At 39.1% G+C, this 57,671-nt stretch carries 58 protein-coding genes and 1 pseudogene (1 of these 59 running past the window's edge); 29 read left to right on the forward strand and 30 right to left on the reverse strand.

Going from position 1 to position 57,671, the window contains the following annotated elements; all coding sequences use genetic code 11:
* Positions 1–193: 193 nt before the first annotated feature.
* Positions 194–949 (reverse strand): IclR family transcriptional regulator, encoded by a 756-nt coding sequence (locus RFH42_RS14195; RefSeq protein ID WP_308976415.1) that lies wholly within the window; start codon positions 947–949, stop codon positions 194–196.
* A gap of 415 nt (positions 950–1,364) precedes the next feature.
* Between RFH42_RS14195 and RFH42_RS14200 the strand changes: the two genes are divergently transcribed.
* From RFH42_RS14200 to RFH42_RS14210, 3 genes are read left to right on the forward strand one after another with little or no spacing between them, the layout of a single operon-like run.
* Positions 1,365–3,461, forward strand: coding sequence for an FUSC family protein (locus RFH42_RS14200; RefSeq protein ID WP_308976417.1), 2,097 nt, complete (start codon positions 1,365–1,367; stop codon positions 3,459–3,461).
* On the forward strand, positions 3,454–3,660 hold the full coding sequence (locus RFH42_RS14205; RefSeq protein ID WP_308976418.1) for a DUF1656 domain-containing protein: 207 nt from the start codon (positions 3,454–3,456) through the stop codon (positions 3,658–3,660). The genes RFH42_RS14200 and RFH42_RS14205 overlap by 8 nt, the downstream gene beginning before the upstream one ends.
* A gap of 27 nt (positions 3,661–3,687) precedes the next feature.
* Positions 3,688–4,695, forward strand: coding sequence for an HlyD family secretion protein (locus RFH42_RS14210; protein ID WP_308976420.1), 1,008 nt, complete (start codon positions 3,688–3,690; stop codon positions 4,693–4,695).
* Positions 4,696–4,725: 30 nt separating this feature from the next.
* Here the strand turns inward: RFH42_RS14210 and RFH42_RS14215 are convergent, their stop codons facing one another.
* The 4 genes from RFH42_RS14215 to RFH42_RS14230 form a co-directional block, all read right to left on the reverse strand.
* Positions 4,726–4,914, reverse strand: a complete 189-nt coding sequence (locus RFH42_RS14215) for a YqaE/Pmp3 family membrane protein (RefSeq protein WP_308976421.1) — start codon at positions 4,912–4,914, stop codon at positions 4,726–4,728.
* Positions 4,915–5,025: 111 nt separating this feature from the next.
* A complete protein-coding gene (locus RFH42_RS14220) occupies positions 5,026–5,688 on the reverse strand; it encodes a hypothetical protein (RefSeq protein WP_308976422.1) in 663 nt (220 codons plus the stop codon).
* Positions 5,689–5,704: 16 nt separating this feature from the next.
* On the reverse strand, positions 5,705–6,139 hold the full coding sequence (locus tag RFH42_RS14225; RefSeq protein ID WP_308976423.1) for a ClpXP protease specificity-enhancing factor: 435 nt from the start codon (positions 6,137–6,139) through the stop codon (positions 5,705–5,707).
* Between the two features lie 9 nt (positions 6,140–6,148).
* Entirely contained in the window at positions 6,149–6,805 is a 657-nt protein-coding gene (locus RFH42_RS14230; RefSeq protein ID WP_308976424.1) for a glutathione S-transferase N-terminal domain-containing protein, read from the reverse strand.
* A gap of 1,100 nt (positions 6,806–7,905) precedes the next feature.
* Between RFH42_RS14230 and RFH42_RS14235 the strand changes: the two genes are divergently transcribed.
* Complete coding sequence (locus RFH42_RS14235; RefSeq protein WP_308976425.1) at positions 7,906–8,280, forward strand: hypothetical protein; 375 nt, start codon at positions 7,906–7,908, stop codon at positions 8,278–8,280.
* A 710-nt stretch (positions 8,281–8,990) separates the two neighbouring features.
* A pseudogene (locus RFH42_RS16915) lies at positions 8,991–9,242 on the forward strand (hypothetical protein); the annotation flags it as partial.
* Positions 9,243–9,312: 70 nt separating this feature from the next.
* Here the strand turns inward: RFH42_RS16915 and rpsI are convergent.
* Together rpsI and rplM are read right to left on the reverse strand one after the other, a co-directional pair.
* On the reverse strand, positions 9,313–9,699 hold the full coding sequence (rpsI, locus tag RFH42_RS14245; RefSeq protein WP_308976427.1) for a 30S ribosomal protein S9: 387 nt from the start codon (positions 9,697–9,699) through the stop codon (positions 9,313–9,315).
* A gap of 13 nt (positions 9,700–9,712) precedes the next feature.
* Positions 9,713–10,141, reverse strand: a complete 429-nt coding sequence (gene rplM / locus RFH42_RS14250; RefSeq protein ID WP_308976429.1) for a 50S ribosomal protein L13 — start codon at positions 10,139–10,141, stop codon at positions 9,713–9,715.
* Positions 10,142–10,439: 298 nt separating this feature from the next.
* Between rplM and pdxA the strand changes: the two genes are divergently transcribed.
* The 7 genes from pdxA to RFH42_RS14285 all read left to right on the forward strand — a co-directional run bounded on the left by pdxA (position 10,440) and on the right by RFH42_RS14285 (position 15,468).
* Positions 10,440–11,414, forward strand: a complete 975-nt coding sequence (gene pdxA, locus RFH42_RS14255) for a 4-hydroxythreonine-4-phosphate dehydrogenase PdxA (RefSeq protein ID WP_308976430.1) — start codon at positions 10,440–10,442, stop codon at positions 11,412–11,414.
* A 23-nt stretch (positions 11,415–11,437) separates the two neighbouring features.
* Positions 11,438–12,250: a 16S rRNA (adenine(1518)-N(6)/adenine(1519)-N(6))-dimethyltransferase RsmA gene (gene rsmA, locus RFH42_RS14260; protein ID WP_308976431.1), complete on the forward strand. Its 813-nt coding sequence runs from the start codon at positions 11,438–11,440 to the stop codon at positions 12,248–12,250.
* 1 nt (position 12,251) lies between these two features.
* Entirely contained in the window at positions 12,252–13,091 is an 840-nt protein-coding gene (locus RFH42_RS14265; RefSeq protein ID WP_308976433.1) for a symmetrical bis(5'-nucleosyl)-tetraphosphatase, read from the forward strand.
* Positions 13,092–13,329: 238 nt separating this feature from the next.
* On the forward strand, positions 13,330–13,659 hold the full coding sequence (locus RFH42_RS14270) for a DMT family transporter (protein ID WP_374990774.1): 330 nt from the start codon (positions 13,330–13,332) through the stop codon (positions 13,657–13,659).
* Positions 13,660–13,664: 5 nt separating this feature from the next.
* Positions 13,665–14,225 (forward strand): TetR/AcrR family transcriptional regulator, encoded by a 561-nt coding sequence (locus tag RFH42_RS14275; protein WP_308976436.1) that lies wholly within the window; start codon positions 13,665–13,667, stop codon positions 14,223–14,225.
* A gap of 161 nt (positions 14,226–14,386) precedes the next feature.
* Positions 14,387–14,785: a GFA family protein gene (locus tag RFH42_RS14280; RefSeq protein WP_308976438.1), complete on the forward strand. Its 399-nt coding sequence runs from the start codon at positions 14,387–14,389 to the stop codon at positions 14,783–14,785.
* A gap of 116 nt (positions 14,786–14,901) precedes the next feature.
* Entirely contained in the window at positions 14,902–15,468 is a 567-nt protein-coding gene (locus RFH42_RS14285; protein WP_308976439.1) for a hypothetical protein, read from the forward strand.
* A 72-nt stretch (positions 15,469–15,540) separates the two neighbouring features.
* Here RFH42_RS14285 and RFH42_RS14290 read toward each other — a convergent pair whose 3' ends face one another.
* The 3 genes from RFH42_RS14290 to hflX are packed head-to-tail and all read right to left on the reverse strand — an operon-like array spanning position 15,541 to position 17,973.
* Positions 15,541–16,215: an LrgB family protein gene (locus RFH42_RS14290; protein WP_308976440.1), complete on the reverse strand. Its 675-nt coding sequence runs from the start codon at positions 16,213–16,215 to the stop codon at positions 15,541–15,543.
* 12 nt (positions 16,216–16,227) lie between these two features.
* Complete coding sequence (locus RFH42_RS14295; RefSeq protein WP_308976441.1) at positions 16,228–16,599, reverse strand: hypothetical protein; 372 nt, start codon at positions 16,597–16,599, stop codon at positions 16,228–16,230.
* 33 nt (positions 16,600–16,632) lie between these two features.
* Positions 16,633–17,973, reverse strand: a complete 1,341-nt coding sequence (hflX, locus tag RFH42_RS14300) for a ribosome rescue GTPase HflX (protein WP_308976443.1) — start codon at positions 17,971–17,973, stop codon at positions 16,633–16,635.
* A gap of 265 nt (positions 17,974–18,238) precedes the next feature.
* On the opposite strand from hflX, the gene RFH42_RS14305 reads away from it, so the two are divergent.
* On the forward strand, positions 18,239–19,039 hold the full coding sequence (locus RFH42_RS14305) for a lysophospholipid acyltransferase family protein (protein WP_308976444.1): 801 nt from the start codon (positions 18,239–18,241) through the stop codon (positions 19,037–19,039).
* Between the two features lie 17 nt (positions 19,040–19,056).
* Here RFH42_RS14305 and RFH42_RS14310 read toward each other — a convergent pair whose 3' ends face one another.
* Positions 19,057–20,691 (reverse strand): phospholipase D family protein, encoded by a 1,635-nt coding sequence (locus RFH42_RS14310; RefSeq protein ID WP_308976493.1) that lies wholly within the window; start codon positions 20,689–20,691, stop codon positions 19,057–19,059.
* A gap of 99 nt (positions 20,692–20,790) precedes the next feature.
* Between RFH42_RS14310 and RFH42_RS14315 the strand changes: the two genes are divergently transcribed.
* Complete coding sequence (locus RFH42_RS14315) at positions 20,791–21,804, forward strand: metallophosphoesterase (RefSeq protein ID WP_308976445.1); 1,014 nt, start codon at positions 20,791–20,793, stop codon at positions 21,802–21,804.
* A 59-nt stretch (positions 21,805–21,863) separates the two neighbouring features.
* Here RFH42_RS14315 and RFH42_RS14320 read toward each other — a convergent pair whose 3' ends face one another.
* The 12 genes from RFH42_RS14320 to RFH42_RS14375 form a co-directional block, all read right to left on the reverse strand.
* Positions 21,864–23,177 carry an MFS transporter gene (locus RFH42_RS14320; protein ID WP_308976446.1) on the reverse strand — a complete coding sequence of 438 codons (1,314 nt, stop codon included), beginning with the start codon at positions 23,175–23,177 and terminating at the stop codon, positions 21,864–21,866.
* A 282-nt stretch (positions 23,178–23,459) separates the two neighbouring features.
* Positions 23,460–24,101, reverse strand: a complete 642-nt coding sequence (gene trhA, locus RFH42_RS14325) for a PAQR family membrane homeostasis protein TrhA (protein ID WP_308976494.1) — start codon at positions 24,099–24,101, stop codon at positions 23,460–23,462.
* 137 nt (positions 24,102–24,238) lie between these two features.
* A complete protein-coding gene (locus tag RFH42_RS14330; protein ID WP_308976447.1) occupies positions 24,239–24,493 on the reverse strand; it encodes a DUF2798 domain-containing protein in 255 nt (84 codons plus the stop codon).
* Between the two features lie 165 nt (positions 24,494–24,658).
* Positions 24,659–25,558 carry a LysR family transcriptional regulator gene (locus RFH42_RS14335; protein WP_308976448.1) on the reverse strand — a complete coding sequence of 300 codons (900 nt, stop codon included), beginning with the start codon at positions 25,556–25,558 and terminating at the stop codon, positions 24,659–24,661.
* A gap of 152 nt (positions 25,559–25,710) precedes the next feature.
* Entirely contained in the window at positions 25,711–27,117 is a 1,407-nt protein-coding gene (locus RFH42_RS14340) for an MFS transporter (protein ID WP_308976449.1), read from the reverse strand.
* A gap of 27 nt (positions 27,118–27,144) precedes the next feature.
* Positions 27,145–28,350 (reverse strand): OprD family outer membrane porin, encoded by a 1,206-nt coding sequence (locus RFH42_RS14345; RefSeq protein ID WP_308976451.1) that lies wholly within the window; start codon positions 28,348–28,350, stop codon positions 27,145–27,147.
* A gap of 126 nt (positions 28,351–28,476) precedes the next feature.
* The gene (locus RFH42_RS14350) at positions 28,477–29,433 is read right to left on the reverse strand and encodes a PDR/VanB family oxidoreductase (protein ID WP_308976453.1); all 957 of its coding nucleotides are present in this window, start codon (positions 29,431–29,433) and stop codon (positions 28,477–28,479) included.
* A 63-nt stretch (positions 29,434–29,496) separates the two neighbouring features.
* On the reverse strand, positions 29,497–29,982 hold the full coding sequence (locus RFH42_RS14355) for an aromatic-ring-hydroxylating dioxygenase subunit beta (RefSeq protein WP_308976455.1): 486 nt from the start codon (positions 29,980–29,982) through the stop codon (positions 29,497–29,499).
* A gap of 10 nt (positions 29,983–29,992) precedes the next feature.
* Entirely contained in the window at positions 29,993–31,270 is a 1,278-nt protein-coding gene (locus RFH42_RS14360) for an aromatic ring-hydroxylating oxygenase subunit alpha (RefSeq protein ID WP_308976456.1), read from the reverse strand.
* A 27-nt stretch (positions 31,271–31,297) separates the two neighbouring features.
* On the reverse strand, positions 31,298–31,831 hold the full coding sequence (locus RFH42_RS14365; protein ID WP_308976457.1) for a nuclear transport factor 2 family protein: 534 nt from the start codon (positions 31,829–31,831) through the stop codon (positions 31,298–31,300).
* 9 nt (positions 31,832–31,840) lie between these two features.
* Positions 31,841–32,968, reverse strand: a complete 1,128-nt coding sequence (locus RFH42_RS14370) for an amidase (protein ID WP_308976459.1) — start codon at positions 32,966–32,968, stop codon at positions 31,841–31,843.
* Positions 32,969–33,200: 232 nt separating this feature from the next.
* Positions 33,201–33,980 carry an AraC family transcriptional regulator gene (locus tag RFH42_RS14375; RefSeq protein WP_308976460.1) on the reverse strand — a complete coding sequence of 260 codons (780 nt, stop codon included), beginning with the start codon at positions 33,978–33,980 and terminating at the stop codon, positions 33,201–33,203.
* Between the two features lie 99 nt (positions 33,981–34,079).
* Between RFH42_RS14375 and RFH42_RS14380 the strand changes: the two genes are divergently transcribed.
* From RFH42_RS14380 to RFH42_RS14395, 4 genes are all read left to right on the forward strand, one after another.
* Entirely contained in the window at positions 34,080–34,895 is an 816-nt protein-coding gene (locus RFH42_RS14380) for a sulfite exporter TauE/SafE family protein (RefSeq protein ID WP_308976462.1), read from the forward strand.
* 143 nt (positions 34,896–35,038) lie between these two features.
* Positions 35,039–35,548, forward strand: a complete 510-nt coding sequence (locus RFH42_RS14385; protein ID WP_308976463.1) for a DinB family protein — start codon at positions 35,039–35,041, stop codon at positions 35,546–35,548.
* Positions 35,549–35,718: 170 nt separating this feature from the next.
* Positions 35,719–36,939, forward strand: coding sequence for a class I SAM-dependent methyltransferase (locus tag RFH42_RS14390; protein ID WP_308976464.1), 1,221 nt, complete (start codon positions 35,719–35,721; stop codon positions 36,937–36,939).
* Between the two features lie 19 nt (positions 36,940–36,958).
* The gene (locus RFH42_RS14395) at positions 36,959–37,387 is read left to right on the forward strand and encodes a GNAT family N-acetyltransferase (RefSeq protein WP_308976465.1); all 429 of its coding nucleotides are present in this window, start codon (positions 36,959–36,961) and stop codon (positions 37,385–37,387) included.
* 44 nt (positions 37,388–37,431) lie between these two features.
* On the opposite strand, the gene RFH42_RS14400 is transcribed toward RFH42_RS14395, so the two are convergent.
* The 4 genes from RFH42_RS14400 to RFH42_RS14415 all read right to left on the reverse strand — a co-directional run bounded on the left by RFH42_RS14400 (position 37,432) and on the right by RFH42_RS14415 (position 42,443).
* Entirely contained in the window at positions 37,432–37,716 is a 285-nt protein-coding gene (locus RFH42_RS14400; protein ID WP_308976466.1) for a hypothetical protein, read from the reverse strand.
* 125 nt (positions 37,717–37,841) lie between these two features.
* Positions 37,842–39,983: a 3-hydroxyacyl-CoA dehydrogenase NAD-binding domain-containing protein gene (locus RFH42_RS14405; RefSeq protein WP_308976467.1), complete on the reverse strand. Its 2,142-nt coding sequence runs from the start codon at positions 39,981–39,983 to the stop codon at positions 37,842–37,844.
* A gap of 11 nt (positions 39,984–39,994) precedes the next feature.
* Positions 39,995–41,200: an acetyl-CoA C-acetyltransferase gene (locus tag RFH42_RS14410; RefSeq protein WP_308976469.1), complete on the reverse strand. Its 1,206-nt coding sequence runs from the start codon at positions 41,198–41,200 to the stop codon at positions 39,995–39,997.
* A 229-nt stretch (positions 41,201–41,429) separates the two neighbouring features.
* Positions 41,430–42,443: an AraC family transcriptional regulator gene (locus RFH42_RS14415; protein WP_308976471.1), complete on the reverse strand. Its 1,014-nt coding sequence runs from the start codon at positions 42,441–42,443 to the stop codon at positions 41,430–41,432.
* Positions 42,444–42,653: 210 nt separating this feature from the next.
* Here RFH42_RS14415 and RFH42_RS14420 point away from each other — a divergent pair, with 210 nt between their 5' ends.
* On the forward strand, positions 42,654–43,775 hold the full coding sequence (locus RFH42_RS14420) for a CaiB/BaiF CoA transferase family protein (protein WP_308976472.1): 1,122 nt from the start codon (positions 42,654–42,656) through the stop codon (positions 43,773–43,775).
* Positions 43,776–43,937: 162 nt separating this feature from the next.
* Positions 43,938–44,936 carry a DUF2804 domain-containing protein gene (locus RFH42_RS14425; RefSeq protein ID WP_308976473.1) on the forward strand — a complete coding sequence of 333 codons (999 nt, stop codon included), beginning with the start codon at positions 43,938–43,940 and terminating at the stop codon, positions 44,934–44,936.
* Between the two features lie 45 nt (positions 44,937–44,981).
* Here the strand turns inward: RFH42_RS14425 and RFH42_RS14430 are convergent, their stop codons facing one another.
* Entirely contained in the window at positions 44,982–45,872 is an 891-nt protein-coding gene (locus RFH42_RS14430; RefSeq protein WP_308976474.1) for a metal-dependent hydrolase, read from the reverse strand.
* A gap of 233 nt (positions 45,873–46,105) precedes the next feature.
* The gene (locus RFH42_RS14435; RefSeq protein ID WP_308976475.1) at positions 46,106–47,437 is read right to left on the reverse strand and encodes a Na+/H+ antiporter NhaC family protein; all 1,332 of its coding nucleotides are present in this window, start codon (positions 47,435–47,437) and stop codon (positions 46,106–46,108) included.
* Positions 47,438–47,599: 162 nt separating this feature from the next.
* Here RFH42_RS14435 and RFH42_RS14440 point away from each other — a divergent pair, with 162 nt between their 5' ends.
* From RFH42_RS14440 to RFH42_RS14460, 5 genes are read left to right on the forward strand one after another with little or no spacing between them, the layout of a single operon-like run.
* Positions 47,600–47,854 carry a hypothetical protein gene (locus RFH42_RS14440; RefSeq protein ID WP_308976477.1) on the forward strand — a complete coding sequence of 85 codons (255 nt, stop codon included), beginning with the start codon at positions 47,600–47,602 and terminating at the stop codon, positions 47,852–47,854.
* A gap of 15 nt (positions 47,855–47,869) precedes the next feature.
* On the forward strand, positions 47,870–48,673 hold the full coding sequence (gene trpA / locus RFH42_RS14445; RefSeq protein ID WP_308976478.1) for a tryptophan synthase subunit alpha: 804 nt from the start codon (positions 47,870–47,872) through the stop codon (positions 48,671–48,673).
* Positions 48,670–49,566, forward strand: coding sequence for an acetyl-CoA carboxylase, carboxyltransferase subunit beta (gene accD / locus RFH42_RS14450; protein ID WP_308976479.1), 897 nt, complete (start codon positions 48,670–48,672; stop codon positions 49,564–49,566). Before trpA ends, accD begins: the two co-directional genes overlap by 4 nt.
* Positions 49,563–50,849, forward strand: coding sequence for a bifunctional tetrahydrofolate synthase/dihydrofolate synthase (gene folC / locus RFH42_RS14455; RefSeq protein WP_308976480.1), 1,287 nt, complete (start codon positions 49,563–49,565; stop codon positions 50,847–50,849). Before accD ends, folC begins: the two co-directional genes overlap by 4 nt.
* On the forward strand, positions 50,840–51,820 hold the full coding sequence (locus RFH42_RS14460) for an SPOR domain-containing protein (protein WP_308976481.1): 981 nt from the start codon (positions 50,840–50,842) through the stop codon (positions 51,818–51,820). Before folC ends, RFH42_RS14460 begins: the two co-directional genes overlap by 10 nt.
* 91 nt (positions 51,821–51,911) lie before the next feature.
* Here RFH42_RS14460 and RFH42_RS14465 read toward each other — a convergent pair whose 3' ends face one another.
* Positions 51,912–52,493, reverse strand: coding sequence for a dual specificity protein phosphatase family protein (locus tag RFH42_RS14465; protein ID WP_308976482.1), 582 nt, complete (start codon positions 52,491–52,493; stop codon positions 51,912–51,914).
* Between the two features lie 405 nt (positions 52,494–52,898).
* Here RFH42_RS14465 and secA point away from each other — a divergent pair, with 405 nt between their 5' ends.
* From secA to nadA, 4 genes are all read left to right on the forward strand, one after another.
* On the forward strand, positions 52,899–55,616 hold the full coding sequence (gene secA / locus RFH42_RS14470) for a preprotein translocase subunit SecA (RefSeq protein ID WP_308976483.1): 2,718 nt from the start codon (positions 52,899–52,901) through the stop codon (positions 55,614–55,616).
* A 126-nt stretch (positions 55,617–55,742) separates the two neighbouring features.
* A complete protein-coding gene (locus RFH42_RS14475; RefSeq protein ID WP_308976484.1) occupies positions 55,743–56,096 on the forward strand; it encodes a hypothetical protein in 354 nt (117 codons plus the stop codon).
* Positions 56,097–56,244: 148 nt separating this feature from the next.
* A complete protein-coding gene (gene argJ, locus RFH42_RS14480; protein WP_308976486.1) occupies positions 56,245–57,465 on the forward strand; it encodes a bifunctional glutamate N-acetyltransferase/amino-acid acetyltransferase ArgJ in 1,221 nt (406 codons plus the stop codon).
* 108 nt (positions 57,466–57,573) lie between these two features.
* Positions 57,574–57,671: the start of a quinolinate synthase NadA gene (gene nadA, locus RFH42_RS14485; RefSeq protein ID WP_308976487.1), read on the forward strand. 970 nt of this gene lie beyond the right edge of the window; 98 of the gene's 1,068 nt are visible here — the first part of the coding sequence; its start codon is at positions 57,574–57,576; its stop codon lies off the right edge, out of view.

A 57,671-nucleotide genomic window follows, 5' to 3' on the forward strand; every position in this document is an offset into this window, starting at 1 on the left:
GCGCTGATGGTAGTGTGGGGTTACCCATGTGAGAGTAAGTCATCGCCAGCTCATTATTCTAAAATCCCCCAGCTTAAACGCTGGGGGATTTTTTTTATTGGGGAAAAATACAATAAAAAAATATAATCAAAAAATAATTTTTCAAATAACGCTAAAAATATCCCCTCAACATGTGTATGTGGAGGGGGAATGATTAAAGCCCAGTAAAGCCTAGTTCAATTTGTTGTGCACTTTCTTTTAAGATGAGCATAACTTTTTCAAGATTAATAAACTCAAAGCGGTTAATTGAGCTGAGCACTGTGAGTGCTAGTGGTGCCTCCTTATTTGAGAAGCAGATAGGAACAGATAGCCCACAAATACTGGGTTCAAGTTCTCCTTTAGAAAGATAATAACCCTGCTTTTTTATGATTTTCATTTCTTGGATAAAGCTATTTTCATCATGAGCAAATCCCACATCTCTAAATTGAGTTGAGAAGCGGGCATAATAGTCAGCCAATTTTTGTTTGGGTAAATGCGCTAAAATAACCTTGGCTGATGAGCCTACATAGACTGGACGTGGACAACCGCGACCATAGGTACCTACATTAAATGGTTCATACAGTTCATGATGTAAATCAATACATGAATCATGATTAAGATAGGTGATCAAACAGCTAAGTTCAGTACGCTCTACAATCATTTTCATGTAGGGAATGCTGATTCGTACCAGTGGATCTGTGGTGCGGGATATGTAATCTAAAATCGCAATTTTCGATCCCAGGGTATAGTCGCCAGAAGTTCCACTAATACGCCGCAGTATATCAGTTGCAACCAATTCCTTAAGATAACGGTAGGCAGTTGGTTTAGACCAGCCTAATTCGTCACAGATGTTTTCAACATTAATTATTGGACGTGTAACTGAGAATAAATCTAGTACAGTCAGTATCTTAGCAAAACTTGAAGTCGCCATGATCTACTCTATTAACAAGCTCAAATCAGTATAAATGTTTTGTTTTATAACAGAAAATTAGAAATGAAGCGATGCTTTTTACATGTTTTACTCATAAGAAGAATAAAAGTTGGAGATTGGATTTTTTGAGAATAGTCATGGTAAATTTTGAAAATAATCGAATTAAAATAATTGAATTATCATATTGAGATAATTTTCTTGACTAATTGTGCTATTTTTAAGTAAATTGCAGATCTAATTTCTTCTTTAGATAATTTAATCCTTTTTCATGGTGGTAGTGGTTGCTGTTTAATTAAGCCCATTATGTCTAATCACGTAGGACTAAATAACGTGAGTAATGCCTGAAGTATTGTTTTCATGATTGCCAGATGAGTCATGAACTCTTAAGGCAAAGTGATACTCTTGAGAACTCCTTATGTTTTTTAAACCTCTGTTGTCTTTTAGACCAAGCAGACTCGACCTGATTTTTGCTAGTAAAACTTTTGTTGCTGCTATGTTGGCATTATTTGTTTCGTTTGAGCTTAATTTGGTTAACCCAATGTGGTCTATTGGAACAGTATTGATTATTGCGAGTCCATATTCGGGGATGGTCTCATCAAAGTGTATCTATCGTTTAATTGGCACAATTGCTGGGGCGATTGTCGCAGTATTGCTCATGCCACATTTATTGAATACACCTTGGATTTTTACAGCAGTCTTAGCCTTGTGGGTAGGCTTTTCTCTCTACGTTTCTTTACTTGATCGTACTCCGCGAAGCTATGTCTTTATGCTGGCAGGTTATTCAACGGTTTTAATTGTGTTCAATGCAATTGCCTCGATTGATACATATAGCATTTTTGATATGGCTCTAGCTCGAGTGCTTGAAATTTCTGTAGGTGTAATTTCAAGTGCTATTGTATCTGCGAGCTTTTTTCCTGTGCATCTTGGTGCGGTAATTCGTCAGCGTGTGAATAAGGCATTAAAAGATCTTGAGGATGTTTTTGAGCGCCTTTTAGATGAACAGAATAGTACTCAAGATGATACGCAGATTTTATCAATCATGACACGAGATATGGCTGATATTCATGCTTTGGCTGTGCATTTGGCCTATGAAAAGGGTGAATTAAATGGCATGACCAAGCCTTTGCAGGAAATGTTGCATCAAATGTCTTTGGTTGTTGCGAATCTAGTTGCCTTGTCACAACGCATTAAACAGTTAGACCAATTATCTCAATCTCAATCTAGTTTAAATGTGCAACTACAGCAAATTAAGCACCTTGTATTAGCATTGATCAATAAAAATGAATGTACTCAAGAGTCTGACTTAAAGATCTTACTTTCTGAATTTGAAAGAGATTTTGATAAAAATACACTTTTAATTTCTGTGGAGCAGCAAACATTAATGGCTGCGTTGAAAATGGATATTCGGCATTTTATGACCAATATCTTGACTGTGAAATTATTGTGGCAGTCTATTCAACAAGGTAAAAAAAGCATTCCATCAAGTGTTACAGCAATTACAACAAATTATCCAAGTTTACATCGTGATTATGGTGTAGCAGTCAGAGGGGGAGTAAGTGCCACTTTGATTACGTTAATTGTGACATCTATATGGATATTGTCTGGCTGGAAATATGGCTTCATGATGGCACAGATGGGTGTTATTACCGCATGTATTTTAACTGCTATTGATAATCCCGTACCTGTCCTTCGTATTTTTATTGTTTGGAGTGTGATCTCTGCAGGATTAGCTTTTATTTATGCTTTTGGTATTTTCCCTCATGTAACTGATTTTTGGCAACTTGCTGTGGTGCTTTTACCTTTGGTCTTAATTGCAGTAAGTATGATGGCGAACCCACTATTAATGCCTGTGGGGATGGTTTTAGGAATTAATACCATGATGGGATTAAATCTGAATAATCGTTATAGCATGGACCCAGTTGCTTATTTAGATAACTCAGTTGCAATGATTTTAGGTGTAATGACGTCTCTGATTGTAATTGATCTTGTCCGCGCTATGTCTCCTGATACGAGTGCATCTCGTATTTTATCACTACATTATCAAGCATTACGTCAATCAATTTATCTTAGTTATGATACTGAATTTAAAGTACATTTACGCAGTATGTTAGATCGGGTTGGCGTTTTAAATAGCAAAGCTGTACAGGCACCAAAAATTAAAACCGCAATTCATAATGCGTTAATTGAAAGTAGTGCAATTGTTGATTTAGTGCGTTTACAAGAACTTATATTGAAATTATCAGATGTTGAGCTTAGACAGCAATTGAGCTTACTTCAACAAAATTTAGATGAATATTTCCGCTTTCAACAAAAGCATTTGGCGTACACAGATCATTTTAGTGAAGAACTACAACATCAAATTGATTCAATACTCATGCAAGTAGAGTCTCTTGAGGATGCTCAGCTAAAACAACGTTTGTTGATATCTCTCAATAATATTTATTCAAGTATTGGGCATGTCATCGTCGCTCATCCATTCAATGCGACCAAGGAGGTTTTAGTACATGGGTGAAGTGAATGTTTATGGAATCTACGTTCCCATTTTATTAGTACAAGCAATTTTTGCTTATGTGATATTTCGCCTATGTGCAAGGTGGATACAGCATTGGATTGCACGTGGTTGGATTATCGTTCCCAGTATTTTTAACCTGTGTTTTTACATTTTACTTTTATTGTTAACGCATGGGGTGTTTCTATGGTATTGGGCTTAATTTTTAACAGAGTAGAGGAAAGTTAAAATGAATAATTTCAAAGCAATTGAACTACGGAAGGTCATTCGTCCAGTAGTGTTGATTTTATCAATTTTAATTGCACTCTATGCGATTGTGCATTTATGGCAATATTATAATAGTTCTCCTTGGACAAGGGATGGTCGAGTACGTGGGGATGTTGTTCAAGTATCCTCTGATATTTCGGGCTTAGTCACACAGGTCTTGGTACAAGACAATCAAACTGTTAAAAAAGGACAGCCGCTATTTAAAATTGATGTTGCCCGACAAGCACTCGATGTTGAACAAGCTCAAGCAGATTTGTCAAAGGCAAAAGCGGGATTAGCACAGGCTGAAGCAAATTTATTGGAAGCCAAAACAGGTCTAGTAAAACTATCTGCTAATTTGAATTTGGCAGAGAAAACTGCTGCTCGTTATCGTGATTTAATGCAGGGGGCGATTTCAAAACAAGAGCAAGATCAAGTCTTTGCCACACATGAGCAAAGCAAGGCGGAATATGAACAAAGCAAGGCAAGTATTGAACAGGCAAAAGCGAATGTTCAACAAAATCGGGCTCAAGTTGATGTTGCTCAAAGCCATTTAAATCTAGCACGATTAAATTTAAATCGTTCTGAGGTTGTTGCCCCTGCTGATGGGACATTATCTAATTTTGATTTACAAGCTGGACAATATATCAAGACCGGTCAAGCCGTTGCTGCCTTATTGAATCGGAAACAACTTTATATTGTTGGGTATTTTGAAGAAACCAAACTCAATAAAATATACATCGGTGCTCCAGCTATTGTGGAGTTGATGGGGGATTCGCAAAAAATTAAAGGACATGTACAGGGAGTTGCATCTGGTATTGAGGATCGGGAGCGTTCAAACAGTTCTAACTTATTGGCTAATGTAAATCCAACATTTAGTTGGGTTCGTCTCGCCCAACGAGTACCAGTGAAAATCGTACTGGATGAAATGCCAGAGAATCAACTGGCATTTGTTTCTGGACGTACAGCGACAGTGCATATTTTAGAGTAATAAAATGATGGTGCGATAACAGATGGGCTTTTAGTGCCCTAGAGCTCTCTTAATTTTTTGATCAGTCTTATATTGTGAGAGTGCATATACAGCCCAAATTGTCGCTGGTAACCAGCCAATAAGCGTAATTTGCAGTATAAGACAAATCATCCCTGCAAAGGGCCGCCCAATAGTAAAGAAGACTAACCATGGGACTAAAAAGGCAATTAATAATCTCATATTTATTTCTCCATAAAGGTTATATAAAGTGTAGTCTCAAATATAGTTTGTCAGTAAATTAAAAATAAAAAGACCGATGCAAGATCGGTCTAATGATGGCTGGTTATGTAATCAAATAAATACATATTTGATTAAAGCATCATAGAGAATCCAAAGCACAACTAAAGCGACGAGAGGTTCTGCAATTTTAGCCCAAGTTGGTTTGAGTTCTGGCTCAACCACTTGTTCTACGGTTTCAATATCACTATGCGTTTGTTGTGCATGTACCATTTGGTTAAACTCCTTCATACTCTCTTCGAGGGACAAGTCTTCTTCTTCAGTGGGTTGAGAACCGATCAGCTCTGTAAGCTCACTAAGAGACCATACCCAGTCTTTGGCGTGTCCAGACAAATGCTCGATTTGTCCAACAAGTAACTCATGCATACCATTTTCGCCATATTGTCCAATATCATCAAGCTGTTTTAGCTCAATGAACTGTAAATTAAATATATCTGTTGAGCATTGCTCAAAATCATGGCGACTAAGTTCGGACTCATTATGCGAAGAGGTGGTTAAATGTCGTGCAAGTTCTTGGATGTAAAGGGAGTTGAGGGCATGTATTTCTTGATACATTTTACTTGGCTGTTCACGCCACAAACAAATAATTCTAGCAAGAGACAGGTTACTCATTTCATTTAAGAAATTTTCGCGTTGTTCTTCATTGAAGTGGTTTAACAGCTGAGGTTGTTGCGTTTTTATTTGCTCAGCAAAGTATTGTACAAGATCAAAAGCCATTATTGACTCCCTTGGTTTAATCTAAAATGCGTAGGCTGGTTTTCTTTTTCGTTGAGTTTAGTTTTGCTTCATCATTATCATTTGATTTTAAATCAACTGGTTCAATGTTGAAATCTGCATATTCTTCAGGATCAAAAAATAATCCTTGTCCATTTTCACGTGCATAAATTCCCATGAGGGCGTTAAATGGAACATAAATATCTTTAGAAACGCCACCGAAACGTGCAGAGAAAGTAATAGCATCGTTGCTCATATTTAAACGATGAACTGCATGAGGTGCAAGATTTAAAACAATTTGACCATCTTGTACAAATTGCAAAGGGACATCTGTAAATGGTTGTGTCGCATCAACTAAAATATGTGGGGTTAAATTGTGGTCACAAATCCATTCATAAATTGCACGGCTTAAATATGGACGGGTCGGGCTAAGATTTAATTCAGATTCAGACATGGTATTACTCTACAGGTGTATAAAACAATTTTGATAACGATTTTTTTCTTCATGAGTCATCGACTTTAAAAAAGCCGGACGATTAAATATTCGTTTGCAGTACAACAAAATTGGTCGGCTTTGTTGTAAAGGAACGACATTGCCCATATGTACTAACCGTATGAAAATTGGTGCTAAGATGCAATCTAAAATTGTAAAGTGTTCAGACATAAAGTAAGGATAATGCTGAAATAAGGGACTAAGTGAAAGCAATGTATTGCGCATTTCAATTTTAGCCTGTTGCTGTGCTTGTGGGTCAAGCGTGTCAGGATGGTTGAGCATTTGATCTGCTAATTTGAACCAATCTTGTTCAAAACGCCAAATATATTGGCGCTGTTCTGCACGCGCTGCTGGGGTGTCTGCATACAGTTTATTTTGTCGATAGCGATCATCGATATACTCCGACATAATCGCACTATTAAAGAGCTTAAGTCGATTTTCAACGAGCATTGGTACTTGATTGTAAGGATTTAAACTTGCCACATCTTCACTGTGATCTTCTACTACAATGTGGTGATATTTAATTTGTTTTTCAGCCAAAACATAACGTATCCAGTGTGAACGATAGTCATCGGCATGGCTATATAAGGTAATTCCTTGGGGTGGTGCTGCATTTTCGAGGTGCATATTTCCACAGTTAAACAAAATTAATCATATAGCATACTAAAAATAGTAGTGAAAAGCATGAATTGCATTGATAACTTCATTTAGTTTGTTTAATGACTACTAGATCGTCTTTGAATTGGCAGTTTGACTTCATAACTAAGTTAACTAGATGGTTATTAAGCTATTTTTCTTGTTATTAGATCTTTAGTGAAAAAATAATTTAAATATAAGATAGCTAGTGTTGGAGTGTGTTTTTATTGGAGTATTATTAGATTAGTGTGCATTTTATTTAGGTTAAAGAGTTTTTTTCCCTTATTTTTAAATGATTTGCCAATTTAACAAGATGGTGCCAAGGTAAAAGAGTGCTTAGAAAACTCAAGCAAAAGGAAAATTAGTGAAATAATTACCTTAAACTTATATTGATTTGACCTTACAGAGCAGAATTGTAATGAGTGAGAAGATGGCATATTCATAACTTGAAGTAGCTAATAAAATAATAATGAAGATGGTAGCTCACTATAAAAAATAGGTTGAGTGAGACAATACGAAAATAGAGATAGTTCACAAAAAATAATGATTTAAATCATTTTTTAGTATTAGGTGTTTTTGATTTTGAACTTTATAATTTATCGATTTTAATTTATTAACTCCTATATTTTTATAAAGTTGGGTATTTATTATATTAAGTAGATATTTTGTGTTTGTTGTTTTTTTAAATTATTTTGTGTTAAAAATGAAATTAATTTAATTGCGAAAAATATTTAATAGCTCTTTATAAAATTTTGTGTGCTTAAATATTTGGTAGGGTGGTTTTATTAATAATAAAAGTATTGTAATGATTGTTTTTAAGGTTTTAGTAATATAAAGATAATGAATTATTATAAAAATATATTTATTTTATCTTATGAAATTTATGTAGAGTGATATGGAGAGTGTTCGTGATTTTTAGATAAAATAATTTGAAAAGAGTGGGTGGAATATTTAGAGTAAATTTATTCAATTAGTCTAGATTTTATTGGTTCAATCAATAGCAATAGTCTATTTAACCTCAAGTATGAAAATAATTGAGCTAATAAAAAAATTAATAAAAGCAATAAAAATTAACCGTGTGAGAAAAGAAAATGTATTTAGAAAAAATGGTATTAAATGGACTTCCAAAAAGTATACCTGATTTTATAGTATTAAATTATAGTGATGGTGATTTGATTGCTTGCTGTACGTGGGGTGATAAGACCATGAAACTTAGATTTGTTCATGTTGAATCATTTAGATTATCTTTGGAGGGGTTGTTATTAAAAATGCAAGCTTCTTTGGATTTTAAAGGTGATTGTTTTGTATATAGTGGTGAAAAACTCGATTTATACACCTGGATAAATGATCAGGTGTATGGGTATTTAGATACAATTAATTTTCATAAGACAATGTTAGTTTCTTCTAATGAAATTGTTGAAGTTGTTTATGGTGGTGAAATGGAAATTATTAGCGAGTTTGTTTAAATATAGTGCTTTAATTATTATTGATATATTGTCTTTAGAATAAATTAGATATTTCAATTCATATTTGCTTGGTAATATTACCCCTGTACTGATTTAGCTTTAAGCGAAAACAGTACGGGGGGTGAGGGTGTGCAGTTCGGTGTAAAATTAAATTTAACTTGATGCTTTAGTTGAGATCATATGATGCTATTAGCATCTTTCTTGTAGGTCTTGTCATGCTTCTAGGCAGGCAGTAAACGAGATAATTGAGCAAAAAGATAGTTTTGTTTGCCCGAAATAATATATTGTTTATGACATTTCAAAGCTTTCTTAGTTGAATTTTTCATAATGGCGAATGGCTTTTACCGTTGTACCTGTGATTGCAGCTAATTTTCCGATGTACATAACTCAGTTCATCTCTGTTGAGTATATGAGTGTAAATATGTTCATGAGTCTAAAATAAAATTATTTAAATTAAAAATTATTTTCTTATAATCGGACGTGTACAACTTAAGGATAAGAAAATGAAATTTGTACTTTCTGCATTCACGATACTAACCATATTTTCAGCGCAGACTCTCTATGCTGCAAAGCCACGTATCTCTAAAGTAAAACAAGTGGAATATGCAGAAGCTATTGATGCGGCAGATATGGCAGTCAATGAGGCTCCAGCAATTGCTGCAGTATCTTGTGATGATGATCCAAATGCTGAAGTATGCAATGTTCAGCCTAGCTATGGTGGGATTAAACAGCGTTATGTGGTCAAAGGATGCCGAGTGACGATTTATAATGATGGACCTGTAGAAATGGTGAATGAGAAAACAGGTCAATGGTGTGATGCTCCTTTACCTAAGGATCATGTGTTTAATCATCCTACAAGAACGTATCAGGATCATAATGGTTGTCAGATTTCAGAATATAGCATCGCTGATGGTCTGGGAGCAGGTGTTGCTGACTGTTCTGCTGTACCAGCCAAAAAGTAATATCAAGCAAAATTTAAATATAAAAAAACCTCGGAAAATCCGAGGTTTTTTGTCCGATTCGGTAAACGAATTAACGTTTAGAGAATTGAGGACGTTTACGTGCTTTACGTAAACCAAGTTTTTTACGTTCAACTTCACGAGCGTCACGAGTAACGAAGCCAGCTTGACGAAGAGCAGGTTTAAGTGTTTCGTCAGAAGCGATAAGTGCACGAGTAATACCGTGACGGATCGCACCAGCTTGACCACCGATACCACCACCTTTAACAGTGATATATAGGTCATATTTTTCAGTTGCTTCTAAAAGCTCAAGTGGTTGACGAACAACCATTTGTGCAGTTTCACGACCGAAATATTGTTCTAGTGAACGGTTGTTGATAACAAGTTTTCCAGTACCAGCAGATAGGAAAACACGTGCAGTTGCGGTCTTACGGCGACCTGTACCATAATTAGTAGCCATGTGCAGTTATCCCTTAGATGTCCAAAACTTGTGGCTGTTGAGCAGTATGTGGATGCTCGCTACCAGCGTACACTTTCATTTTCTTGATCATTGCATAACCAAGAGGACCTTTTGGCAACATGCCTTTAACAGCGCGTTGGAAGATTTCTTCTGGTTTGTGTGCTACTAACTTTTCGAAGTTAGTTTCACGGATACCACCTGGGAAACCAGTATGGCGATAGTATTTCTTATCAAGAGACTTCTTACCAGTCACTTGAACTTCTTCAGCATTGATAACAACGATGTAGTCACCAGTGTCAACGTGAGGAGTATAAGAAGTTTTATGCTTACCGCGTAAACGACGAGCGATTTCAGTCGCAAGGCGACCTAAAGTTTTGCCAGAAGCATCAACAACATACCAGTCGTGTTGAACTTCAGCTGGCTTAGCGCTGAGAGTTTTCATTAACCACTACCTATTATAGTTGGTTTGGACTTTAGACAGCATCCAAACAAAAAGGAGAGCGTATTCTAGTCGAAAGTAGTAATAAACACAATGAAAATGTTGCGTTACACCGCAGTATTTCTTGCTGAAAATTTCTAAGACATTGTTGTTATGATGTCAAAGTCCTTTCTTCCGATTATGTTGATTTTAACGAAAGTCTAAAATTAAAAATGCCTTGGGTTAGAGGTCACTGTAAATCCCATAGTTAAGTATAAAAATATATAATAAAGTTCTAATGCGATGAGTATAGGCCTAAAGCATGCTTCCTTTATATGTTACGAGTGGTGAACCTGCGGGTATTGGTCCAGATATTTGTTTAAGTTTGGCTGATCGAGTTGACGAACGTCCAGTTGTTGTTTTGGCAGATCTAGAGTTACTGAAACAGCGAGCAGAAAAATTAAATCTTGCTATCGAATTGATTGAGTATCAGGGACAAACAGAGCCTTCTGCCATAGGAGCGTTATACGTTGAGCATGTTGCTTTACAGGCCAAAGTTAAATCAGGTGAACTTAATCCAAATAACGCAGCGTATGTTCTAGAACAACTACGTCGTTCAGCAGATTATGCACTACATGGTCGGAGTGTGGGGGTGGCAACCGCGCCTGTGCAGAAATCGGTAATTAATGAAGCTGGCATCGCTTTTAGTGGGCATACTGAATATTATCAGGAGTTTGCTGGTGTTGATCGAGTGGTAATGATGTTGGCGACTAAAAGCCTGCGTGTGGCTTTGGTCACGACCCATTTACCGTTACGAGAGGTTGCTGATGCAATTACACCCTTACGTTTACAACAAGTGATCGATATATTACTACATGACTTAAAAACTAAATTTAAAATCTCACAGCCGAAGGTGTTGGTTTGTGGGCTTAACCCTCATGCTGGTGAGGGTGGGTATTTAGGGCATGAGGAAATAGACATCATCAATCCAGTATTGGAGCAATACCGCAATTTGGGTGTAGATTTAAGTTTGAGTCTACCTGCTGATACGCTATTTCGCCCAGAATATCTACAGGATGCCGATGCTGTTTTAGCGATGTACCATGATCAGGGTCTACCTGTGTTAAAATCGCAAGGCTTTGGAGGGGCAATAAATATTACCTTGGGCTTGCCTTTTATACGGACCTCGGTAGACCACGGTACAGCACTGACATTGGCAGGAACTGGACAAGCTAAAAGTTCAAGTTTGCAGGTGGCTGTTGATTTGGCCCTAGAACTCGCTCATCAATCCATTTAAATATTTTATGTTGGACATATTTTATGTATCAGATTAATGCCCTAAACCCTAAAGATGAAGGGCATCAAGCTCGTAAACGCTTTGGTCAAAACTTTTTACATGACCAAGGTATCATTGCAAAAATTGTCCGTTCGGTAAGTCCACGTACTGGCGATAATCTTATTGAAATTGGTCCAGGTTTGGCTGCACTGACCTCACCATTGATTGGTGAGTGTGAGGCTTTAACTGTACTTGAGCTTGACCGCGACTTGGCTGCAGGTTTACCTGGTCGAGTACCGCATCCTGAACGTTTAACGATTATTGAAACAGATGCTTTAAAGTTTGACTTTAATACTTTGGTTGAGGCTGATCGTCCACTACGTATTGTTGGGAACCTCCCGTATAATATTTCAACTCCTTTATTGTTCCACCTCTTGGAGTTTGGTGGAAAAGTCAAAGACATGCATTTTATGTTGCAAAAAGAGGTTGTTGATCGGATTACTGCTGCTCCAAATAGTAAAGAATATGGTCGATTATCTGTAATGATTCAATATTATTGTAAAGCGACCTTTTTATTTGCAGTCCCACCAGGTGCATTTAATCCACCACCGAAAGTGACCAGTGCTGTATTTCGTTTGGAACCTTATGCGGATAAACCTATTGTGGCCAAAGATGAAAAGGCTTTAGCACGTTTGGTTTCTCATGTTTTTACTCAACGCCGTAAGACGTTAAGAAATAGTTTAAAGGGTATGCTCAACGAAAATGCTTTTGAACTGACTGGTGTTGACCCAATGGCACGACCTGAAACTTTAACTTTAGCTCAGTTCGTTGCTTTGGCTGATCAAATGGTGGCTTAACATGGCACGTTATAATTATGTCATCGGGGATGTGCAAGGTTGTTTTGAGGCGCTAAAAGACTTACTGAAACTCATTAAATTTGATCCAGATCAGGATTTTATTTGGTTTTCTGGTGACTTGGTAGCACGTGGTGAAAATTCGATTGGTGCTTTACGTTTTGTTAAAAAACTGGCTGATCGTGGTGTTGCTGCAACAGTGCTTGGTAATCATGATATTAACTTACTTGCTTGTGCGCGTGGATTGAAACAGGCGAAAGCCAAAGATGGTACACAAGATGTAATTGATGCCATTGATAGTGATGAACTTATAGATTGGTTACGCCGTCAACCTTTGTGTCTAATGCCGAATGAAAAGACGATTTTAACACATGCTGGAATTCCTGCACTTTGGACTGCTGAGCAATGTCTCGCGTTGTCCAAGGAAGTACAAGCTGTGTTGTCTCATGATGATTTTACAGTCATGGATGCTTTTTTAGCTGAAATGTATGGCAATGATCCAAGCCTTTGGTCTGAGGATTTGAGTGGTAATGAACGTTTAAAAGTCATTACCAATTATTTAACTCGGATGCGACTTAGTAATGTTGTTGGTCAGATTGAATTTAGCTTTAAAGATGCTTTAGAAGGGGAGATGCCAGAAGGTTATAGACCTTGGTTTGAATACCCGTCACAGGCAGCACAAAGTCATCAGGTTATTTTTGGTCATTGGGCAGCACTTGCTGGCAAGCGTATCAATGAGCAGATTCAAAACGTTGATGGTGGATGTGTTTGGGGCAATCAATTACTTGCTTTTAGACTTGAAGATCAACAGATGTTTGCTGTCAATAACCCTATGATGCCCTAGTTGTTGAATAGTTTATAGATTTTATCTTGAGTAGAAAATATTAAGCTTGTATTGTCAAATGGACAATACAAGCACTACTTATTGTGTTGTACTGAATTTTTCCCGCCATTTATATAACTTTTTAGTGTTATAAAAGGTTAAAAAACCTTGAGTTCGTTGTGTAAATATTTAACATACCATTCGGTTGGTATGTTAAATATTTGAGTTTTAAAATGGAGGTACAATGAGTTCATTATGGATGGCTTATGGCTTATTAGCATTGGCGATTATCTCTGAGGTAACTGGCTCAACATTTTTGGTCAAGTCTGAAGGTTTTACTAAACTTGGGCCTTCACTTGCGGTAGTTGTGTTATTTAGTATAGCTTTTTACTTGTTATCTCAAGTGATTAAAGTAATTCCATTAGGCATTGCTTATGCGATATGGGCAGGTGTTGGAATTGTACTCACTGGTTTGATTGGTTATTTTGTATTTCGACAAAGTCTAGACCTCGCTGCAATGATTGGTATTGCTCTAATTGTATTGGGTGTAATTGTGATTAATCTATTTTCTCATTCAACTGGACACTAAACATAATGAAACTCATCACTTCATCTAAAAAAAATCCAGAAATGACAAGGCAAAAGATATTGGATTATACGATTCAATTAACAGCTGAAAAGGGTGTTTCTGGTGTCTCAATACAAGCTGTTGCCGATATGGTTGGTGTTTCTAAAGGGGGAGTATTTCATCATTTTCCGACGAAACAAAATTTATTAGAACAAATGATTGTTGAACTATTACAACGTTTAGATGTCTTTGTAGATCATGTTATTGCACAAGATCCAATGGCTCACGGGTGTTTTACTCGTGCTTATATTCAAGCCACTTTACCAACTGAAATGAATCATGTGCCTTTTGGCTCAGCGATTTCTATGGCAATTCTGACAGAGCCTGAGCTAAACAATATGTGGATGCGTTGGTATCAGTCTCGTTTAAGACAACATCAACAAACTGATGGTGATTTAGAGTTAAAAATACTGCGTTATGCAGCAGATGGTGTGTGGTTGACTGCTTTTGCGGACATTGAAGATGCGAATGAAATTGCAGCTATGAAACAACAGTTAATGCAACGTAGCTATTTAGAGTCGCGGTAACGCTTGCTCTCTATTTTTATAATGAGTTGTCTTTAAATACAATATATTAAAAAATGAGGTTTTTCTTATCCTTTTATCTGTATATTCAATTGCTTGTCATGAGGGTATGATTAGATGTCTGAGCGTGGATAATTGTTCAATGAAAATAGCAGGTAGAAAAAATGGAAAATATTAAGGGAAGTTGTTGTTGTGGAGCCATTCAATTTGAATTGCAGGCATTGCCCTCGATGATGGGTACTTGTCATTGCTCGCGTTGTCGTAAATTGGGATCGAGTACACTCGTATTTGTTGAACACTCTAAATTTAACTTAGTGAAAGGTCGAGAATTTATTTCAACATATACACCAGAGCCACCGTATGAATATATTCGAACATTTTGTCAAAAGTGCGGTACGTCATTAGGTGGGATTGGTTCGGGTAGTGAAAACTTCCCAGTGCCTATGAATATCTTGGATGATCATCTCGCATTTACTAATCAGTTTCATGTTTTTGTTGCTTCTAAGCCAAATTGGTATGAGATTCATGATGAGGCACCGCAGTATCAAGAAAACCCATTTTAAAAACATTTAAATAGATAGACATATAATAAAAGCGATGATAGATATACTGTATTATGGAGTGTATTTAATTACATGAGTAATTGAGAAGACTTTAACTAGAAAAATAGGACTGAATTTTGTTTAAATTAAATATAATGAGTGTGTTATGTGTATGTGTAGCACTGAGTGCTTGTCAGACAACAACGGTTAGCAAAGATGTTCAGTATACTGGGCAAGATGCGCGTATTCGTCTTTATGGGCAAAATCAAAAACCAACAATCATGACCTATGAGCAGGCTGGTAAGAAAATCAAAATTAATGTAGGTGGTGGCTTGGGAGATGCATTTTCTTCAATGGTTGGCTCCGTTAAAAATAGTCATATTGGCATTGCTCAGACCCAAACCAGTCTACATTTTCAGGATCAGAATGGTCTTTTATCTAAGGCTTTTTATCAGGAATTTGTTATCCCTGCTGCAACAGCAGTAAGCGTGCGTAATGGTTTTATTGGCTTAACAAATATTTCAGCAAGTCCTCAACAAACAACGGTGCAATATCAGGGCTCATGTCGTGGTGCAGAAATGACATTTTTCCCTAAAGCTGGCAAGGATTATGAGGTAGTTGCCAACCGTAAAGGTGCTGCATGTGGGGTGAGTATTTTTGAAGTCGATCGGTCGGGTAATACTCAGGAAATTTCTTTAAAATAAGATATTACTTTGTCTTATATTTCAGGTAATTTATAAAAAAGGAGCACTTGCTCCTTTTTTATTAGTTATAGTTTAGGCAAAGCCAACAAAATGAATAAATAGCGGTAGCCAGATAGCAGTAAAGATTGCATTGACTGCCATACCAAAAGCAGCATAACGTCCAGCAACTGGGCCACGTTGCCATGCTTGTGCTGTACCAATAGCATGAGCTGCTAAACCAAGCGCCAAACCAGAAGCGCGCTCATCATTGATGTGCTTTAAGATTATTGGTGAGAATGCCGCACCAATCACCCCAGATAAGATCACAATTAAAATAACTAAACTTACTGGAGAGTGGAGTAATTCAGCAATATTAATGGCAATAGGTGTTGTTACAGCACGTGTTGCAAATGCCATGATGGTTGGTTCAGACATGTGTAGCAAATAAGCTAAACTCATGGGCAATGCCACAGCACTTATACTCGCAAAGACTAAAATACCAACAATAGATTTAATCGGGAGATCATCGTAGCGCATAGCAGCCAAAGGAATCGCCAAAGCTACAGTGACATAACCGAGTAAATGATTAAAAACGGTATTAACTTCAGCAATATAATGTTGGTATGGAATACCAAGTAGCGCTAATAAACCAATGACAAAGAACATACTCACAACAATGAGCGGGATCTGCGGCATTTTTTGGCTAATGGGTTTGGCCATGAGATAGGCGCATAGGGTAATCAATATTCCAATGATTGTACTTAACATGTTTCTGATCTCCTATAACCATCTTTTTGCCATTTTGGCATATACCCAAAGCGGGATGAGTGTGCTGACCACCATAACAAAGAGAAAGACCGGAATACTTTTACCCATTTGCACCATGGTCAATAATGAGCCAGCACAGATGGGTAGAAAAGCAAAGGAACTCTCTTTCATCAAACGGTTATTACTATCGATGATACGAGGAGAAATTTTTTTGAAACGTCGCCAGACAAGCAAGCAAATGAGTAAACTAATTAAGCCCACCAGATTTCCTAGTTCAGGAAACTTTACTTGCGTCATGATCCATACAGCGGCCTCACGAAATATAACAATTAACGATAAGGTCACAGTCCATGCGAACCAGTCAATTTGTTTGAGTCTGTCCATTGCGCTACTTATGTAATGTGTTCAATACAGGTTTTAACTTATCTCATCTTTTATTTCAAATGCTTCCAATGGACGTTCGAACATTTTTGCTGCTTGACCAAGAATATCGGTTAAGGGTAAATGCTGTTGTCGAAGCAATTGTTCTAATTTATGTGGAGCCATACGAATGCTTAGTAACAAGTTGCCCTCATCGTCATATTGTTCAGATTGGATGACGTTGAGAGCATATAATTGGGTACGTAGCTTGCCATATACAGGTTTAAGCTTGAGTTCAAAGTTTTGGATTTGACCAAGTAAACATTCTTGTACAGCTTGACGTAGTAGATCAATGCCTTGGCCAGAATGCGCAGAAACATAGACGCGATCAGGTTGGTGTGGTGCTGCATAAATAATTTTAGCGTCTTCGTGGCTTTGATCGATTTTGTTGTAAATTCTCAATGTGGCAACATCAGCACCAATTTCTTTAAGAACGCTTTCAACAGCATCAATTTGCTCCATGCAGTCAGGGCTACTGCTATCAATGACATGAAGTAAGAGTGTTGCTTCAAGTGTTTCTTCTAATGTGGCTTTAAATGAATCTACGAGAGAGTGAGGTAGATTACGAACGAAACCTACGGTATCTGCCAAGACTAGGGCACCAATACCATCCCAGTTGAGTCGACGTAGGGTTGGGTCTAAGGTTGCAAATAATTGATCGGCTGCATAAACATCGGAATTTGCAAGTAAATTAAATAAGGTTGATTTTCCTGCGTTGGTATAACCAACTAAAGATACAGTTGGGATATCAGCTTTTTGTCTCGCAGCGCGGCCTTGGGTTCGTGTTTGTTTCACTTTTTCAAGTTTATCTTTGAGCTGTCCCATACGGATGCGGAGCAAACGACGGTCAGTTTCAAGTTGTGATTCACCTGGTCCACGTAAGCCAATGCCCCCTTTTTGTCGTTCAAGGTGAGTCCAGCCTCGAACTAAACGTGTAGAGAGGTGTTCCAGTTGGGCCAATTCAACTTGTAATTTACCTTCATGAGTACGCGCACGTTGGGCAAAAATATCTAGAATTAGACCGGTACGGTCAATCACACGGCACTGTACAATTTTTTCAAGATTACGTTCCTGAGCTGGGCTGAGGGCATGATCAAAAATAACCAATTCAGCTTCATGTGCCTGAACCAACTCAGCCAAATCAGCAGCCTTACCAGAGCCAATAAATAACTTGGGATCAGGTTTAGCTCTTTGAGCAGTTACATGTTGCAGTACTTCAGCACCCGCAGATTTTGCTAATAATCGAAATTCTTCTGTGTCTAAGTCTTCTAACATTTGCACAGCTACACTGACTAAGATGGCACGCTCACCACCTTGATATCGATCAAAGTATTCCACAGGGACCCAAACTCTCTTAACGTGTTAATGTGACATTATGAAGTAAAAAATTCCAGAAGGGGACAATGTCTGAATAAAAGCGAAAAAATATAATAAAAACGATGTCGTAGTACAGTGATGATATATAAATTTAATTTAACTCACTCTATTTAAGTCGCAAAATAATTGAAGTGGCTTGCTATTTTGGAATGCTTTACAAGTTCTTTTTGTTGTATATGCTAGTAAAATCCAGAAGTTGATGTAATTTCTTGCTTAGTGAAACTTTATGACTCAGAACACAGCTGTAAATACTCACAAAATGAGTACCTTATCTAAATTATTTATCTATAGTAAAAAACTATTAACAAGTACAGTGGTGTTATCTGAAGGTTTCTATTTGGTGTATCGTCACCAATTATATAAAGAGCCAAACAATCCAAATAATACGCGTTATGTACAATATTTTTGTCGCCGTCTATGTGATGTATTCAATATTAAATTGAACGTACATGGAGAAGTGCCTCGTGAGCCTGCTTTATGGGTGAGTAATCATATATCTTGGTTAGATGTTGCAGTACTTGGCTCTGGAGCACGGGTTTTCTTCCTCGCTAAGGGGGAAGTTGAACGTTGGCCTTTATTAGGGACTTTGGCAAAAGGGGGCGGTACACTCTTTATTCATAGAGGTTCAGGTGACTCAGTTAAAATTCGTGAGCAAATTACAGAATTTCTAAAGCAAAATATTCCAGTACTTTTTTTCCCAGAAGCAACAACCACAGATGGAACACAAATTAAAAAAGTACATGGTCGTTTATTGGGGGCAGCAATTGAGGCCAACAAACCAGTACAAATCTGCCTGATTTGCTATGTAAATAAGGCTGGTGAGTTGGATATGGTTGCACCCTTTATTGGTGAAACCAGTTTTGCAGAACATGTATTGGCTGTATTTAAAATGCCAAAAGTCACAGCGCATCTGAAGGTCTTACCTGCAATTTCAGTTGCAGGGCATACCGTAGAAAGTTTAACTGAAGAGGTTCAGCAAAAAATGATTGCTGGACTTGCTGAGTTACAACAACAAGTATTGAAATAGGCCTTGGTTTAAGAGGGTTACATAAAACCCTCTAAAGGTAACCAGGAAATAATTTTTAAGCCTGCTTTTTGCCACCACTTGATTCTAGGCTCTTTGTTATAAATCAGGGTGGCATTATTTGTTTGTAACTGCCACGTTATTTTACCTTGATCATCAAGTACTAGCTTGTAGGCGTAGCGGTTAATATGCTGATCAATTGTTTCATGAACCATTGTTGCCAATGGCGGACTATCTAGGATGACACCGATTTCTGTATTTAGATAAGCCGAACGAGGGTCAATGTTAAATGAACCGATAAAGACTTGTTTGTTGTCAACTGACATGAGCTTTGCATGTAAACTTGAACGGCTTAAACCCTTTAAATTGATTTTGGCTTGTTTAGATAAATCTTTGGTGGTTTCTGTCAGTTGCTCATCTGAAAGTGCGGGAAGAAACTCATACAGCTCTACGCCACTTTTCAGTAAGTCCATTCGATATTTTGCATAAAAAGCATGAACCAATGAGACGTCATTGGCTTTAAATGAATTGGTTAAGATACGAACATGCACACCATCTTGTGAAAGTTGACCAATTCTTTCTGTGCCACTTTTTTCAGGGACGAAATAAGCAGAAATTAAGTCGATATCTTGGTTTGGGGCATTGAGTCGATTGTGGAGCTGAAAGTTAAGTTGTTGTTCTTTTTTGGCTTTAGCACGAATTTTATCTGGAGAGTCTTTAACAACTTCTGCTTTGACCCATTCCCATTCATCATGTTGTTCTAACCAATGGTTAAAATCATTCGAACGATTACTAATGTTTAAGTAGTTTTGTACACTTTCTTGCTGATAGTTTTGAATGAGTTGTTGCTTGAGTCCTTCATAACGCAGCGTATTCTGATTTGGATTCACAATACTTAAGACAGGGTAGGAATAACTGTCATTCCAATATTGATCAAATGAATCACCAATATCTTCGACTGCTTGCCCGACAAGCATGACATCTACGTCAGAAAATTGATAACTATCGCTAAGATTATAGTAATGATCACTCATATTACGACCACCAATTAAGGAGACTTGGTGATCTGCTGTAAAGGTTTTATTATGCATACGACGGTTAATACGTTTTAAGTCTAGGACCATATCAATCGGACGTAATTGACGAAAACGATAGGGGTTAAAAAGTCGTACTTGAATGTTGGCATGTTGATCTAAAGCCAAATAGACGGCTTCCATAGATTGAGCATTATTGTCATCAATAAGCAAGCGAACTTTTACGCCACGATCAGCAGCCTGAATAATTTTATAGAGTGCCAAAGCACCAATTTTGTCGTTATCCCAAATATAATATTGTAGGTCTAAAGTTTTTTCTGCTCGATCAATAAGTTGAATTCGTGCTGCAAAGGCTTTAAAAGGGTCATATAACACATGGTAGCCTGTAAGCTCTGGATGTTGTGCTTTGAGTGGCTCAATGATCTGTGCTAAAGAGGTTTGGTCAGTATCCGTATCATAGACATATTCTGGGCTGAGTGGTGTTTGTTTGGGCAAGGTGCTACACGCTGGCAATCCGAACAATGTAATGCTGCTAATGAACAGAGCGAAGTGAAAGTGCCTATAGGTGACTTTGTTGTTGAATTGCTTTTTGTCACAGGTTAAATCGGTATTTAAAGGCATAATATCTTCGCGTTGGGCTTGGCTAAACTGCATTTGAATAAGGTTGACGGTAAAGTACTTTGCAACACGCACTGTAACTAAAATATTTTGAGATCATTTATGTGGACAACAAATTCTGTAACTTTGTACTTTTACTTAAGCTTTGCAATACTCGCCGTATGGGGTGTGGTGCAAGCTTGGAGAAGTCAATCTCGTACGGAAACGATTCATCCTTTTAAATCCTTTGTCCATCTGTTGGCATTTTACCTGTCTTATTTACTATTTCCATTAATTTTATATAGTTTATATGCAGGATGGTTGCAGATCTTTTCAATTAAACAATCAGTCTTTGTTTTTTTGTTAAGTAGCGTATTGATCTATGCTCGTTTTATTGAACCACATTTAATCCGTGTTAAACATGTGCCTTATAAATTGAGTGAGTCAGATCAAGGCTTTAAACGACCAGTTCGCATTGCCTTGATTGCTGATTTGCATATTGGTTTATTTTCAGGCCATGAACGACAATTAAAACAAGTTGTAGCTAAAATTAATCAACAAAATCCAGATATTGTTGTTGTTGCTGGTGATTGGACTTATGAGCCTGAAAATAAGTTAGTTGAAGAAATGGCGGTGCTTAAACAGATACATGCACCTGTCTACTCGGTTAATGGCAATCATGATGAGCAATATCCTGGCCCCCCGATTTTAGATTTATTACATCAAGCATTTGTTTCGAATAATGTCATTGATATTGAAGGTCAAATTGTAGAATTTGACGAATTTCGTTTAATTGGTGTTGGTGATTTATGGGCAGGTAAAACCGATATGCGTGATATGCCAGATTTACCGCAAGATAAACCTTGGATTATTTTGTCACACAATCCAGATACGGTTGATATGGTGCCTGAGCTGGCTACACGTCCATTGATGTTATCTGGACATACACATGGTGGACAGGTGGAACTGCCTTGGTTAACGAATTATATTATGAAAAAAGTGTCCATATTAGGACATAAACGTGGATTATATCAGCATGAAAACGCAGATGTTTTTGTGACTGTAGGCATTGGTATGGTCGGTGTGCCATTACGTTTTTGTGTGCCACCAAACATTGATATTATTGAAGTGTATTAAATAAATCATAGACCACACCTCTATGCTACAAAGAAGTGTGGGGGAGATGTCTATTAGATTTATATTTGATTATTTACATCATCATGTTTGGTCTCTCGAATCATCAAGAAAGCCAATAAAGATAAAATAGAAGCAGCAGTAAGATAATAACCTACAGCATATAAACCATATTCGGTTGCTAGCTTGGTTGCAATTAAAGGTGCAAATGAAGCACCAAAAATACCAGCAAGGTTAAAGGTTAGGGCAGAACCAGTATAACGAATAGATGTTGGGAAAATCTCGGAAAGTACTGTACCAATTGGGCCATAAGTCATTCCCATCAAGGCTAAGCCTGTGCAAAGGAATAGGAATACCATCAATGTACTGCCTGATTCGAGCATGCTTGAAAATACCAAACCAAATAAAGCCGAGGCAATACATACACCAATAGATGTTGCTTTACGGCCAAATTTTTCCGCAAATATTGCTGAGAGAGGAATAAATGCAGCAAAACATAGGGTAGCAATTAATTGTAGTTCTAGAAATTCACTACGTGCATAACCTAGATGCGTTGTTCCCCAGTTCAATGCAAAGACAGTGGTAAGATAGAAAACAACAAATGTGCAGATTGCAGCAATTGTACCCAGTACCAGCATAGGGAAATGTTGAGTTACCACGATTTTGAACGGAATATTCACTTCTTTTTGTTTGTCTAATACTTTTTGGAACGCTGGGGTTTCATGTAGTTTTAAACGAATATAAAGGCCCACAATAACCAAAAGCGCACTAGAGATAAATGGAATACGCCAACCCCAAGTCATAAAGTCTTGTTCTGACATGACTGCACCCAATATTAAAAATGAGCTAGTTGCCAAAATAAAACCAAGTGGTGCACCAAGTTGTGGGAACATTCCATACCAAGCACGTTTACCTTCTGGTGCATTTTCGGTAGCTAATAATACGGCACCACTCCATTCACCACCTAAGCCAAGCCCTTGGCCCAAACGACAAAGTGCAAGTAATAATGGTGCAGCAAGGCCAATTTGGCCATAGGTTGGGAGTAGACCAATCAATACAGTTGAAATACCCATAGTGAGAAGTGCTGCAACCAGTGTGGCTTTACGTCCAATTCTATCGCCAAGGTGTCCAAATAAAGCTGCGCCAATTGGACGAGCAATAAAGGCAATTGCAAATGTAGCTAAAGATTGAATCGTTGCTGTGGTTGGGTCTGTGCTTGCAGGAAAGAATAAGTGCGGAAAAATAATGACCGCTGCAGTTGCATAGATATAGAAGTCGAAAAATTCGATTGTTGTGCCGACCAAGCTGGCAAAGAGCACGCGTGCCTTTGAGTTGGTGGGTGTTTGAGATTGATTGTTTAAAGTCGTTGACGCCATGATTGACCTTACACTCTATTGAAGTTGAATGATAAGGGCCGTCGTTCTGTATTTTTCCATAAATATTCATTTCTTAAGAAGGAAAATTCCAGATCAGATCTTAAACGCAGGTCTTGATTGCTGAGCAATAGACATGACTCTAGACGTGATCGTAGGTACAGAACAGTTGAGACAACCCTGCTCTTTAGCGGAATCTTCTTAAAAAAGGCGTAATTTTTTAAAAAAACAACGGCATGTGAGCCTTTGGAGCGGTGCAGGGTCGCTGCGATGAACCAAAAAGGATCAGATAATGTAGAGGTAGATCGAAAGAAAGTGTAATCCAGCGCCTGCCAATACAAAAATATGCCAAATTGCATGGGTATATCTTACTTTTTTTGCAGCATAAAACAAGACACCAATACTATAAGCAAGGCCACCTGCAATAAGTAATTTTAAACAATCTGCACTTAAGTAGTGTCGCATATCATCCATTAAGAGTACTGCTAACCAACCCATTGCGAGATACGCAACCAGTGATAACTTTTGAAAGCGATGAATAAATACTAATTTAAATAATGTGCCCAAAGCAGCAATTAGCCATAGAGCAATGAGTAAATATTGTGCTTTTGCTGTAGGAATAGCAATAGTGAGAAAAGGGGTATAGGTTCCTGCAATTAAATAATAAATCGCCGTGTGGTCTAGTTTTTTATACCATTGACGTTTTTTCTCATCACGTGAATGGTGATACAAAGTTGATGCAGAAAACAGCAGCACCATACTAGCAGCATAGACGATTAGGCCTAGAAGTTGGGTTGCACCAAGCGTATATCCTTTCAGTAATAGCATGATGCCAGCAACAATAGCCAATACTGCACCAAGAGCATGGCTTAATGTATTGATTTTTTCTTCTCGTGGATCGTAATCCAAGGTGTTTGATACGGTCATAGCAGGATGACTCATTAAAAATACACTTGTATAGTAATATGCTTTATAAAATAGGTTAAGCTTTTTTTGTGACTGTTTGTTGTTTACAAGTTGAATTGAAAAGCCAGCACATTGTACTGGCTTTGGATTTGATTAAATTAACTTGGTTGTGTAACGAATAATGCAGTGAGTTTTTTTACAACGGGTAGAGCCAACAATAAACTTGGAAAGGCAATGATCCAAGACACCCCCCAAGCACTTAACCATAAAAGAAATTGAAAATGTTCAAAACCAAGACTTTTTAAGGTGCTGATACAAGACACAATACAGGTCATAAAAATAGAAAGTAACAGTGGCATAACAATACCATTGAAACGAGCAGGTAGTTTTTTAAAAGTTATTGTAGAAGACATAATAAGCTCCGTAAGTTGGTCTATCAGACATATGCACCAATAGACCCTGTACAACAATGCTGTACAAGTGTTGGTGCGTTGATTGACGTAAACGCTTACGGCTTTATGAAAAAGCGGTCGCACATATTATTTTTTAAACAAATCTACTTGTCAATAAATTTCAATTTATTTAATTGAGAAGTTTTCTAAAATAATTTCTCTCATCCAGCTAATTGCTGAGTCATTTTTAAATAGTTTGTGATAAAACAAGTTAACGTCAATCGTATTATATTCATTATGAATTTGAAAAATTTTAAACTGATTATAAAAGTTATAACGTTTGGCAATAGAATTGGGAATGATTACGCCATAGTCTGTTTTACAAATAATGTCAGGAACAGCACTATAATACGGAATCGTTATTTTGGTATTGAACTCAAAATCTTTTAAAATGTGGTGAATTATTTCTGAGTGTCCAGTGATGTTGGTATCAATTTGTACTAACTGTAGTTGTTTGAAATTAATCACTTCATCATTTTCTGAAATAAAAGGATGACCATCACGTAACATTAAAACAAAGTCATCTTGGAATAGTTTTTCAACCATTAAATTTTGATGACTTAACTTTGGAAAATTGCCAATTGCAAAGTCTATTTTTCCATCACGCATACACATTTCAATTTCTTCTTGTGGGCGTTGGACAACAGTGATTCTTGCTTTTAAATTGGATTGATCTAATAACATACACAGAGGAGGAATAAAGTAAGCTTGGGCAAGATCTGACATACTAATAATATAATTTTCTTTCTGTGGCAGATTGTTATTAAAGCCCTGATTGTTAAGTGATAGCTCAATGAGTTCTATTGATTTTTTGAGGTTTGGAATAATTTTATTGGTAAGTAAAGTTGGTTCCATTTTGCCATTACTGCGTACAAATAATAGATCTCCATAGGCAATACGAAGTTTTTTTAATAACTGACTAACTGCTGGCTGGCTGATTTGTAATTGTTCAGCAGCCAAAGTTAAACTTCGAGTGTCATATAAAGTACACAGTACTCGGATGAGGTTGTAATCAAACTTATCCATGCATATATCTTTGAAAGCGATTTTTAAAATGATGTTAGCAAATTGGAATTTTTAAACATAGGGTTTAATTTGATTTATTTTAAACTTTGTTTTGATATGGCTAAATAAATATAAGACCTGAAGATAAATCATCAGGTCTTATTGAAATCATTTTATGACATGAGTTTCTTTGCTAAATAATCTGGGTTTAAAAATAGTATACTTATGACCCCAACAATAATCATATAGATACCAATATATTCAAAACCATGGTTCATACCAATAATCAAATTTTCAGCCATTTGTGGGCTAAGTGCGACTCCTTTTGCGGGTTGAATATATCCAGCTAAATCCATTAGATATCCAACCATCGTTGGTGAAACAATCCCTCCTATAGAGGAGCTAGCAACTAAGGTTGCCATGACTGCTGCACGCTGTTTTGAGCAAACACTAAAGCCAACAGCCATGGTGGCTAAAGGAAAACACATAGCAAAACCAGCGGCAATGGTAATCAGCGCAATCAGAATATTACCCTGCAACAGCGGAATGAAATAAAAAGCCAGCCCAGAACATAAAACTAAAATTCCAAAGACGACGCCAAGAGAAGCATAAACAGTGCAGTCTTTTTTCATCATGACGCGTGATATATAGCCTGCTCCAGCTAAACTAATTGCTCCTAAAATCCAAGGTAGACTTGAGAGGGTCGCAATAATTTCAGGCGCAAAAGAACCAATCGAAGCAATGTATTTAGGTGCCCATGTTGTGAGGAAGCCTAATGACCAAAAACAACCCAAACCAGCCAAAAATGCAGCGATAAACATTTTGGAGAAAAAGATTTTAAAGATTGGAACAGGAGCTAAGCGATCAACATAGTTCGCAATACTCTTGCTGTTTTTGTCAACCTGAACAGGTGTAACTTGTTCTTCAACGTTAGCTTCGGTCTTGTTGAAATGACTATATGGCCCTTCTTTAAATACCATGGCCCAGATGATTGTCCAAACGAGTCCGACTAGACCAAGAAAACCAAATGCCCAACGCCATCCTAATTCGGGATGTGCAATGATATAGGCCAAAATAGGTGCAGCTATGACAGGACCAATTGTGGTTCCTGACGCAACTAAACTACTTGGGAAGCCTCGTGTTGTTGGCTCAAACCAACCTTGTACATGAGTCAAAGATATAGAAGAAGCGGGGCCTTCAGCTGCACCCAAAACAATACGAGTGATCAAGAGGGCCATTGCACCGCCGCCGAATAGCATTGGAAACTGTAAAATAGCCCAACTAACACCCATAATTAGAATGAGCCAACGCGTTTGAACCTTCTCTGCTAAGAAACCTACAATAATGCCAGATATGGCAAAGAGGAAAAAAAAGGAACTTCCAATAAAACCGAATTGTGTACTGGTCATACCCAATTCAGACATAACTGATTCAGCAACCAGTCCGAGGACTGCTTTATCGGCAAAGTTAATCATTTGAAATATGATCAGTAAAACCGTAATCAACCATGCACGTTTTAAATGACTTTTAGACAGTACTTTGTTTGAGTCAAATTGCATTCTTTCGCTTTGCATACTCATGCTATCTTCCTTAACGTAGGGTATGGACTAGAATTTAAAGGTGTAAGTGGTAATGAATCGATTTTCCTTAAAATCATTACCTAGATTATTGAGAGCGCCATACTTGAAGTCCGCTTTGGTATAACGCCATTCAAAACCTAGTCCTTTTAATTTGCCTTCGGGAACGGTATACATGAGCCCCACAATTTTTTCTGACTCTGTGTTATCCAGTAAATTGGGTCGCTTTATTCCACTACCATGGTGATAACTTAATCTGGTTTTTAAACCAGGGATACCTATACCTTTAAAGTCATAAATATAATTGGCATGCCAAGTTAATTCTTCTGGATTATAAAAGGGGAGATTAGACCAAGCCTGTAAATAGGGCTGTGGTGGATAGCCTGCTAGCGTTGGAAATATACTGTCACCAAAGTTTTTCTGAACACCTACGCTAAATGTATGATGATCTGTTGCAATGGTTGCCATTACCCCCAAAGCTTGACTGTCAATTTTTCCATAAAGTTTTTTTCCTTCCTCTTTGTTATGGAAGTAATTACTTTCTAGTTTAAATTTGAACTGATCAAAATTTTGTTTGTATGCAGCAGATACAAAATTTTGTTGGTAAATATCTTCAAGTTGACCAAACCAATATGAAGCTTGAAAATTAGGATTAAAACTATAGTCAAATCCCACCAAGTTGAGCCCATCACTTTCTAAACGATTTTTTTGGCCGTGTAGGCTGAGCTTTTCATAACGATCGTCATTACGTGCATTAATATGGGTAATACGTCCTGCCGTGATTTTTAAATTAGAAATCTCGGAAGATTCCAGCATAATTCCAGCATAAGAGGTGGGTAATTGACGTGAGTCATCAATAAATACCACTGGTGTTTTGGGGTTTAATTCACCAATCTTAAGCTCAGTTTTGTTGTATTTGAGTTTGAGGGTTAAACCATACTTAGCATAATCTCGATATTGTTCATTGCGCTCTTTATCAAAGGGTAAGTTTGTATCTGCACGTTCTTGATTATGGTCGCTAAGACGTAAAGCATATTTTAAACTTGCATCAACTCCCACTTGAATTGGGGTGTCGGTATAACCTGATTCATAACGTGCCATAATGCCTTGTGACCAGCTTCCCATATCCTTTGCTGTTGGGTCTGAAAATTGGCGATCAAAATAAAAATTACGCAGATTTACTGAAAATTGATCATCTTCTATGAAATTTGCGTAAGCAGAGGGTAAACCAAGCATGAGAAGGCTCATGCTGGTGCATATTTGAGTTAATTTCAATGTGGTATCCTTACTACATTCAATTAGTTAAATATCATGACTCAACGAGGTTAAGTCATTGCTGTTTTGAGACTCGGGAAAAAAAGATTAAATATCTAAAATTAAACGGTCAGAGTGTGAACGCGAACAACAGGCTAAAATTTGTTCATTGCTCTGTTTTTCTTCATCCGTTAAGTACACATCACGATGATCTGGTAAACCTTCAATAACATCGCACATACAGGTGCCACATACCCCTTGTTCACATGACTTTTCAACATATATGCCATGTTTAGCTAGCGCATCTAAAATACTTTCATCTGCTGCAACGGCAATGGTTTTCTGGCTTCGTTGTGCGACAACTTCAAAGCAACTCCCATGTAAGTCCACGACATTCTGAAAAATTTCACGGTGCATTTGTTCATTTGGGAACTGATGGGTTTGAGCAAGATCAAAGACCCAATCCATGAAGGGATTAGGACCGCAAGTATAGATGTGGGATGACTTGGCTAAATTGGGGAAAAGACGTTGTAAATAACTACGATGGTCTGCACCTTGGTTTTTGAAGTGAAAAGTTACATGCTGTGCAAAAGGGCCATTTCGTAGCTCCTCAATAAAAGCAGCTTGTTCAGAACTTTGCGCGCAGTAGTGCAGCTCAAAAGATTGATTCTTCTGTTTGAGCTGGTATGCCATACTTATCAGGGGAGTTATGCCAATCCCTCCACCAATTAAAATATGATGTTCAGTTGAATTCACTAATGGAAATAAGTTTTTAGGCGCACTGATCTTAAGTTGGCTACCTTGATGGAGATGATCATAGATATATTGCGAGCCACCACGCGAGTGTTGATCACGTAAAATAGCTAATCGATAACAGTGCTGTTGAGTTGGATCTTGACAGAGTGAATATTGACGAATCATGTCGTTGGGTAAGTGTAGTTCAATATGCGCCCCTGCCTCAAAAGGAGGCAGGTTTTCATTTGAACTTGATTCAAGTTCAATAATCGAAATGTCTGGTCCTGCGCTATAACGCTGCGCGACTTTAACTTCATATAATTGGTTCATCATATTCTCATCTTGAGCAGATCATGATTGTCATTCTTGGCTATACAGAGCAGAAGCTGTGAATTATAGAATGTAGCTAATTCCAGCAAGAGTATCGGTTGAGTTAACTAATCGAATGATTTTGCGATGAATTTTGAAACCACCTTCAGGCTGGTAGCGTAATTGATACGTCACATCTGCAGTGTAATGACGTAAATTTTCTTTACGGAATTCACGTAGGTTTTGTGCGCAGCGAAGAGTAATTAATTGATCTTCTTGCTCTATGACGCGGACACGAGAAATACTTCTAACAGTATTGGCCTTAGGTGAAGTTGAAATCGCTTCCCCATTTTCTAGACGTTGTACACGTAGCAGACGCATATGGTGATTGTCATAGGCATAATTCAGACTGTTTTCATAATCTGTTTGTAATGGATCAATGGGAATAATATAGGCTCCAGATTGCTCCCATAGATTTAACCAAGCCTGATATTCAGCATGGTCTAACATATCTGCTTCAGTCCAAATAAAGGCTGTCACTTCATTTAAGAGGTTAATATCGATCTTCATTGCTCGCTCCTTAAGCCGTCATCAACTTTTTCCATTGCTGATATGCAGCACGCATTCCCGTTTCTGCACTCACATCACTTTTTAAACCATCTTCTGTTTTAACTTCGCCAGGGAGACCGCGGTTTAACATGATCCATAGGTCATGGCCTGCATTGGCTCCATGTTGTACACGTTCCCATGCCTCGGCATCATCTGGAGTACCAAAACCAAATGGGCCTTGAAAATGTTCATGTAAACGTAAACGGTGTTGATTGGCGATTTGAGGGCCGCCATCCATGGTAATTACAGAGTGATGAATTTCGGTTTCATTAACAGACAGCGGCTGCATGACACGGAAAAAAGCCATTGAACAAGCAATGTTTGGGAATAAGTTTAAGTTAAAGCCAGTACCACCAACGGCTCTAACAATGCGACGTACCTCAAGTTCTTCATGACCTTCTTCACGTAATGCTTGTGCTAAATCACTGAAACGTTCTTGAATGGGACGTTCTAAAAGATCTTCCTCTAGATCAATTAGTTCTGGAATCATGACCATTACACTATGACCATGACCTAAGTCTTCAACAAAACCAGGTTGATTTTCAAAGTTAAATAATTCTTCGGTTTTATCGTCTACAGAACTTAGAAAAGACTTGTGAACCAAAGGAAAGTGGTAGGCATCTGTGGTATTTTCCAATTGGATTTTCCAGTTACCAGGGAAAGTAAAACGGTGTTCACCAAGCACTTTTACTGGGAAACCAGCACCTTGTTTCATGAAAAGATCAATCCACTTTTTGGCAGGTCCAAGAAACTCATCAAGACTCGGAATATCATGTTTAAATGTTGCGAAAATCATCCCGTTATACTGTTCAACACGTAGGCTGATCATGGGTAATTCATTCTTATCTAAACATTGACCATAGCTTTCTGGTGATGGAATACCACGTAGGCTACCGTCAAGTGCATAACTCCAACCGTGATAAGGGCAGACAAAGCTATTGGTTTTGCCTTTTTTCTCTTCACAAAGTGTTGCTGCACGATGACGACAACGGTTAAGTAATACATGCACCTGTTTCTTACGATCACGAACCACAACAACAGGTTGTGTACCAATATTCATGGTTTTAAAGCTACCGCTATCTGGAATTTCACTCGCATGTGCTACCCAAACCCAAGTGCTATAAAAGATTTTTTCCATTTCATCGTTAAAAATTTTTTCATCTTTATAGAGCGAAGTATGTACACGGTCACTTTGTACCAAACTGGCATAATCTATTTCGACATTTTGCAATGGAATTAAATTACTCATCTTAATCATCCTTTTTACTGGCCCTATTTAGGACTGGTCCTGAATTACGTGTGTTGATGGCACAGGTAGTTCCGCTGTGCTGTGCCAGTGGGATACTGGGCGGCTGAAAATGTTTTCAGTTTGGAAATGTTTGATTTTCCATGTGCCATCATGTTGTTGTTTAAATTTCACAGAAAGCTTGGCTGCATTTAAGTGGCTGCGCCCGTCGTGAAAACTGGAACATTGCAACATTTGCCATGTTGCGTCGGCTTCATCGTTGTGTACTTCGATTTGTTCTGAATTGACAAAATGTGCATTCATAACAAAGTGAGTTTGACCTTGGGTATAACGAAGAAACATGTCATGAATGGCTTGCCAAGAATCATAGCGGCCAAAGGACTGTGCATATTTCTCCCCAATTCCTTCCCAAATACTGTTGGCATCAAACAAGGCCATTAACTGCATTAAGTCTGTATTGGCATCAAGCTGATCGCAGATTTGCATATAACGATTGATACAATTACGAATCGAGTTATGTGCTTCTAGCTGTGCTAATCGATTAACAATATCTTGTATGTTCATGTTGCTGGCTCACTGTGTTGCTTGCGCTACAAGATGTTTTGCAATTAGGCATAATTTTTCATCTTCACCATGTTTGGTGATGATTTGTAGTCCAACTGGTTGGCCATCTGCTGTTTGTAAAGGTAAGGACAGTGCAGGATGACCAGACAAGTTAAATGGTCGTACGAGAGCAGTCAGCTGAAGTAATTGAGTTGTATGCTCAATTTGATGAAGTGTAGGTACTTGCTGCGGTAATGTTGGCAAAATGAGTGCATCAACCTGATCAAGAAGTTGGTCAATTTCTTGACGAAACAAATCCGCTATTTGTTGTGCATGCAGACAATTTTCTTTGTTGCTATTCACTGCATTTTTTAGACGAGATTCAACATCTGGTGCCAGTTTTCCACTTGGGATTAGGTGTTTGAAAGCTTGATAGTTTTCATAGTTAATGATGTGCATTGCAGCATCATAGGCTGCAGCTATATAACGTGAAGGTGCAGAAGAATGCTGCTGAATGCCTGCTTGTTGTAAAAAAGCATAAATACTTTGCCATATTGGTGTTTCTGCTCTGACATCTAATACGCGTAGTTTTAAATCTGCAAAATCGACTGCGGCAACTGCGGTTACATCAAAGCTAGGGTCCATCATAGACATGGCTTGAATGAGATGGGGGATGTCGGCTGCCAATGGGCCGACACAATCTAAAGAAGAGTGAGCGGGTAAAACACCTTTTCTACTGATTCGTGCAAATGTGGGTTTTAAACCAAAAACACCACAGCATGCTGCTGGCATACGGATAGAGCCGCCAGTATCCGTGCCTACAGCGAAATCACATAAACCAGCAGCAACTGCCACTGCTGAACCGCTGGATGATCCACCTGGAATTAAATCTGGGTATAAAGGGTTAATTGGCGTACCCGTATAGTGATTTATACCCGTAATTCCAAATGCCAATTCATGTAAATTGGTTTTTCCTAGAATACGACCACCCTGCTGAAGAATATGTTCAACAACATCGGCATGTTGACTCGCTAGGGGAGAGTCTTCTAAAGCCTGGCTTCCTGCCTGAGTTTTAGTATTTGCAATATCGATGCTATCTTTGACAAGGACTTTAATTTCACCCTGACCAAGTTCTAGCGGATGCACAATAACAGTCATAATCACTCCATGTTAATCTACGACTTATTGAGCAGAAGGAATAAATCCAAATGCTACGCTCGGATTTATAGTCTGAATGTCGGTGCTAAACAAATAATGGCTGCTTATAGAAGGTATTGAGTTATAAATATTTGATATAGTAATTTTAATTTTGTATTTAAAATCAATTTGTTATTTAATTTTATGGCCAGCATTAATGGTATATAAATGTCAGAACTTAGTGTTTGAAATGCTATTTATTCAAATGATTATTTTGACTTTGCATGTAGCGGCTTGGGCTTAAAGCAAGAATGCGCTGAAACATCGTGCTAAATGCAGCTGGGTTTTTGAATCCAAAGTCATAGGCAATTTTTTGAACGGGTTGGTTTTGCATGAGACGCTCTAAACTCAGAAGCACACAAGCATGTTGACGCCATTTTGAAAAAGACATTCCCACTTGTTGTTTAAATAGGCGGCTAAAATGTCGTTCACTGATATAGAGTTCAGCGGCTATTTGTTCAGGAGATAAATGAATATTGGGGGCTTTTAAAAACTGCTGACAAATGTTTAGTAGTTCTTTATTTTCGGGTAAGGGTAAATGTAAATCGATGCTTGGGGCTGCATGGAGTTCAGCTAAAATAAGATCGAATAATAATATATCACGGTGTTGAAATGGCTCATTAATGGTGGGAGCTGTTAATAATAATTGTCTAAGTAATGCTGAAATAGCTAAAACTTCACAATGTGTACTGTGTCGAGGGCTATGTTCAGCCTGTATATATAAACTGCAAGTTTTTACATTAAACATGGTGAGTTTATGTGGCACTTGAGGTGGTATCCAGACTGCACGTTCAGGAGGAATAATCCAGTTGCCTTGTGGTGTTTCTACATGCATAACCCCCTCGGCACCATAGAGCAGTTGTGCACGTTGATGGCTGTGCATTTCTAAGACGTGATGAGGGGCATACTGCGTTTCAATCGCAATAATTTTTTGCTCTAAATGTTCCACACTATGTATAGAAATTTGCTGCATAAAGAATGTCTGATTGGCGTAGTTGAAAGCGGAATATAACAAAATTGTCAGGTTAAAAAACCCATAGACTGTAATTTATTTAGAATGGATGAATACATTATGGAATTGTATTTATTATTACTCGTTGCAGGTTGTCTGAGTGGTGTATTAACAATCTTATTTGGTTTTGCCGGTGGTTTTGTTGTTGTTCCACTGGTATATACCACAATTCGTTTACATACAGATGCAGGGAGTATGGCGAATGAACTTGCTTTTAAAAGTGCAATTGCCACTTCATTGTTATTGATGATTATTAATTCAGCCTTGGCCAGCTATCAACAGTATAAAAAAGGGAAACTCAAATGGCCTTATATTTTTCCCTTAGCGTATTGGATTGCAGTAGGCGCTGCGCTGGGTACTTTTGCTTCATTTTATTTGTCTGCAAACTTTTTAAAATGGGCTTTTGTTCTGTATTTAGTTGTCACCATTGTTGATTGTGTATTTCGACAAATTAAGCACCCTCAACAACAGCAAGAGAGCAGCGCTAGATTGTTGACCACGCAAGAGCGTAGTGTGGGAGGAGTGATTATTGGTGCTGTAGCTGCTGCATTGGGTGTAGGTGGGAGTGTAATGACGGTACCTTTATTTCGTCGCTGTGGATTAGATATGTCTTCTTCTGTTGCTTTGGCTAATCCATTGAGTATGCCGTTGGCAATTGCAGGAACAATAACTTTTATTGTGGGGTATATGTTTCAACCAGTAGTACTCGGTACGCATTTTATTGGTTACTTTTATTATCCAGCATTGTTATGTTTGATTGTTGGTGGTTATATCGGAATGAAGATTGCAGGCCCATGGAGCAATAAACTATCTAATCGCACACATGAGCGTGGTTATATTGTGTTACTAACTTTGGTCCTCTTTAGTATTTTATAGCAATATTTAAAATGTCATGAGGCGGCTATTGGCATATATAGTGGTTTTGTCGATATGACGAATGATCTTCATGATTGTCTTGGCTGCTTGTATTAGGCCTATTATTTTTATTGTGAGATTTTATTAGGGAAGGAGACATCATAATGGATATGAATACATTTAATACGTTGGCACGTTATAACGTTTGGGCGACAGAAAAATTATTAGATCATTTACAACACATCAGTGATGATGATTTTTTTAAAGATCAAGGTTTATTCTTTAAGAGTATTTTTGGCACACTTAATCATATTTTAGTTGGTGAACATTATTTGTGGTTTGCTCGCTTTAGTCAGGGGCGTAATGAAGCATTAACGCTTGACCAGATTGTTATAGAAGATCGTCAACAACTGGTGACTACATTGCAGAAAAATTCACACAATTGGTTGGATTTTTTACAACAACTTGATCCTGCACTTTTACTTCAAGAGCTCCATTATTGTACGACTACAGGGCAAAAATTATCTCTGCCTTATGCGGCAACTTTACTGCATGTTTTCAATCATAGTACGCATCATCGGGGACAAATAACGGCAGCCTTGACACAAATGGGTTATCCATGTCCAGCGCTCGATTTGGTCTATATGTTGGTTGAAGAAAAGAACAAGCATTGAATGATTAAATTTTTATGAGGCTATTGGGGGGCATTTTGTTGTAAAGATTATTGGTATTTTGCCTGATTGATCTACATCTATTTTATTTGCATTCAGGAATTTATTAAAAGCTTATGCTTTATCACTTAGCTTTGCGTTAAAATGGCACAATCCTGATTTGAGTTTGAATTATGCAATCTGAGGTAAGCTATTCTGTTCAAGAACAACAATTTTTAGATGCTGTGGCACAGGCACTGACCTCGAAACAATTGCAACGTTTAACCTTAAGCCAATACCAAGGTGATTTGGTTGAGTTGGAAAAAATCACCTTACGTTTACTTGAAGTACAGCAACAAACTGTTATTAGTGCGTTGTATCACTATAAAAATAAAGATGTTACTCAGAATTATGCAGTGGATGAAGCACTTTCACATATTACTTTATTGCTTTCACAATGTAAGCAGGCCAATCTACTGACTGTTGATGCAGAGTGGCAACTCAAGAGAACCAAGAAAAGCGTCTTGCTAAAATGTCACAAACATAAGTCGAGTGCACAACAGACATTAGCGAATCAGTCGCATGACCGTGAGAAAAAGCGGTGGGTAGACCAACATAGCCCATTTTTGCACTACTTAGGGGTATGTGATGCTGAGGCAAAAGTGATTCCTAGCATGGCAAGAAAGTGGAAACAAATTAATAAATTTGTAGAGATTTTTGCACATGCAACTGATGTTTTAGCTGAGCAATCGCGTGCGACACATGTCGTGGATTTTGGTTCAGGTAAAGGCTATTTGACCTTTGCATTATATGATTATTTACAGAAACAGTTATATCAACCTCAAGTGACTGGGGTTGAACTCAATGACAAAATGGTGGCATTTTGCCAAGAAGTTGCAGATAAAAGTCAGTTTGAACACTTGCAGTTTTTTCAGGGCGATGTCCGCAGTTATGAACCAGAACATCTCGATGTCATGATTGCCTTACATGCCTGTGATATTGCCACTGATTTTGCAATTCATACGGGTATTCGTTTAGGTGCTTCAGTGATTATGTGTGCGCCGTGTTGTCATAAAGAGCTACGTCCACAAATGCAAAGTCCAACAATCCTTAAACCAATGTTGCAATTTGGTATTCATGCTGGACAACAAGCAGAGATGTTAACAGATACAATTCGCGCACTTTTGTTAAAAGCTTATGGTTATGAAACAAAAGTATTTGAGTTTGTTGCACTTGAGCATACCAGTAAAAATAAAATGATTTTGGCAACTAAGCGTAAAGACATGAGTGCACCCGATGCTGAGGTTATTGCCCAAATTCAAGCGCTGAAACAGCATTATGGTATTGAACAGCACTCACTGGAGTTATTGCTCAATAACCAATGGCAGGCGCATGATTTAGGTAAAAAGTGCTAAAAATAAATCGGATGAAATTATGAGTCAATTCACAGATCAGATAAAACAGGGAACTTGGGCTGAGCTAAAAGCAGATGCAAAGGCGATTCGTGAACAGGTTTTTATTATTGAGCAAAATATTTCTCCTGAAGACGAATGGGATGAACAAGATCCAATTTCACTGCATTTTGTTCTTTATCGTGAAGGACAAGCCATTGCAACAGCACGTTTGTTGGCTGATAACAGTATTGGGCGTGTTGCTGTATTAAAAGCTTATCGGGGATTGGGTTTAGGTCTATTCATCATGCAGGCCATCATTGCTGAGGCGCAGCGAGAGGGGCGTTCGGAATTGCATTTATCTGCACAGGTACATGCAGTTGAGTTTTACCGAGCACTTGGTTTTGAGCAACAGGGTGAGGTTTATTTAGACTGTAATATTCCTCACATTACCATGAGCTTAGCCTTTTAATCTCAGCTTAACCCTCTGTGAGGGTATAAGCGTGAGAATTTAGTTTAATGCCCTTGGTGTGCTTCAACCTGAGCCGCTGAGTGCTTCTCTTGAGCAATCTGACGTGCTTGATCTTGTTGTTTTGCTTCAGCCATCGCTTCTGCTGACATGGTTGGCTGTTGCTTAAACGCATGTTGTTGGGTGGTATGTTGTTTACTTGGCATATAGTCAGGTTCATTACTCATTGCCAAGTAAAATATACCTAAGAATAAAATACTTAACACCGTTGCAATGATCAGAGCTTTCCAGCCCCAAGGTGATTTTTCAGGAGAAAGGACTTGATTATTCATGCGTTTTTCCAAATAAAGCGTGTGAATATTGACAGCATCATAGCACAAGCTTGATCAACTGTTGCACATTACACCGAGTATTCTTATGGTCACCCTAGACTAGACCGAGAGTGACCATAATAAGTCTATTCAGCAATTGCAGTTTGATTTTGTACATGTTGGGACAATAATGCTGGTGCTTTAAAGCGCTCACCAAAGCGCTGTTCTAGCTCTTGGGTACGTGCGAGTGCTTGAGCTAAGCCATATTGATTCAGAAATTGGATCGCGCCACCAGTCCAAGCAGCAAAACCTATTCCAAAGATTGAACCAATATTTGCATCAATGACTGAGGTTAAGACACCTTCTTCTAGGCACCTTAAACTTTCGAGTGCTTGGATAAACAAGAAACGATCAATCATGTCTTGCTCACTCACTTCAACATGCGCTTTTTGCCAATATTGGAGCCCAGACCAAAGTCGTTTCTTTTCATGTGCTGGATAATCATAGAAGCCTGCACCTGCTGCTTTTCCTGCACGACCAAATTCATGGATCATTTTATCAATCACTTGATCCGCGGCATTTTTGACTACAGCATGTCCTGCTGCTTGTTGTGCTTTTCGCGCTTCATTCGCAACATGTTCAGAGAGTGTCAAAGAAACCTCATCCTGAATGGCCAATGGACCAACTGGCATGCCTGCTTTTAATGCAGCCATTTCAATTTTAGCTGGGTGTACGCCTTCAGCCAGTAAGCGTAAGCCCTCTTGTACAAATGTCGCAAAGACACGACTGGTAAAAAATCCACGACGGTCATTGACGACAATCGGTGTTTTTCCAATTTGTAAGACAAAATCGTAGGCCTTAGCCAAAGTTTCAGCAGAGCTTTGTTGCCCTTTAATGATTTCAACCAACTGCATTTTGTCTACAGGACTAAAAAAATGTAAACCAATAAAATGCGTAGCATCGCGACTGACTTGAGCTAAATCGGTAATGGGTAGACTGGAGGTGTTGGAGGCCATAATGGCATCGGCGTTTAAATATGGCTCTGCTTCTTGTGTTACAGTTGCTTTTAATGCTTGATTTTCAAATACGGCTTCTATAATTAAATCACTACCTGCTAAATCTTCAACTAGTGTTGTGGGTTGAATGAGTGCTAGCAGTTGATCTCGTTGTTCAATGGACATTCGGCCTTGACTGATTTTTTTATCGCAAATTTTTTGACTATAGGCTTTGCCCTGTTCAGCAGCATCAAGGCTAATATCTTTGAGGATCACTTTAATGCCTTTGTTGGCTATAGCATAGGCAATGCCTGCTCCCATCATGCCAGCACCGAGTACGCCAACTTGTCGTGCTTGCCATTGAGGAATACCTGTAGGGCGGCTTGCTCCAGACTTAATGGCATTTAAACCATGCCAAAAAGTAGTAATCATATTTTTTGAAATTTGCCCAGTAGCAAGGTGGGTAAATGCACGGCTTTCAATGCGTAGTGCAGTGTCTAGATCAACTTGAGCACCTTCAACAGCAACAGCCATAATCATTTCAGGTGCAGGATAGCATCCCTTGGTTTTATTTCTGAGCATTGCTGGAGCAAGGGCAAGCATTTGTGCTACAGCTGGTGTTTTAGGATCACCACCTGGGATTTTATAACCTTTTACATCAAAAACTTGTTGTGATTTTTCATGACTATTGATCCAAGCAATGGCTTTTTCAATAAGTAATTTTTCATTTTGAGCCGTGTCATGAATCAGTCCTAAGTTTAGGGCTTCTTTTAACCTAAATTGTTTTCCTTCAAGTAAATAAGGGAGTGCAGTTTGTAAACCCAGTAGGCGTACCATACGAATAATGCCACCTCCGCCAGGAAGTAGACCAAGTGTGACTTCAGGTAGACCGAATTTGGCTTGGGGGTTTTCTAGGGCAATACGATGGTGACAGCCTAAAGCGATTTCCCAGCCTCCTCCTAGGGCAGTACCATTTAGAGCGGCAACAACAGGCACACCTAATGTTTCTATATAGCGAAAGTGCTCTTTCATTTCTTCAACCATATGAAAGAATTCAGTTGCTTGTTCAGGTTGGACTTGAATGATTTCGTCTAAATCGCCACCAGCAAAAAAGGTTTTTTTAGCAGAGCACAATATAATACCCTTAATGGTATGTTCTGCTTTGAGCTGTTGTGTCACAGTGTTTAGTGCCTGACGAAACTCGGCATTCATGGTATTGGCAGATTGATTTGGAGAGTCAAAGGTTAAGGTGATGATTGCATCATGACTTTTACTGAATTGAATTGCACTCATGTTTGATCTCCTTATACCAACTCAATAATTGTAGCAATGCCCATACCACCACCCACACAAAGTGTGGCAAGACCACGCTTTTTACCTTGACGTTCCAGTTCGTCAAGCAATGTGCCCAAAATCATTGCCCCTGTTGCCCCAAGTGGGTGCCCCATAGCAATTGCCCCACCATTTACATTAACTTTTTCAGCAGGAATATTTAGTGCGTTGATAAAGCGTAGTACAACTGCTGCAAATGCTTCGTTAACTTCAAATAAATCAATATCATCTATACTTAGACCTGCTTTGGCCAGTGCTTTTTGAGCGGCTGGAGCAGGGCCAGTTAACATAATGGTTGGGTCTGTACCTACTAGGGCAGTAGCAAGGACTTTAGCACGTGCTTTAAGACCATGTTGTTTGAGTGCTTTCTCTGAGGCAAATAGCAGGAGTGCAGCACCATCAACAATACCTGAGGCATTCCCAGCATGGTGAACATGTTGGATATTTTCTGCTTCAGGATAGTGTTGTAATGCCAGCGCATCGAAGCCAAGTTGGCCCATGGTGGCAAAGCTTGGGTTGAGCTGAGCTAAGCCTTCAACTGTGGTGTTTGGTTTAATAAACTCATCACGCTCTAAAATGGTCACGCCGGCTTTATCTTTGACTGCAACAATAGAACGATCAAAATAACCTTGTGCTTGAGCATGTGCTGCTTTTTGTTGTGATGCCACAGCAAACGCATCCACCTGCTCTCGGCTATAACCATCAAGAGTTGCAATTAAATCGGCCCCAATACCTTGAGGTACAAAACCAGCCTTAAAGTTGGTTTCAGGATCCAATGCCCAAGGGCCGCCATCTGTGCCCATAGCAACACGTGACATTGATTCAACGCCTCCAGCGATAACCAAATCTTCCCAGCCTGAGCGTATTTTTTGAGCTGCAATATTGGCAGCTTCTAAACCTGAAGCACAAAAACGGTTAATTTGCATACCAGCAACATCATTGTGCCAACCAGCAGCAATGGCTGCGGTCTTGGCAATGTTGCCACCTTGGTCTGCAATAGGGGTAACACAACCTAAGACAATGTCATCAATTGCCGAAGTATCTAATTTTTGACGTTGTTCTAATGTATGGAGTAGCGTCGTAAGCAGTGTAATCGGTTTTACTTCATACAATGCGCCATCTTTTTTTCCTTTACCACGTGGCGTGCGAATCGCATCGACGATATAAGCCTCGCTCATGTTTTTTCCTTTTTATTACGCAAATATTAATCACTGGTGAATGACAGTGTAGTACATGGAAAAAAGAGTGCAATGACGATAATTTTATTCAAAAATGATGGTTTTGATCATTTTACTGAGCAAAAAGTAATTCGCCCAAGCCAGAGTAGGCTTGGGCGAAAATTAACTAGAGCGAAAATAATGCAGCTTGTGAAGTGACGTTAGAGTCAGAACACAAGAAATCTACACGCTAAGACATATAACCATGCAATTGGCGATAGAGTCCTGGCGTTACACCAGTCCATTTCTTAAACGCGCGGTGGAAAGTACTGGTTTCACTAAAACCAACTTGCTGAGCAACATCTTCTAAGGTCAGTTTTGGATTGAGCAAGAGATGAATTGCAGCATCACGGCGTAGAGCATCTTTAACGCCTTGATAGCTTTTACCCTCTGCAGCAAGACGACGGCGCAAAGTTTGTGGAGACAAGTAAAGCATTGAAGCAACATCGTTTAATGTTGGCATTTCTTCGCCAATTTGACTCTTGAGCACATCTCGGATACGTGAAGTAAGCGAGTTATTGTTTTTAAATTTAACCAGTAATTGTGCAGGAGCGGCCTTTAAGAACTCTTCTAAACTTTCATCGTTTTGGCGAAGGGGTAAGTCAAGATAATCGGCCGCAAAAGTAATTTCGGTACGTGGTGCATCAAACTGCATAACGGGTGCAAAGAATAGAGCATCATACTCATCTGCATGATTTGGGCGTGGGTAATTAAAGTGAACACGCTCTAAAGGAATACGTCGTTCAATTAACCATGAAGCTAGACCATGCCAGATCATTAGCATACTTTCGGTAATGTAGTGATCTGGATCCATGCTTTTTGGTACTAAAGGTACTAAACGCGCTTCATGTTTATCGCGTTCTAAAGTCACAGACCATTCATCACCAAACAGTTTATAAAACTGTGAAGAGAGTTCAAGTGCATCACCTAATGTTTTGGCATGCACAATAAGTTGACACATAATGGCAAATGTACCAAGACGGCGTGGTTGTATGTCAAAACCAACATGCTCATCTTGAGTCACCATCCATAACATGCGGATAAAACGCGTATATTGTTCTGGAGAAATACGGGCTTTGGGTTGGCGAAGCAATTCAGCCTCAATACCCACGTGAGACAACAAAGTTTCGACATCCATGCCCAAACGTTTGACGCCTGTCAATGCAGCATTGACGAAATGGATACTGATGGTATCCCGACTCATGTTAAATTCTTCAGTCTCTTTGATATTCACAAATATTTGACCCAAATGACGAATTAAATAGTTAAATTGGCAATTTACAACCAATCAAATCTGATTTTGCCATGTTAAATGGCAGAAATGAACAGGGTAAATGGCTGAAGATGACATTGTTTTTCAGTTTTTTTACTTTATAACATTATTTAAGCATATACGTGATCAAGGAAGAAACACATGAGTGGTGCTTTAAGTGGTTTGAAAATACTGGATTTTTCTGGATTATTGCCAGGGCCATTTGCCTCAATGTACTTCGCAGACTTAGGTGCAGAAGTTATACATATTGAATCACCCACTCGGCCCGATTTAGTTCGATTATTTGCACCCTATGTTTTTGGACAGTCTGCAGCATATAATTATTTAAACCGTAATAAGCAGTCGATTGCATTAGATTTAAAACAAGCCGAGAGTATTCAACTGATATACGACAAAATCAAAGATTTCGATATTGTACTTGAGCAATTTAGGCCAGGGGTAATGCAACGTTTAGGTTTGGATTATACAACTTTGGCAAAGCGACATCCTGGGCTAATTTACTGTTCAATTACAGGTTATGGTCAAACTGGAGATTATCAGCACCGAGCAGGGCATGATATTAACTACATTGCTCTATCTGGTATAGCAGGTCATAGCGGTCGTAAAGTCAATGGTCCACCTGCACAGGGCATCCAAATTGCAGATATCGCAGGTGGCTCTATGCATGCCATGATTGCCATACTCGCGGCAGTAATCGAACGGCAAAGCAGTGGCTTAGGACAGCATATTGATATCTCTATGACGGATTGTGTGGCCAGCCTCAATAGTATGGCCGCAGCCGCAAGTCTTGCAGGAGCATCACAACAGGTCGAAGGTGAATTATTAAATGGTGGAAGTTTCTATGATTATTATGCAACACGAGATGGTCGCTATTTATCTATAGGAAGTTTAGAACCTCAATTTCAACAGGGACTAGCGCAGGCTTTAGACTTGCCAATTATTCAAGAAAAGGGCGGTTCACTTGATGCAACTGATCGTGAGCAAGTTAAACAAGCCATCACAGCCCGTATTATTCAACAAGATTTAGCTTATTGGCAGACACATTTTGCCAATCTTGATTTGTGTGTTGAGTCTGTACTGAGTTTGGATGAAGCCTTACATTCCGAATTGGCACAGCAACGACAATGGTTAGTAGATGTACCAATAGCGCCACACAGTCAGGAAACTGTCAAACAGATGGCATGCCCAATCAAATTTTCTCGTTCCAAAATGCGATATCACTATATAGGGCAAGCTTTAGGGCAGGGGCAATGGCCAACATGAAAGTGATAGATTAATATCTAATCTACTGATATTCCAAATAATATATTTAGGCTTCAAACTTTAAAACGCTAATTAAATGTAATAGAGCTTTGCAACTCATTGGAAATTAGCAATAATTAGCACTCGACTAAAGTCTAGTATTTTGGAAATTGGGTGGTTGGAATGGAATTAATACAAAAAAATGGTCAGCCACATTATGGACGGTTTAAGCAAATCCCACGTTCTATACGTGCAGAGCGTTATGTATATAAAACTCCTTATGGAAAGATGCTTACAGGCTGGCGTAAGCAACTAAAATATAAAAAGTTTAAGTTTTGCAGTATTCAACATGAGCATTACAGTATTGGTGTTGCGATTGCTGACATTGCTTGGATGGGTCATGGATTTTTCTATATTTATGATCATGAAACAGCGCAAGTACAAAGTTGGAATGCGAATCAATTTTTAGCACGGAATACGGTTGTAGATGAACAGCCATTGTTTAATCAGAGCCATTTTAATCATGCGCCGTATAGACTTGAAATGCAGCATGCTAATGGTGTGCGCTATATCCAAGTTCGTAAACATGACGATATCAAACTTAAAGCGAGAATCTTTTGTGCAGGCACAGATCCTTTAAGTATGTGTAGTCCCACTGGAATTAATGGTTGGACTTATACTCAAAAATTAACGACTTTGGCAGTTGAGGGCTTTTTTCTTGATCGTCATCAGCAACAGATTGAGTTTAATCATCAAAGTTTAGCTGCATTGGATGATACTTGCGGTTTTTTACGCCCTGAGACAGCGTGGTTTTGGTTGTCTTGTAGCTTTTGGGATCAGTTAGGTCGTCGTATTGGCCTGAATTTGGCTTCTGGCGTTAATGAAAGCTATGGGAATGAAAATGCACTTTGGATCAACGGTGTCCTTTTTCCTTTAACGGACATTTTATTTGAGCAAATAGATGAACAGACCTGGTGCATTCGCTCTATTGATCAGGGTCTTGAGCTTAAAGTTGAAACTGGCTGGCGTCGGTTTGAAAGTTTAAATCTACGTTTGGTTGGTAGTCAGTTTAGTCAATGGCAGGCACGAATTAGTGGCCATATTCGTCCAATAGATGCTCAACGAGGGATTGAGCTTAATGCTGAATATGGGGTGCTAGAGCAACATTATGCTAAATGGTAACAGCAAGGATCTTGCTGTTTAATTCGTTGTGTTTTCATTGCCTTTTTAACTCAATCTCTTACCCTGTTGTGCTGCTTGCCAAAAGGCTTCGCCTGCTGCAATGGGGTCCTGACTTTGTGCTAAATGGTCAACCCATACCTGATACTGTGCAATGACAGGATGCTGATTGGGGTGGAAATCTGATTTGAACCAATCTAAATAAGGTTTTCTCATTGCTGAAAGAATACCTTTTCTACCTAAAAACCAAGGTAGTCCTTGAGAGGTCATTTTAATCCGTTGCCAGGTACTAAAACCATCATGGCGAAGCATGACGTTGGCCCGATATAAGGTAAAATGAAACATCATGAATGTAGTAAAGAGCAAGGCAAATTTACGTAAGTATTCTGGCACTTGAGCAATATCTTTCATGACATCAAAAGCGACATCGCGATGCTCCATTTCTTCAATAGCGTGCCATGCTAGCAATGCACGAACGAAAGGATGTGCTTCACGCATCGTATCTTGTTGCTGATAAAAAGTGTGTGCCATAAGCGCGGTTAAGTGTTCCGCTGCTGCTGTCATTGCAATATTGTATTGTGCCGAACGATTTTCGAGTTCAAATTTAAAGATGTTACGTAAAACACCAATAAAACGATCGACAGGCATCCCTTGTTGACGCATCACATCATTCATTTGGTCATGGGCCAAGCCATGTTGCGCTTCTTGACGAATAAAATCTGCAACACGTTGTTGTAAATCAGGATCAGTGATTTGATCTCTAAATTGTCGTACAGATTGAATGAAATAGCGTTCACCATCAGGAAAGGTGAGACTTAAAGCATCAAAAATGCGCGTTCTAAAGGGATTATTTGCAAACCAAAAACGTGGGATATGTTCCAGCTTGAAATCTAAATTGCTACGTACCACTGGCCGCGGTGAAGTGATCATGGTATTCATTTTATTTTTGACACCTAACTTAGACAGAGTTTTAGTATGCCAATTTAAAAGACATTTGTTCTTGACCATATGGGTCATTTTATATGCATTTTATGACAATTTGTATTTTCAACTTTGTTTTTTGTTTTAATGAGTGGGGGGAGTTGGGATTGAGTCGTTGTTTGATTAAGTAAAAATAAAAAAGAGCTCAGTAATGTGTACTGAACTCTGAATCTTTTGCCCTAAAAGATGAATTATGCGGTCTTGAGGCGTGGGTAACGGAAGATAATGGCTAAAACAGCGAAGATCGCGATAATCCAGCAATAATACACATTGCCCATGAGTTCAATTGGGGAGATTTTTGCAATAGAACATGCCAAGAGTAATTGAGCGCCGTAAGGAATCAGACCTTGAACAACACAAGAAAAAATATCCATTAAAGCCGCAGCACGTTTAGGATTTACTCCATATTCTTGAGCCACGCCACGTGCCATATCCCCCGATAAAATAATCGCAACCGTATTATTCGCAACAAAGAGATTGGACATGACGACCAATATACTAATGCCAATTTCTCCAGCACGTTCACGCCCAACTTTAAATAGTGCTGTTAATTGGTAAATACGTTGAATGAGCCATTCTAACCCACCTTCCTTTTGTAACATGGCTGATAGACCACCAAGAAACATAGAAAGCAATGCAACTTCAAACATCCCTACAAAACCTGAATAGATGGCTTCATTTACTTGAAGGAGACCAAACGCAGGTTGAATCAACACCCCAATCACAACAGAAAGTACAATACCAATGCAAAGTACGGCAAGAACATGCAGACGTGAGAAAGCAAGTATAAATACAGCTAAGTAGGGTAAAACAAGCCACAAATTATAGCTGTTATGGCTGATGTGTTGGGCGTCATGGCTATTGAAGAGATAAAACAGTAACGTTGAGATGGATGCTGGAACAGCAATCCAAACATTGACTCTAAATTTATCGCGGAGTTCGACATTTAAACTTCTTGTTGCGGCAATGGTGGTATCCGAAATCATGGATAAGTTATCACCGAACATAGCACCACCAACAACGGCACCAATTGCATATGCTGTACCAATATCGGTTGCATGTGCAAAACCAAAGGCAATTGGGGCACAGGCTGCAATAGTCCCCATGGATGTTCCCATTGCTGTTGCAATAAATGCAGAGATGACAAACAACATGGGGAGTACGAATTCAGCTGGAATAATCGAAAGACCAAACTGAACTGTTGCATCAACACTACCAATAGCACTTGTGACACTGGCAAAAGCACCTGCAAGCATGAAGACCATAAACATTAAGATCAAGTTAGCATGTCGCGCCCCTGATAAAAATGTTTCAACAGCAGTATTGAGTGATCCTCTATACATTAAAATAGCCAACATGATTGCAGGCAATGCAGCTACGGGTGCTTTCATTTGATAAAAAGCAAAGGCTGTACCAATAATGGAGTGATAAATACCACTTCCTAGAAATATGGCTAAAAAAACAATAAGCGGTAATAGCGCAATGCCACGGGCTTGCACTTTATCCGTTGTCTGTGTGGTCATAATGAAAAATCTAAGGGCATGAAAACAACAAGCCGCATAGTATAAAGCAGCTTTCTATATTTCGATAAGAATAAATCAGTTGTACTTGCTCATAGGGGAGTGTGAATAAGCGTGATGGCGTGAGTATATAGCAACATATTTAAATGTTTTGGCTTGTTTTTTATGCGTTTTATTATTGAATACAGGGCTTTTAGCAGGGGAGCTATGGTAAAAAATAGATTTGAAAATAGCGCAAAATTAGGAAGCTTTGATCATTGTGTGGGGCTTAAAAATATAGATAAATGTAGCAACTGGGGGGTAAGCATATCATGTATATGTTTTGTGCTATGGATTGACCTGTTCAATTTTGAAAAAATAGCGTTACAATGCAAGCTGTTGTATGTTTACCAAGAAACTCCTCAAGCATTAACACTCTAAGGAAAGTACATCCCTATGTCTCGTTTAGCCAATCGATTTGAACAGCTTAAATCTCAACAGCGTAAAGCTTTGGTGTCTTATGTCATGGCTGGCGACCCACATCCGCATGTCACCGTTCCACTATTGCACCAAATGGTCACAGCTGGTGTGGACGTAATTGAATTAGGTTTACCTTTTTCTGATCCTATGGCGGATGGCCCTGTGATTGCACTTGCTGCAGAGCGAGCGATTGCTGGTGGGACGAATACCTTAGATGTGTTAGATATGGTCAAAACCTTTCGTGAGCAAGATCAAGAAACGCCAGTGGTGTTAATGGGATATCTCAACCCTTTAGAAGTGATTGGTTATAAGCAGTTTGTTGAGGCTGCACACCAGTCTGGTGTAGATGGTTTGATTATTGTGGATTTACCTCCTGAAGAATCACAAAATCTTGCACCTATCTTAAAACAATATGAGATGGACCAAATTTTCTTACTTGCACCAACATCAACCGATGAACGAATTGAAAAGGTGACACAGCAAGCCAGTGGTTTTATTTACTACGTTTCGCTAAAAGGGGTAACGGGCTCTGCTCGTTTAGATACCCAAGAAGCTGCGGCGCGTATTGAAAAAATTAAAAGCTTAACCACACTTCCTGTAGGTGTTGGCTTTGGTATTCGCGATGCGGCATCAGCAAAAGCCATGGGGCAAGTTGCAGATGCAGTGATTGTGGGTACTGCACTCGTGAAACCTTTTGAAGATTTGGCACCAGAACAAGCCGTGGAACAAACGGTAAACAAAGTCAAGGAGCTTCGAGCGGCGCTCGATGAGTTAGTATGAATCAAGAAGTGAAAGCCGGAAAAATTCTTAGTGCAACGACACCGTGGACTGAACGCGGTGTGCCAGGTATTCAGCAACCCGACGAACAACAAGCATTAAAGGCAACTTTTACGGAGCCTACTTATGAGTGCCCAGAGTGCCATGCCTTAGTTACTCGTACGGCTATGTCTTTTAACGTTTATGTTTGTCCTCAGTGCGATGAACATTTACGCATGAAAGCACGTGACCGATTGAATTGGTTCTTTGATCAAGTAAAGGTTGAGCTGGGTAGTGAATTTGTTGCAAAAGATCCACTTAAATTTGTGGATAGCCGACCATATCCAGAGCGCTTAAAAGAAGCGCAAAAGAAAACAGGTGAAACAGAAGCATTAGTTGTGATGCAAGGCACGCTTAAAGATTTACCTCTAGTTGCTTGTGCTTTTGAATTTGATTTTATGGCAGGTTCAATGAGTACCGTTGTTGGTGACCGTTTTGTACAAGCTGCTGAACGTGCTATTGCAGACAAACAACCTTTGATTTGCTTTGCTGCTTCAGGTGGTGCACGTATGCAAGAAGGCATGTTGTCTTTAATGCAAATGGCACGTACTTCTGCTGCAATCCAAAGAGTAAAAGCTGCTGGTCTGCCTTATATCGTTGTTATGACACATCCTGTCTATGGTGGTGTAACTGCGTCATTGGCAATGCTAGGCGATGTACATATTGCAGAACCTAAGGCCATGATTGGCTTTGCAGGTAAACGTGTGATTGAGCAAACTGTACGTGAAACGTTACAAGAACCATTCCAACGTGCCGAGTTCTTGCTTGACCATGGGGTAATCGATCAGATTGTTCATCGTCATGCATTACGTGATACTGTATACCGTATCGTGTCTAAGTTGATGAATTTACCTTGAACTGCAATGCACCACTAATTACAGACTCTCTAAATACATGGCTCAATTATTGGGGCCATGTTCATGTTACAGGAATCGACTTGGGATTAGAGCGAGTTATTCCTGTAGCTGAAAAGCTTGGGGTTACGCGCCCAAGTGCGAAAGTACTTACTGTTGCGGGAACCAATGGTAAGGGCTCTACTACAACGACACTCGCTGCAATTCTTCGTGCTCAAGGTTATAACGTTGGGTTGTATCAGTCACCACATGTTTACCGTTTTAACGAACGTGTAAAAATTAATGGTGTTGAAGTTGCCGATCATCTCTTGGTTGAAGCTTTTGTCCTTGTCGATCAGGCTCGTCGAGATTGTGGGTTAAGTCTCTCTTTTTTTGAAGCAACATCCTTAGCCGCATTTCTGATTTTTCAACAACAGTGTGATGTCTGGGTTCTAGAAGTTGGTTTGGGTGGACGTCTAGATGTAGTGAATGTGATTGATCCTGACGTTGCTGTCATTACTAATATTGGGATTGACCATGTAGAGTGGATTGGGGACACGATCGAAAAAATTGCATTTGAAAAGGCTGGGATTATCCGCCCAAATATTCCAGTAGTTTTTGCAGGTCAACAACAAATTCCTCAAGCAATACAAGATAAAGTCACTGAATGTCATGCCAAGCTTTATGCTGTGAATCGTGATTATTTTTTTCATGATGCCGAGAATGAGCAATATTGGAATTTTGCATCGGCAGCAAGAACATTACGTTTACCATTAGGACACCTAGCCTTAGATAATATTGCAGCTGCAGTTGCTGCGATTCATGTCAGTGGTTTAGAGGTTTCATTACAAGCCCTGACAGTAGGGATTGAAAACGCTCGTTTAGCTGGGCGTTTTGATGTGCGAAAGATCGCGGGAAAAACGGTTATTTTTGATGCAGGACATAACCCGCACGGTGTTGAATTCCTATTAAGAAACTTGCAAAAGTTCATGCAAAAACAGAAGAAATTCACGGAAATACTGACCATTTTTTCAATGTTAGGTGATAAAGACATCAATTCTGTGGTCAAATTGTTGAAAGGAAGCACATTAAAGTGGAAAATAGCTGAGCTAAATGTGCCACGTGCGGCAGACTTAGCACAGCTCAGTTCTGCGCTAAATACTGAAAATAATGTTGAGCAATTTGAAAATATAAAAGCCGCATTCGAGTCAGCTCTCGCAGAAGTAAAAGATAATCAAATTATATTGGTCTGTGGTTCGTTTCATACCTTAGAGGCGATCTGGGAGTGTCTAGAAGAATGGCAATGAATAATAAACAGCGCTGGTTAGGTGGTGTTGTATTGTTGGGTGGTGGCGTGCTGTTAGCAGCTCTACTTCTCAAAGGTAATGATGAAATTCAGCAAACAACTCTGGAAACAGCAGCTTCTGGTGTTCGTCCTGTGGAACAAATTCGAATTGCACCTGAACAAGCACCAGCCTCAGCTGCAGTGCCATTGCAGGCATTGACTGTTGATGTTGAAACAGAAAAACGGTTGTTAGAGGAACAGCGCCGTGCGCGTGAAAGTGCTGTTGCAGAACAAGAGGCCAAAACAGCAGAATTCTTAAAGATGCAACAACAGGCTGAAGCAGCTGCTGCACGTAAAGCAGCAGAAGAGTTTGCGGCCATGAATGCTCGACGCAAAGCAACACAGCAGAGTTCAGATAATATTCCACCTGAAGTTAATGTAAATCAAGGTGCTACAGCTAAAACAGCAGAACAGAAAGTGGCAGAACAAAAAGCTGCTGAACGTAAGGCTGAACAACAGAAAAAACAAAGTGAGGATGCTGCAAAGAAGCAGGCTGAGCAGCGTTTGGTTGAAGAGAAAAAACGAAAGGCTGCCGAAGAACGTAAGCAAGAGTTAGCAAAACAAAAAGCAGCCGAAGATAAAAAGGCTGAAGATAAAAAGGCTGAAGAAAAGAAACGTAAAACCCAAGAGGAAGCCAAGAAAAAGGCTGAAGCAGACAAAGCACGTGAACTACTTGAACATGGCGATAAGCAATGGATGGTTCAGGTGAGTTTAGCTGCGAATCAGGCCAATGCTGACGCTGTTGCTGCCAAATTACGTGCTAAAGGTTATAAAGTGACACAAAGCCAAACATCTAAAGGTATTCGTATTATGGTTGGTCCATCTAAAGACCGTAGTGCTGCTGATAATACCCGTAAAAAAATTACGAGCGATACGAGTCTCAATATGAAGTCAGCGTGGGTAATTGATTGGGTTCCACTTGATCAACGTTAAGATCAAACGAATCCAGCATATTGGGTGTTGGATTCGTGACTGCCATTGTTATATCACTTGATTATTTTCAACAGCGTTATTAAACCTATTTTTAATTTTGAGCCAATTGTTGACGTATCCATGCAATGTTTTCATCGCTAAATAAAGCATCGATATTGCTCCAAATCGGATGAAAACCATAGCCGCCATATTTCATTTCATTGATAGCATCTTGTTTATTCCAGTTTTGAAAAATAATCCGATACATTGCAATACTGGCACCTGTTCGATCTGAGCCGTGATAACAGTGCACCAAGACCTTTTCTTGAGCTTGTTCAGCTTGTTGAATACTGCGCATGACATCAAGAAGCTGTTTGCGGTTAATGGACCAAGTGTTTATAGGAATATGAATGAGATCGAAGGGCTGAGATGCAAAAACTTTTGCATCGAAATTGCTTTGTCTCAGATTGATTACACGCTTAATACCTTGTTGCTTTAAGTTTAGAACTAAATTTACATCGGGCTGTTTGCTACGGTAAAGGTTAGGGCTGATTTGATAAAAATTGTCAGTAAGTTGTAGTGCCTGTCCCCAATGCGCTGGGCGTGTTTCTGTGGGCCAGCTTTTTGTTGTGACACAGCCCGTGACAAGTACGCTATTTAAGGTAAGGATGAGAAGAATCTGTTTTTTATTCATGATTTTTACTTTGAAGAACAGTGTGAATATGTAAGATGGTTAAGCAGATATGTGTTGCTCAATACTCATCTTGTTTTCGCTAAAAATAGCGGATTGATCAGAGAAATCACGCTTAAGTTTGGTGGATAAAATTAACGGGTTGGAGATGTTTTTACATCATACTCAATCTTTGTTAACAGTTAGAAAATTATTTTCTGATAAATATAATGCCATAGTGATCGGATGTTTCGTGTATTAGATCGCCAAATTTGTTATGTTAGTCAATATTAATTTCAAATGTGCGATTTGAATGAGCAAGATTTTTTTTAGCGGAATTGTGCAAAACCCTTGTACTTCAAATTTCTGGCTTCATAATATCGTCTGAGAAAAAACTATTTTGACAAGTAAGATTTAGAGAGTTTATTCATGTTGGCAAGTCTGATCGGAGGTATCTTCGGTACAAAAAATGAGCGCGAACTCAAACGAATGAGAAAAATCGTTGATAAAATTAATGCGCTTGAACCGACGGTATCTGCCCTTAATGATGCAGACCTGTCTGCAAAAACGCAAGAATTTAAAAAACGTCATCAACAAGGTGAAAGCTTAGATAAATTATTACCAGAAGCTTTTGCTGTTTGCCGTGAAGCCGGTAAACGTATCATGGGGATGCGCCATTATGATGTACAGTTGATTGGTGGTATTACTTTACATGAAGGTAAAATTGCAGAGATGCGTACAGGTGAGGGTAAGACTCTCATGGGAACGCTGGCAGTTTATCTAAATGCGATTAGCGGTTCGGGCGTACATGTTATTACCGTCAATGATTATCTGGCGCAACGTGATGCCGAGTTAAACCGTCCACTCTATGAGTTTTTGGGTTTAAGTGTTGGCGTAATTTACTCTATGCAATCTCCTGTAGAAAAGGCAGATGCGTATAGAGCTGATATTACTTATGGGACCAACAATGAATTTGGTTTTGACTATCTGCGCGATAACATGGTGTTTTCGATGGCAGAGAAAAAACAACGTGGTTTAATTTACGCCATTATTGATGAGGTCGATTCGATCTTAATTGATGAAGCTCGTACACCACTGATTATTTCAGGTCAAAGCGAAGACTCATCACAACTTTACCAAGCGATAAATGGTATCCCTCCACGATTACATCCTCAACAAGAAGAAAAAGTTGCTGATGGTGGTCATTACTGGATCGATGAGAAGCAACGTACTGTTGAAATGACAGAAGTTGGTTTTGAAACCGTTGAGCAAGAACTGATTAAAATGGGATTGTTGGCTGAAGGTGAAAGCTTGTATTCAGCAGCGAACTTGAACCTAGTGCATCATGTTACCGCTGCAATTCGTGCGCATGTGCTCTATCAACGTAATGTGCACTATATTGTACATGACGGTGAAGTGGTGATTGTCGATGAAAATACAGGTCGAACTATGCCTGGTCGTCGTTGGTCTGAAGGTTTGCACCAAGCTGTTGAAGCCAAAGAAGGTCTGGAAATTCAACCTGAAAACCAAACGCTAGCAACAACTACATTCCAAAACTATTTCCGTTTATACCGCAAGTTATCTGGAATGACTGGTACAGCAGATACTGAAGCTGCGGAAATGAAAGAAATTTATGGTTTAGATGTGGTGATTATTCCTACACATCGACCAATGGTTCGTAAAGATCAAAACGACCTGATTTATTTAAATCGTAATGGTAAATACAACGCAATTATTCAAGAGATTGAAAAAATTCATGCGGAAGGTGTGGCGCCAATTTTAATTGGTACTGCAACGATTGAAGCCAGTGAAATTTTATCTGAAAAATTGAATGCTGCGGGCATTGCCCATGAGGTTTTGAATGCGAAACAGCATGAGCGTGAGGCTGACATTATTGCTCAGGCAGGTTCTCCAAGAGCAGTGACCATTGCAACAAACATGGCTGGTCGTGGTACGGATATTTTATTGGGCGGTAACTGGAAAGCATTGCTTGCTAAAATTGAAAACCCAACAGCAGATGATCAGGCACGGTTAAAAGCCGAGTGGGAACATAACAATGAAATGGTGTTAAGTTCTGGTGGCTTACACATTATTGGTTCTGAACGTCATGAATCGCGTCGTATTGATAACCAGTTACGAGGTCGTTCTGGTCGTCAAGGCGATCCGGGTGTTTCTCGTTTCTTCCTCTCTCTTGAAGATGATTTGATGCGTATTTTCGCCGGTGATCGTGTTGTGGGGATGATGCGTGCAATGGGATTGCAAGAAAATGAAGCCATTGAACATAAAATGGTTTCACGTTCAATTGAAAATGCACAACGTAAAGTCGAAGCACGTAACTTTGATATTCGTAAAAACTTGCTGAAATACGATGATGTAAACAATGAGCAACGTAAGATTATTTACTCGCAACGTGATGAAATTTTAGAAGAAGCAAGTTTACAAGCTTATCTTGAAGAGATGCATCACGAGGTGGCAAAAGGGCTTATTGAAAACTTTATTCCACCAGAGTCAATTCATGATCAATGGGATATTCCAGGTTTGGAGCAAGCGCTTCAAACTGAGTTGGGAGTCGAGTTGCCAGTTGCGCGTTGGTTAGAAGAAGATCGTCGCTTAGATGAAGAAGCTTTAATTGAGCGTATTAGTGACGAGCTTGTTGAACGTTATCGTGAACGTCGTGAACGTATTGGTGAGGAAAATGCCCCTACGCTTGAGCGTCACTATATGTTAGGTGCATTAGATCGTCATTGGAAAGAGCATTTGGCGGCGATGGATTACCTGCGTCAGGGGATTCATTTGCGTGGGTATGCGCAAAAAAATCCTGAGCAGGAATATAAAAAAGAAGCATTTAATTTATTCGTCAATATGTTAGGTGCGATTAAAGGTGAGGTCATTGCGGATCTTTCACAATTACGCATTCCAACTGCTGAAGAAATGGCTGAGCTAGAAGCGCAGCAATTGGCTCAGCAGCAAGCACATGAGCAAGCGATGCAGCTTTCCTATGAGCACTCAGAAGTTGATGAATTTGATGATGAGGCTAATGTGGATGGTGAGGCAACTGAACAAGCATTTGCAGCACCAGAAAGTCGTAATGCACCTTGTCCTTGTGGGTCTGGGATGAAGTATAAGCAGTGTCACGGTCGTATCTAAGCGAGGTGTGAAGAGGCAGAACTTAGGTTCTGCTTTTTTGTTATACAAGTACTGTAGCTTAAATAGCATTGCAGCTTGATGGATTAAGTGGTATTTAGTTCACAACTAATTTGGAAATCAGATAATATGAAAAAAGTATTAAAAGCTTTAGTGTTTACAGCAATAACACTTCCTGTTGTTGCATTTGCTGAACAGCAAACAACGACTGTGGAAAAGGTGATCGCTGCAACTGGTGGGGCTGCGGCTCAAACTGAAGTTAAACGTGAAAATACGACTGTAATTAGTCCCCGTACTGGTATTCGCTATACGCTAGGTGATACATCTGGCCGTCCAGTTGTATTAAAAACAGCGGCAATTGCTGCTGCAACACCTGCGACCGCAAGTCGTATTGTGGCTTCAAACCCAGCGTTATCTGCAAGCAGTCAAGAGAAGGCAAAGCAGACACTCATCAATGTAGCTGGAGCTACAATAGCTGAATAATATGCATCTAATTTGAGCAATAGATCATGCTCAAAATAAGAGAAATTCAGCGTTGTAAAAGATTGAAAAAGAATCGAGCAAGTTAAGCTCGATTTTTTTATATATATGGACTAAGCTTTCTTTTTTGTTCAACATTTGGATTTCAAAAATGGCTGTCGGTGATGTGACTATGCCACATATGCATGTGGTAAAAGGAGTTAAAATTGGTTGTGCAGAAGCGTATATCCGTTATCCAAACCGACGAGATATGGTCATTTTTGAATTTACAGCTGGCACTCAAGTTGCTGGGGTATTTACACAAAATGCCTTTTGCGCTGCACCGGTAAGTATTTCTAAAGCTCATTTGAATCAAGCAGAAATACGTTATTTATTAATTAATACTGGTAATGCTAATGCGGGTACTGGAAAAGTTGGTTATCAAAATGCCGAGCAAAGCTGTGCTGAGTTAGCAGCCTTAGCTGGAGTGGATGCTGCACAGATTCTTCCATTTTCAACAGGTGTTATTGGTGAGCAATTACCGATGCCGCGTTTGATTGCAGGGCTTCCACATGCTTTGGCTGATTTAAAAGCTGATGCTTGGACTGAGGCAGCATTTGGTATTATGACAACGGATACTACACCTAAAGGTGCATCTGAACAGTTTGAGCTTGATGGTGTTGTTTACCATATGACTGGGATCTCAAAAGGTGCCGGCATGATTCGCCCTAATATGGCAACCATGCTTGGTTTTGTTGCAACAGATATGCCAATCGAGCAAGCTTTGTTACAACAAATGCTGCGTGATACTGCGAATGTATCTTTTAATCGCATTACGATAGATGGTGATACTTCTACTAACGATTCGTGTATTTTAGTGGCAACAGGACAAGCTGGTGGAGAGTTATTGTCAACTCAAGCAGACCCACGTTATGCGCAGGTGCTTGATGTGTTGACACGTATCATGCAACGTTTGTCTCAACTGATTGTGCGTGATGGTGAGGGAGCAACTAAATTTATTACTGTTGCCGTTGAGGGTGGTGCAAATACCCAGGAATGTTGTGATGTTGCTTATAGCATTGCACACTCGCCTTTGGTGAAAACAGCAATTTTCGCTTCAGATCCAAACTGGGGGCGTATTTTGTGCGCAATTGGATATGCTGGAGTACCAGCACTTGATGTTGAAAAAGTACAAGTTTGGTTGGACCAAGTTCAAATATGTAAAGATGGTGGAGCAGCAGCAGATTACACTGAGGCTGCCGGATCGGCTGTGATGGCACAAGCCGAAATGACAATTCGGGTCGATCTAGGGCGTGGGCAGGCTAAAGATACTGTCTATACCTGTGATCTATCATATGATTATGTCAAGATTAATGCTGACTACCGTTCGTAGTGATCATGCTTTCTAAAAGACCTCCTTGTGAGGTTTTTTAGCATGGTGGCATTAAAACTCGAAGATATTAATCTTCATATTTAATCCAGAGGATAAAGAAGGCCTTTTATGGAAGATGCAAGTCAGCTAATCGCCAACGATGCTAAATTAATTGTTCAAACGCATTTAGACCGTTTAGGAGAGATCAAGGATAAAACTTTAGATCC

The sequence above is a fragment of the Acinetobacter rudis genome (assembly GCF_031157835.1).
GTDB classification, from domain to species: domain Bacteria; phylum Pseudomonadota; class Gammaproteobacteria; order Pseudomonadales; family Moraxellaceae; genus Acinetobacter; species Acinetobacter rudis_A.

Coding starts and splice junctions, on each gene's coding strand:
- RFH42_RS14195 (WP_308976415.1), bottom strand. CDS start 949: ATGGCGACTTCAAGTTTTGCTAAGATACTGACTGTACTAGATTTATTC.
- RFH42_RS14200 (WP_308976417.1), top strand. CDS start 1,365: ATGTTTTTTAAACCTCTGTTGTCTTTTAGACCAAGCAGACTCGACCTG.
- RFH42_RS14205 (WP_308976418.1), top strand. CDS start 3,454: ATGGGTGAAGTGAATGTTTATGGAATCTACGTTCCCATTTTATTAGTA.
- RFH42_RS14210 (WP_308976420.1), top strand. CDS start 3,688: ATGAATAATTTCAAAGCAATTGAACTACGGAAGGTCATTCGTCCAGTA.
- RFH42_RS14215 (WP_308976421.1), bottom strand. CDS start 4,914: ATGAGATTATTAATTGCCTTTTTAGTCCCATGGTTAGTCTTCTTTACT.
- RFH42_RS14220 (WP_308976422.1), bottom strand. CDS start 5,688: ATGGCTTTTGATCTTGTACAATACTTTGCTGAGCAAATAAAAACGCAA.
- RFH42_RS14225 (WP_308976423.1), bottom strand. CDS start 6,139: ATGTCTGAATCTGAATTAAATCTTAGCCCGACCCGTCCATATTTAAGC.
- RFH42_RS14230 (WP_308976424.1), bottom strand. CDS start 6,805: ATGCACCTCGAAAATGCAGCACCACCCCAAGGAATTACCTTATATAGC.
- RFH42_RS14235 (WP_308976425.1), top strand. CDS start 7,906: ATGTATTTAGAAAAAATGGTATTAAATGGACTTCCAAAAAGTATACCT.
- rpsI (WP_308976427.1), bottom strand. CDS start 9,699: ATGGCTACTAATTATGGTACAGGTCGCCGTAAGACCGCAACTGCACGT.
- rplM (WP_308976429.1), bottom strand. CDS start 10,141: ATGAAAACTCTCAGCGCTAAGCCAGCTGAAGTTCAACACGACTGGTAT.
- pdxA (WP_308976430.1), top strand. CDS start 10,440: ATGCTTCCTTTATATGTTACGAGTGGTGAACCTGCGGGTATTGGTCCA.
- rsmA (WP_308976431.1), top strand. CDS start 11,438: ATGTATCAGATTAATGCCCTAAACCCTAAAGATGAAGGGCATCAAGCT.
- RFH42_RS14265 (WP_308976433.1), top strand. CDS start 12,252: ATGGCACGTTATAATTATGTCATCGGGGATGTGCAAGGTTGTTTTGAG.
- RFH42_RS14270 (WP_374990774.1), top strand. CDS start 13,330: ATGGCTTATGGCTTATTAGCATTGGCGATTATCTCTGAGGTAACTGGC.
- RFH42_RS14275 (WP_308976436.1), top strand. CDS start 13,665: ATGAAACTCATCACTTCATCTAAAAAAAATCCAGAAATGACAAGGCAA.
- RFH42_RS14280 (WP_308976438.1), top strand. CDS start 14,387: ATGGAAAATATTAAGGGAAGTTGTTGTTGTGGAGCCATTCAATTTGAA.
- RFH42_RS14290 (WP_308976440.1), bottom strand. CDS start 16,215: ATGTTAAGTACAATCATTGGAATATTGATTACCCTATGCGCCTATCTC.
- RFH42_RS14295 (WP_308976441.1), bottom strand. CDS start 16,599: ATGGACAGACTCAAACAAATTGACTGGTTCGCATGGACTGTGACCTTA.
- RFH42_RS14305 (WP_308976444.1), top strand. CDS start 18,239: ATGACTCAGAACACAGCTGTAAATACTCACAAAATGAGTACCTTATCT.
- RFH42_RS14310 (WP_308976493.1), bottom strand. CDS start 20,691: ATGCCTTTAAATACCGATTTAACCTGTGACAAAAAGCAATTCAACAAC.
- RFH42_RS14315 (WP_308976445.1), top strand. CDS start 20,791: ATGTGGACAACAAATTCTGTAACTTTGTACTTTTACTTAAGCTTTGCA.
- RFH42_RS14320 (WP_308976446.1), bottom strand. CDS start 23,177: ATGGCGTCAACGACTTTAAACAATCAATCTCAAACACCCACCAACTCA.
- trhA (WP_308976494.1), bottom strand. CDS start 24,101: ATGACCGTATCAAACACCTTGGATTACGATCCACGAGAAGAAAAAATC.
- RFH42_RS14330 (WP_308976447.1), bottom strand. CDS start 24,493: ATGTCTTCTACAATAACTTTTAAAAAACTACCTGCTCGTTTCAATGGT.
- RFH42_RS14335 (WP_308976448.1), bottom strand. CDS start 25,558: ATGGATAAGTTTGATTACAACCTCATCCGAGTACTGTGTACTTTATAT.
- RFH42_RS14340 (WP_308976449.1), bottom strand. CDS start 27,117: ATGAGTATGCAAAGCGAAAGAATGCAATTTGACTCAAACAAAGTACTG.
- RFH42_RS14345 (WP_308976451.1), bottom strand. CDS start 28,350: ATGCTTGGTTTACCCTCTGCTTACGCAAATTTCATAGAAGATGATCAA.
- RFH42_RS14350 (WP_308976453.1), bottom strand. CDS start 29,433: ATGAACCAATTATATGAAGTTAAAGTCGCGCAGCGTTATAGCGCAGGA.
- RFH42_RS14355 (WP_308976455.1), bottom strand. CDS start 29,982: ATGAAGATCGATATTAACCTCTTAAATGAAGTGACAGCCTTTATTTGG.
- RFH42_RS14360 (WP_308976456.1), bottom strand. CDS start 31,270: ATGAGTAATTTAATTCCATTGCAAAATGTCGAAATAGATTATGCCAGT.
- RFH42_RS14365 (WP_308976457.1), bottom strand. CDS start 31,831: ATGAACATACAAGATATTGTTAATCGATTAGCACAGCTAGAAGCACAT.
- RFH42_RS14370 (WP_308976459.1), bottom strand. CDS start 32,968: ATGACTGTTATTGTGCATCCGCTAGAACTTGGTCAGGGTGAAATTAAA.
- RFH42_RS14375 (WP_308976460.1), bottom strand. CDS start 33,980: ATGCAGCAAATTTCTATACATAGTGTGGAACATTTAGAGCAAAAAATT.
- RFH42_RS14380 (WP_308976462.1), top strand. CDS start 34,080: ATGGAATTGTATTTATTATTACTCGTTGCAGGTTGTCTGAGTGGTGTA.
- RFH42_RS14385 (WP_308976463.1), top strand. CDS start 35,039: ATGGATATGAATACATTTAATACGTTGGCACGTTATAACGTTTGGGCG.
- RFH42_RS14390 (WP_308976464.1), top strand. CDS start 35,719: ATGCAATCTGAGGTAAGCTATTCTGTTCAAGAACAACAATTTTTAGAT.
- RFH42_RS14395 (WP_308976465.1), top strand. CDS start 36,959: ATGAGTCAATTCACAGATCAGATAAAACAGGGAACTTGGGCTGAGCTA.
- RFH42_RS14400 (WP_308976466.1), bottom strand. CDS start 37,716: ATGAATAATCAAGTCCTTTCTCCTGAAAAATCACCTTGGGGCTGGAAA.
- RFH42_RS14405 (WP_308976467.1), bottom strand. CDS start 39,983: ATGAGTGCAATTCAATTCAGTAAAAGTCATGATGCAATCATCACCTTA.
- RFH42_RS14410 (WP_308976469.1), bottom strand. CDS start 41,200: ATGAGCGAGGCTTATATCGTCGATGCGATTCGCACGCCACGTGGTAAA.
- RFH42_RS14415 (WP_308976471.1), bottom strand. CDS start 42,443: ATGAGTCGGGATACCATCAGTATCCATTTCGTCAATGCTGCATTGACA.
- RFH42_RS14420 (WP_308976472.1), top strand. CDS start 42,654: ATGAGTGGTGCTTTAAGTGGTTTGAAAATACTGGATTTTTCTGGATTA.
- RFH42_RS14425 (WP_308976473.1), top strand. CDS start 43,938: ATGGAATTAATACAAAAAAATGGTCAGCCACATTATGGACGGTTTAAG.
- RFH42_RS14430 (WP_308976474.1), bottom strand. CDS start 45,872: ATGAATACCATGATCACTTCACCGCGGCCAGTGGTACGTAGCAATTTA.
- RFH42_RS14435 (WP_308976475.1), bottom strand. CDS start 47,437: ATGACCACACAGACAACGGATAAAGTGCAAGCCCGTGGCATTGCGCTA.
- RFH42_RS14440 (WP_308976477.1), top strand. CDS start 47,600: ATGCGTTTTATTATTGAATACAGGGCTTTTAGCAGGGGAGCTATGGTA.
- trpA (WP_308976478.1), top strand. CDS start 47,870: ATGTCTCGTTTAGCCAATCGATTTGAACAGCTTAAATCTCAACAGCGT.
- accD (WP_308976479.1), top strand. CDS start 48,670: ATGAATCAAGAAGTGAAAGCCGGAAAAATTCTTAGTGCAACGACACCG.
- RFH42_RS14460 (WP_308976481.1), top strand. CDS start 50,840: ATGGCAATGAATAATAAACAGCGCTGGTTAGGTGGTGTTGTATTGTTG.
- RFH42_RS14465 (WP_308976482.1), bottom strand. CDS start 52,493: ATGAATAAAAAACAGATTCTTCTCATCCTTACCTTAAATAGCGTACTT.
- secA (WP_308976483.1), top strand. CDS start 52,899: ATGTTGGCAAGTCTGATCGGAGGTATCTTCGGTACAAAAAATGAGCGC.
- RFH42_RS14475 (WP_308976484.1), top strand. CDS start 55,743: ATGAAAAAAGTATTAAAAGCTTTAGTGTTTACAGCAATAACACTTCCT.
- argJ (WP_308976486.1), top strand. CDS start 56,245: ATGGCTGTCGGTGATGTGACTATGCCACATATGCATGTGGTAAAAGGA.